General features: G+C 61.7%; 47 protein-coding genes, 1 tRNA gene, 1 pseudogene and 1 riboswitch. Of the genes and pseudogenes, 23 read left to right on the top strand and 26 right to left on the bottom strand.

Going from position 1 to position 46,992, the window contains the following annotated elements; genetic code table 11:
• The first annotated feature begins 149 nt into the window (after positions 1 to 149).
• Positions 150 to 431 carry a type II toxin-antitoxin system RelE/ParE family toxin gene (locus PDO_RS10685; RefSeq protein WP_007601644.1) on the top strand — a complete coding sequence of 94 codons (282 nt, stop codon included), beginning with the start codon at positions 150 to 152 and terminating at the stop codon, positions 429 to 431.
• A gap of 27 nt (positions 432 to 458) precedes the next feature.
• The gene (locus tag PDO_RS10680) at positions 459 to 758 is read left to right on the top strand and encodes a HigA family addiction module antitoxin (protein ID WP_007601643.1); all 300 of its coding nucleotides are present in this window, start codon (positions 459 to 461) and stop codon (positions 756 to 758) included.
• A gap of 6 nt (positions 759 to 764) precedes the next feature.
• Here the strand turns inward: PDO_RS10680 and PDO_RS10675 are convergent, their stop codons facing one another.
• The 7 genes from PDO_RS10675 to PDO_RS10645 form a co-directional block, all read right to left on the bottom strand.
• A complete protein-coding gene (locus PDO_RS10675; protein WP_007601642.1) occupies positions 765 to 1,358 on the bottom strand; it encodes a DUF2585 domain-containing protein in 594 nt (197 codons plus the stop codon).
• Positions 1,355 to 2,005, bottom strand: a complete 651-nt coding sequence (locus PDO_RS10670) for a septation protein A (protein ID WP_037073419.1) — start codon at positions 2,003 to 2,005, stop codon at positions 1,355 to 1,357. Before PDO_RS10670 ends, PDO_RS10675 begins: the two co-directional genes overlap by 4 nt.
• Positions 2,006 to 2,040: 35 nt before the next feature.
• Entirely contained in the window at positions 2,041 to 3,495 is a 1,455-nt protein-coding gene (gene ftsY / locus PDO_RS10665) for a signal recognition particle-docking protein FtsY (RefSeq protein ID WP_007601640.1), read from the bottom strand.
• A gap of 21 nt (positions 3,496 to 3,516) precedes the next feature.
• Positions 3,517 to 4,797 carry a tRNA (N(6)-L-threonylcarbamoyladenosine(37)-C(2))-methylthiotransferase MtaB gene (mtaB, locus tag PDO_RS10660; protein ID WP_007601639.1) on the bottom strand — a complete coding sequence of 427 codons (1,281 nt, stop codon included), beginning with the start codon at positions 4,795 to 4,797 and terminating at the stop codon, positions 3,517 to 3,519.
• A complete protein-coding gene (gene dapF / locus PDO_RS10655) occupies positions 4,794 to 5,714 on the bottom strand; it encodes a diaminopimelate epimerase (protein WP_007601633.1) in 921 nt (306 codons plus the stop codon). The genes mtaB and dapF overlap by 4 nt, the downstream gene beginning before the upstream one ends.
• A gap of 78 nt (positions 5,715 to 5,792) precedes the next feature.
• Positions 5,793 to 6,800, bottom strand: a complete 1,008-nt coding sequence (locus tag PDO_RS10650) for an MBL fold metallo-hydrolase (protein ID WP_007601630.1) — start codon at positions 6,798 to 6,800, stop codon at positions 5,793 to 5,795.
• Positions 6,801 to 6,949: 149 nt separating this feature from the next.
• Positions 6,950 to 9,193 (bottom strand): methyl-accepting chemotaxis protein, encoded by a 2,244-nt coding sequence (locus PDO_RS10645; protein WP_007601629.1) that lies wholly within the window; start codon positions 9,191 to 9,193, stop codon positions 6,950 to 6,952.
• Positions 9,194 to 9,557: 364 nt separating this feature from the next.
• On the opposite strand from PDO_RS10645, the gene ffh reads away from it, so the two are divergent.
• The 5 genes from ffh to trmD all read left to right on the top strand — a co-directional run bounded on the left by ffh (position 9,558) and on the right by trmD (position 13,355).
• On the top strand, positions 9,558 to 11,144 hold the full coding sequence (ffh, locus tag PDO_RS10640) for a signal recognition particle protein (protein ID WP_007601628.1): 1,587 nt from the start codon (positions 9,558 to 9,560) through the stop codon (positions 11,142 to 11,144).
• Between the two features lie 10 nt (positions 11,145 to 11,154).
• A complete protein-coding gene (locus PDO_RS10635; protein ID WP_007601627.1) occupies positions 11,155 to 11,475 on the top strand; it encodes a chorismate mutase in 321 nt (106 codons plus the stop codon).
• Between the two features lie 66 nt (positions 11,476 to 11,541).
• Entirely contained in the window at positions 11,542 to 11,916 is a 375-nt protein-coding gene (rpsP, locus tag PDO_RS10630; RefSeq protein WP_007601626.1) for a 30S ribosomal protein S16, read from the top strand.
• Between the two features lie 124 nt (positions 11,917 to 12,040).
• Entirely contained in the window at positions 12,041 to 12,616 is a 576-nt protein-coding gene (rimM, locus tag PDO_RS10625) for a ribosome maturation factor RimM (protein ID WP_007601603.1), read from the top strand.
• 7 nt (positions 12,617 to 12,623) lie between these two features.
• The gene (trmD, locus tag PDO_RS10620) at positions 12,624 to 13,355 is read left to right on the top strand and encodes a tRNA (guanosine(37)-N1)-methyltransferase TrmD (protein WP_007601599.1); all 732 of its coding nucleotides are present in this window, start codon (positions 12,624 to 12,626) and stop codon (positions 13,353 to 13,355) included.
• Here trmD and PDO_RS10615 read toward each other — a convergent pair.
• Positions 13,337 to 14,083, bottom strand: coding sequence for a sulfite exporter TauE/SafE family protein (locus tag PDO_RS10615; RefSeq protein ID WP_007601596.1), 747 nt, complete (start codon positions 14,081 to 14,083; stop codon positions 13,337 to 13,339). The genes trmD and PDO_RS10615 overlap by 19 nt on opposite strands.
• Positions 14,084 to 14,360: 277 nt before the next feature.
• On the opposite strand from PDO_RS10615, the gene rplS reads away from it, so the two are divergent.
• The 6 genes from rplS to PDO_RS10585 all read left to right on the top strand — a co-directional run bounded on the left by rplS (position 14,361) and on the right by PDO_RS10585 (position 19,263).
• On the top strand, positions 14,361 to 14,912 hold the full coding sequence (rplS, locus tag PDO_RS10610; RefSeq protein ID WP_007601594.1) for a 50S ribosomal protein L19: 552 nt from the start codon (positions 14,361 to 14,363) through the stop codon (positions 14,910 to 14,912).
• A 154-nt stretch (positions 14,913 to 15,066) separates the two neighbouring features.
• Positions 15,067 to 15,468 carry a DUF2946 family protein gene (locus PDO_RS10605; protein WP_007601592.1) on the top strand — a complete coding sequence of 134 codons (402 nt, stop codon included), beginning with the start codon at positions 15,067 to 15,069 and terminating at the stop codon, positions 15,466 to 15,468.
• A 106-nt stretch (positions 15,469 to 15,574) separates the two neighbouring features.
• Positions 15,575 to 16,039 carry a helix-turn-helix domain-containing protein gene (locus PDO_RS26685; RefSeq protein WP_007601590.1) on the top strand — a complete coding sequence of 155 codons (465 nt, stop codon included), beginning with the start codon at positions 15,575 to 15,577 and terminating at the stop codon, positions 16,037 to 16,039.
• A gap of 10 nt (positions 16,040 to 16,049) precedes the next feature.
• On the top strand, positions 16,050 to 17,465 hold the full coding sequence (locus PDO_RS10595) for a PepSY-associated TM helix domain-containing protein (RefSeq protein WP_007601588.1): 1,416 nt from the start codon (positions 16,050 to 16,052) through the stop codon (positions 17,463 to 17,465).
• Positions 17,466 to 17,606: 141 nt separating this feature from the next.
• Positions 17,607 to 18,404, top strand: coding sequence for a transporter substrate-binding domain-containing protein (locus PDO_RS10590; protein ID WP_007601581.1), 798 nt, complete (start codon positions 17,607 to 17,609; stop codon positions 18,402 to 18,404).
• Positions 18,405 to 18,441: 37 nt separating this feature from the next.
• Entirely contained in the window at positions 18,442 to 19,263 is an 822-nt protein-coding gene (locus PDO_RS10585) for an amino acid ABC transporter permease (RefSeq protein ID WP_007601567.1), read from the top strand.
• A gap of 55 nt (positions 19,264 to 19,318) precedes the next feature.
• On the opposite strand, the gene ppk2 is transcribed toward PDO_RS10585, so the two are convergent.
• Positions 19,319 to 20,224 (bottom strand): polyphosphate kinase 2, encoded by a 906-nt coding sequence (gene ppk2 / locus PDO_RS10580; protein WP_007601566.1) that lies wholly within the window; start codon positions 20,222 to 20,224, stop codon positions 19,319 to 19,321.
• A 389-nt stretch (positions 20,225 to 20,613) separates the two neighbouring features.
• Between ppk2 and leuC the strand changes: the two genes are divergently transcribed.
• Together leuC and PDO_RS10570 are read left to right on the top strand one after the other, a co-directional pair.
• The gene (gene leuC / locus PDO_RS10575; protein WP_007601565.1) at positions 20,614 to 22,023 is read left to right on the top strand and encodes a 3-isopropylmalate dehydratase large subunit; all 1,410 of its coding nucleotides are present in this window, start codon (positions 20,614 to 20,616) and stop codon (positions 22,021 to 22,023) included.
• A gap of 250 nt (positions 22,024 to 22,273) precedes the next feature.
• Positions 22,274 to 23,104, top strand: a complete 831-nt coding sequence (locus PDO_RS10570) for a DMT family transporter (RefSeq protein WP_007601564.1) — start codon at positions 22,274 to 22,276, stop codon at positions 23,102 to 23,104.
• A gap of 72 nt (positions 23,105 to 23,176) precedes the next feature.
• Here PDO_RS10570 and PDO_RS10565 read toward each other — a convergent pair whose 3' ends face one another.
• Both PDO_RS10565 and PDO_RS10560 read right to left on the bottom strand, forming a co-directional pair.
• Positions 23,177 to 24,007 (bottom strand): aldo/keto reductase, encoded by an 831-nt coding sequence (locus tag PDO_RS10565; protein ID WP_007601563.1) that lies wholly within the window; start codon positions 24,005 to 24,007, stop codon positions 23,177 to 23,179.
• A gap of 192 nt (positions 24,008 to 24,199) precedes the next feature.
• The gene (locus PDO_RS10560) at positions 24,200 to 24,757 is read right to left on the bottom strand and encodes a L,D-transpeptidase family protein (protein WP_007601545.1); all 558 of its coding nucleotides are present in this window, start codon (positions 24,755 to 24,757) and stop codon (positions 24,200 to 24,202) included.
• Between the two features lie 126 nt (positions 24,758 to 24,883).
• On the opposite strand from PDO_RS10560, the gene PDO_RS10555 reads away from it, so the two are divergent.
• Positions 24,884 to 25,567, top strand: coding sequence for a response regulator transcription factor (locus PDO_RS10555; protein ID WP_007601544.1), 684 nt, complete (start codon positions 24,884 to 24,886; stop codon positions 25,565 to 25,567).
• Between the two features lie 192 nt (positions 25,568 to 25,759).
• Positions 25,760 to 26,215 carry a cyclic nucleotide-binding domain-containing protein gene (locus PDO_RS10550; RefSeq protein ID WP_007601542.1) on the top strand — a complete coding sequence of 152 codons (456 nt, stop codon included), beginning with the start codon at positions 25,760 to 25,762 and terminating at the stop codon, positions 26,213 to 26,215.
• Between the two features lie 13 nt (positions 26,216 to 26,228).
• On the opposite strand, the pseudogene PDO_RS10545 reads toward PDO_RS10550, so the two are convergent.
• The 6 genes and pseudogenes from PDO_RS10545 to tesB all read right to left on the bottom strand — a co-directional run bounded on the left by PDO_RS10545 (position 26,229) and on the right by tesB (position 33,663).
• Positions 26,229 to 27,031, bottom strand: a pseudogene (locus tag PDO_RS10545) (exodeoxyribonuclease III).
• A gap of 114 nt (positions 27,032 to 27,145) precedes the next feature.
• On the bottom strand, positions 27,146 to 27,802 hold the full coding sequence (locus PDO_RS10540) for an outer membrane lipoprotein carrier protein LolA (protein ID WP_007601540.1): 657 nt from the start codon (positions 27,800 to 27,802) through the stop codon (positions 27,146 to 27,148).
• 106 nt (positions 27,803 to 27,908) lie between these two features.
• Complete coding sequence (locus PDO_RS10535) at positions 27,909 to 30,587, bottom strand: FtsK/SpoIIIE family DNA translocase (protein WP_007601538.1); 2,679 nt, start codon at positions 30,585 to 30,587, stop codon at positions 27,909 to 27,911.
• 234 nt (positions 30,588 to 30,821) lie between these two features.
• The gene (locus PDO_RS10530; protein WP_007601536.1) at positions 30,822 to 32,183 is read right to left on the bottom strand and encodes an ammonium transporter; all 1,362 of its coding nucleotides are present in this window, start codon (positions 32,181 to 32,183) and stop codon (positions 30,822 to 30,824) included.
• Between the two features lie 27 nt (positions 32,184 to 32,210).
• Positions 32,211 to 32,561 (bottom strand): P-II family nitrogen regulator, encoded by a 351-nt coding sequence (locus PDO_RS10525; protein WP_007601534.1) that lies wholly within the window; start codon positions 32,559 to 32,561, stop codon positions 32,211 to 32,213.
• Between the two features lie 217 nt (positions 32,562 to 32,778).
• Positions 32,779 to 33,663 (bottom strand): acyl-CoA thioesterase II, encoded by an 885-nt coding sequence (tesB, locus tag PDO_RS10520; protein WP_007601532.1) that lies wholly within the window; start codon positions 33,661 to 33,663, stop codon positions 32,779 to 32,781.
• A 56-nt stretch (positions 33,664 to 33,719) separates the two neighbouring features.
• Between tesB and PDO_RS10515 the strand changes: the two genes are divergently transcribed.
• Positions 33,720 to 34,961 carry a ubiquinone biosynthesis hydroxylase gene (locus PDO_RS10515; protein ID WP_280113367.1) on the top strand — a complete coding sequence of 414 codons (1,242 nt, stop codon included), beginning with the start codon at positions 33,720 to 33,722 and terminating at the stop codon, positions 34,959 to 34,961.
• A 65-nt stretch (positions 34,962 to 35,026) separates the two neighbouring features.
• Here the strand turns inward: PDO_RS10515 and PDO_RS10510 are convergent, their stop codons facing one another.
• From PDO_RS10510 to PDO_RS10495, 4 genes are all read right to left on the bottom strand, one after another.
• Positions 35,027 to 35,218 (bottom strand): Trm112 family protein, encoded by a 192-nt coding sequence (locus tag PDO_RS10510; RefSeq protein ID WP_007601528.1) that lies wholly within the window; start codon positions 35,216 to 35,218, stop codon positions 35,027 to 35,029.
• Positions 35,219 to 35,226: 8 nt separating this feature from the next.
• Complete coding sequence (locus tag PDO_RS10505) at positions 35,227 to 35,904, bottom strand: LON peptidase substrate-binding domain-containing protein (RefSeq protein ID WP_007601527.1); 678 nt, start codon at positions 35,902 to 35,904, stop codon at positions 35,227 to 35,229.
• Positions 35,905 to 36,015: 111 nt separating this feature from the next.
• Positions 36,016 to 37,005 (bottom strand): thioredoxin family protein, encoded by a 990-nt coding sequence (locus PDO_RS10500; protein ID WP_007601526.1) that lies wholly within the window; start codon positions 37,003 to 37,005, stop codon positions 36,016 to 36,018.
• A 66-nt stretch (positions 37,006 to 37,071) separates the two neighbouring features.
• Positions 37,072 to 37,608, bottom strand: a complete 537-nt coding sequence (locus PDO_RS10495; protein WP_007601525.1) for a prolyl-tRNA synthetase associated domain-containing protein — start codon at positions 37,606 to 37,608, stop codon at positions 37,072 to 37,074.
• Positions 37,609 to 37,876: 268 nt separating this feature from the next.
• Here PDO_RS10495 and PDO_RS10490 point away from each other — a divergent pair.
• Positions 37,877 to 37,951: transfer RNA gene (locus PDO_RS10490), tRNA-Gly, on the top strand.
• Positions 37,952 to 38,080: 129 nt separating this feature from the next.
• Here the strand turns inward: PDO_RS10490 and PDO_RS10485 are convergent.
• The 5 genes from PDO_RS10485 to PDO_RS10465 form a co-directional block, all read right to left on the bottom strand.
• Positions 38,081 to 39,091, bottom strand: coding sequence for an aldose epimerase family protein (locus PDO_RS10485; protein ID WP_007601524.1), 1,011 nt, complete (start codon positions 39,089 to 39,091; stop codon positions 38,081 to 38,083).
• A 29-nt stretch (positions 39,092 to 39,120) separates the two neighbouring features.
• The gene (locus tag PDO_RS10480) at positions 39,121 to 40,305 is read right to left on the bottom strand and encodes a vWA domain-containing protein (protein ID WP_007601523.1); all 1,185 of its coding nucleotides are present in this window, start codon (positions 40,303 to 40,305) and stop codon (positions 39,121 to 39,123) included.
• A gap of 6 nt (positions 40,306 to 40,311) precedes the next feature.
• On the bottom strand, positions 40,312 to 40,776 hold the full coding sequence (locus tag PDO_RS10475; protein ID WP_007601522.1) for a GNAT family N-acetyltransferase: 465 nt from the start codon (positions 40,774 to 40,776) through the stop codon (positions 40,312 to 40,314).
• A 2-nt stretch (positions 40,777 to 40,778) separates the two neighbouring features.
• A complete protein-coding gene (metA, locus tag PDO_RS10470) occupies positions 40,779 to 41,702 on the bottom strand; it encodes a homoserine O-acetyltransferase MetA (RefSeq protein ID WP_007601521.1) in 924 nt (307 codons plus the stop codon).
• 91 nt (positions 41,703 to 41,793) lie between these two features.
• Positions 41,794 to 41,871, bottom strand: a riboswitch (SAM riboswitch).
• A 73-nt stretch (positions 41,872 to 41,944) separates the two neighbouring features.
• Positions 41,945 to 42,787 carry an AAA family ATPase gene (locus tag PDO_RS10465; RefSeq protein WP_007601519.1) on the bottom strand — a complete coding sequence of 281 codons (843 nt, stop codon included), beginning with the start codon at positions 42,785 to 42,787 and terminating at the stop codon, positions 41,945 to 41,947.
• A gap of 408 nt (positions 42,788 to 43,195) precedes the next feature.
• On the opposite strand from PDO_RS10465, the gene PDO_RS10460 reads away from it, so the two are divergent.
• The 4 genes from PDO_RS10460 (at position 43,196) to PDO_RS10450 (ending at position 46,227) form a co-directional block, all read left to right on the top strand.
• Positions 43,196 to 43,477: a hypothetical protein gene (locus PDO_RS10460; RefSeq protein WP_007601518.1), complete on the top strand. Its 282-nt coding sequence runs from the start codon at positions 43,196 to 43,198 to the stop codon at positions 43,475 to 43,477.
• A complete protein-coding gene (locus PDO_RS28575) occupies positions 43,441 to 43,581 on the top strand; it encodes a hypothetical protein (protein WP_007601517.1) in 141 nt (46 codons plus the stop codon). Before PDO_RS10460 ends, PDO_RS28575 begins: the two co-directional genes overlap by 37 nt.
• Before the next feature lie 158 nt (positions 43,582 to 43,739).
• Positions 43,740 to 44,390 carry a thiamine diphosphokinase gene (locus tag PDO_RS10455; protein ID WP_007601516.1) on the top strand — a complete coding sequence of 217 codons (651 nt, stop codon included), beginning with the start codon at positions 43,740 to 43,742 and terminating at the stop codon, positions 44,388 to 44,390.
• A gap of 4 nt (positions 44,391 to 44,394) precedes the next feature.
• A complete protein-coding gene (locus PDO_RS10450) occupies positions 44,395 to 46,227 on the top strand; it encodes an ABC-F family ATP-binding cassette domain-containing protein (RefSeq protein WP_007601515.1) in 1,833 nt (610 codons plus the stop codon).
• Positions 46,228 to 46,992 lie beyond the last annotated feature (765 nt).

Genomic DNA, 46,992 nt, shown 5'->3' with positions numbered 1-46,992 from the left:
GACCGTTCGATCCGCAGTCGATCGAGACGCAGCTGATGCCGGCGATCGAAAAGGCACTGGCTGCCGGCAGCTAACCCGTATCACATATTGATACCACGTCTTGACATCGGGTTCGTATCTATTGATGATACGTTGTCGGAGGTCGAACGATGATCCGTTCATTCAAGGACAAGCGCACCCGTTCGATTGATGATGGATCCATCCGCAAGGGGTTTCCCGCCGATCTCGTTCGTCGGGCACAACAATTGCTGACTTTGCTTGATGCAGCCAAGGATCTGAGCGACTTGCGATCGCCGCCCGGCAATCGGCTGGAGAAACTCAGTGGCGATCGTGAAGACCAGTATTCAATCCGGATCAATATCCAATGGCGCATTTGTTTCGTGTGGACTGACGCCGGACCAGAAAACGTCGAGATCACCGATTACCATTGAGCCACAAGGCCGCAGGGAGACGACAAGATGAGTATCAGCAAAGCACCGCCGATCCATCCGGGAGAAATTCTGAGAGAGCTCTACCTCGCGCCGTTGAGCATGACGCCTTATTCCCTCGCCCGGCAATTACGCGTCCCGAGAACGCGCATCGAACGCATTGTCGGCGAAAAAGTCGGTATCAGCGCGGATACAGCCTTGCGATTGGCCAAGTTCTTTCAAACGACGCCGGAGTTCTGGCTGAACCTGCAGGCCGCCTATGATCTTAAGCGGGAAAGCTCGGCGCTGGAAGCGGAGTTGGCGCAAATTCCAGCGTTTGAAGCCGCCTGAATATCCTCAGAGAGCCGCCTGCCATTCCTTGATCGCATCGACCGGCCAGACTAGCATCAGCACATTGAGCGTCAGGTTGTCCCGGATGATGTAGCCCGTGGCGAGTTCGAAGCCGATGGCAATCACCACCGTCAGCCAGATCGGTGCGCGCGCGGCAAACCAGAAGCCGGCGATCATCGCGACCATGTCCATGGCCGAATTCAGGATGCTGTCGCCCTGGTAGCCGACCGCCATGGTCGCGGACCGATAGCGGTTGATGATGATCGGCGAATTTTCCAGGATCTCCCAGCCTGCCTCGATGACGGCGGCCAGCGTCAGGCGCGCGCCGATCGAGGCCTTGCGCAGGACGGTCCAGCCGAGCAGGTAGAACAGGAAGCCGTGAATGATGTGCGACGGCGTGTACCAGTCGAACAGGTGCTGGGAATTGCCCGGCGTGTTGACGCCCGGTTCGAACAGCTTGATGTAGCCACAGGAGCAGATCCACAGGCGGCCCATCAGGTATTGCGAGGCGATCTGGACGACCAGGACCAGCGCCGTGGCAATTAGCCAGAAGCTCAGGCTGGATCTGTTTTCGCTTTCGCTCAACGTCGGCGCGCTCATTGCTTGCTACCCGCAGTATCGTCTTCCAGCGAATGTTTCATGATCAGCGGCATCTGTGCCAGCGTGAACAGGATGGTGATCGGCATGGTGCCCCAGACCTTGAAGTTCACCCAGACGTCGTTGGAGAAATTGCGCCAGACCACTTCGTTGATCACGGCCAGGAAGAGGAAGAAGATCCCCCAGCGCAGTGTCAGCTTGCGCCAGCCCTCTGCGTCGAGCTGGAAGGCAGCGTTGAAGACATAGCCGAGCAGCGATTTGCCGAAGAGCAGGCCGCCGAGCAGGACCACGCCGAACAGCGAGTTGACGATGGTCGGCTTCATCTTGATGAAGGTCTCGTCCTGCAGCCAGATCGACAGCGTGCCGAACACCATGACCACGATGCCCGAGACGAAAGGCATGATCGGCAGATGCTTGAAGATCAGCTTGGAGGCGATCAGCGAGATGATCGTGGCCACCATGAACAGCGCGGTTGCGATGAACAGCGGGCCGCCGACGGCGGTCAGTGCCGGAAAGGTCTTGGCCAGCCATTCGCCGCGCAGGTTGCCGAAGAAGAAGACGAGCAGCGGCCCGAGTTCCAGCGCCATCTTCAGCATCGGGTGATGCTTCTCGGCCGGGGTGGATTCGACATCGCTGGAATGCACGGTCATTGCGTCGTCTTTCGTGGTTTTGTCCGGAAAATCGTTCATCGGGCGATACCTGCAATCGCGCTGGCGAAATCCTCGGCCTCGAAGGGCTCGAGGTCGTCGACGCCTTCTCCGACGCCGATGAAATAGACCGGCAGCTTGTGCTTGGCGGCAATCGCCACAAGAATGCCGCCGCGGGCGGTGCCGTCGAGCTTGGTCATGATCAAGCCGTTGACGCCGGCGACATTGCGGAAGATCTCGACCTGGTTCATGGCGTTCTGGCCGGTCGTCGCGTCCAGCGTCTGCAGCACCGTATGCGGCGCATCGGGATCGAGCTTGCCGAGCACGCGAACGATCTTTTCCAGCTCGGCCATCAGCTCCGTCTTGTTCTGCAGGCGCCCCGCAGTATCGATGATCAGCACATCGGCCTTTTCGGCTTTGGCGCGCTCGAAGGCATCATAGGCAAGGCCCGAGGCATCGGCGCCGAGCCTGGTGCCGACAAAGGTCGAGCCGGTGCGGTCCGCCCAGATCTTCAGCTGCTCGATGGCTGCCGCACGGAATGTGTCGCCGGCAGCCAGCATGACCTTCAGGCCGGAGCCCGAGAGTTTTGCCGCGAGCTTGCCGATCGTGGTGGTCTTGCCAGTGCCGTTGACGCCGACGACGAGAATGACATGCGGCTTGTGATTGAGGTCGAGCGCCAGCGGCTTGGCGACCGGCTTCAGCACCTTGACGATCTCGCCGGCCATGATCCGGGTCACGTCCTCGCCGGTCACGTCCTTGCCGTAGCGCTCGGACGACAGTGTGTCGGTAACACGCAGTGCCGTCTCGACACCGAGATCGGCCTGGATCAGCAAGTCTTCCAGCTCTTCAAGGGTCTCTTCGTCGAGCTTGCGCTTGGTAAACAGCGCGGTGATCTGGCTGGTCAGCTGCGAGGATGTGCGAAACAGGCCGGCCGTCAGGCGCTGGAACCAGGTGAGTTTTGCCGCCGGAGCCTCGGTCGCCGGTTCAACCGGCATTGTGTCCGCCGTGGCAAAGCCTTTCGGCAGTGCGACCGGCACCGCGACCGGCACCGCTGCTTCCGCCGGAGCGGGCGTCTCGACGATGTCACCATGCGAGATATCAGCCGGCTGAACCGGATTTTCGTGGAAGGTCAGGGCCTCGGCCTTAGCCGGCTCAAGGTCCGCGGAGGCATGTTGCTCGGCTGTTTCTTCGGCCTGCAAAAGCTCCAGCGGCACGATGGCCAGGTCGTCATCAACCGCCTTTGGCTCCGCTGCGTCCACGATCTGCGCTTTATCGAGGTCCGGTGCCGGGCCGCCTGCGGTGTCGATTTCCCTGGCCAAGACCGGATCTTCGGCCAGCGGCAGGTGCTCGATGTGGTCGTGCGGTTCGCTTTCGGCGATGATCGCGGCTTCAACCTCGGGAGGCAGCGCCTTGTCTTCAACGGTCTCCGTCACCGTTTCAGCCGGCTTTTCCTTGCCGAATGTGAAGACTTTCTTGATGAAACCGAGGGCCATGGGTCTTGTTATTCCGTCTTCTCAGGCTGCGGCGCTGGAGGCCGTTGCCGATGCAATCGTCAGATGGCGGCCATTGTGGCCACCGATCGAAACCTCGACCAGCGTGCCCGGCGTGAAGCCCGGCGCTGAAACGAAGGTGAAGTCTTCCGTATGGGCCATTTCGTTGCGTTCGACCAGCAGCATCTGTCGCGTGCCGATCAGGCGCTCGAGGTGGGCCACATGCAGGCGGTCCGCCACGGCGCGCAAGGCGGACGCGCGGGCCTTGACGACGGCGCGGTCATGCTGCGGCATGCGGGCCGCCGGCGTGCCCGGCCGCGGGCTGTAGGGGAAGACATGCAGATGGGCGATGCCGATTTCCTCTGCCATCCGTGCGGAATTGGCGGCCATCTCTTCCGTTTCCGTCGGAAATCCGGCGATCATGTCTGCGCCAAACGCGAAATCGGGGCGGAGGTCGCGGACCCTCCGGGCGAAATCGATCGCATCCGCGCTGGAATGCCGGCGCTTCATGCGCTTCAGGATCAGGTCGTCGCCATGCTGCAGCGACAGATGCAGATGCGGCATGAAACGCGGCTCGTCGGCGATCAGGTCGAAAAGATGCCGGTCGACCTCGATGCTGTCGATCGAAGACAGCCGCAGCCTGAGAATTTCCGGCACCTGCTTCAGCAGCGTCTTGGCCAGTTGTCCAAGCGTCGGCTGTCCGGGCAGGTCCGCACCGTAGCTGGTGGCATCGACGCCGGTCAGCACCACTTCGCGATAGCCGTTTTCCACCAGCTTGCGCGCCTGCTCGACCACGGCGCCCATCGGTACCGAGCGGGAATTGCCGCGGCCATAGGGGATGATGCAGAAGGTGCAGCGGTGGTCACAGCCATTCTGTACCTGCAGGAAGCCACGCACATGGCCATCGATATGGCCAACCATCTGCGGCGCCGTCTCGGTCACGCTCATGATATCGTTGACGCGCAGCTTTTCCTCGGCCGAAACGCCGAAATCGGGCAGGCGCAGATAGCTGTCGGCCTTCAGCTTTTCCTCGTTGCCGAGCACGGCATCGACCTCCGGCATGGCAGCAAAACCGGCCGCATCCGTCTGGGCGGCGCAGCCGGTGACGATGATGCGGGCTTGCGGGTTTTCGCGGCGCGCGCGGCGGATGGCCTGGCGGGCCTGCTTTACGGCCTCGCCGGTGACGGCGCAGGTATTGACCAGAACGGCGTTGTTCAGCCCGGCCCTGGCGGCTTCGGCCTTCATCACTTCGGATTCGTAGGTGTTGAGGCGACAGCCGAAGGTGATGACGTCGATGCCGCTCACGAGGCGGAGGCCCCGGCGATAGTGTCGGCATTGTCCGCGTCGCGTTGCCAATCGCCGCTGACAGGATCGACAGAACCCGACCATTCCCATTCGGCAGGACCGGTCATGATGACCTTGCTGTCGCTTTCGCGCCATTCGATCGTCAGCGATCCACGATTGGGGCTCGAGGCGACCGTGATCGTCACCTTGCGTTCGGTACGGCCGGTGCGCGCCGCCGAAACGGCGGTGGCGCAGGCAGCCGAACCGCAGGCGAGCGTCAGGCCGGCGCCGCGCTCCCAGGTGCGGGTGGTTATCGTGGTTTTCGACGTGACGTGGGCCAGGGTGATATTGGCCTTTTCCGGGAAAATCGGATGGTTTTCCAGCAGCGGGCCGAAGCGTTCCAGGTCGAAGTCCATCGGATCGCGATCGATCCAGAAGATCGCATGCGGATTGCCCATCGACATGACGGAGGGCGAATGCAGGATCGGCGCGTCGATCGGGCCGATCTGCAGCTCGATCTTGCTGGTGTCGTAGAATTCTTCCGACAGCGGAATGCGGTCCCATTCGAACACCGGCTTGCCCATGTCGACCGAAATGGTGCCGTCGGCATTTTCGGCGGCGTTCAAAATGCCGGCAACGGTCTGGAAGGTGAATGTCTTGCGGCCGGTTTCCGAGGCCAGCGCCTGCACGACGCAGCGCGTGCCATTGCCGCAAGCCTGGGCCTTGGTGCCATCACAGTTGAGAATGTCGATATAGGCGTCCGTGCCATCGATCTTCGGATCATGGACCGCCATGATCTGGTCGAAATGGGTCTCGGTGCCGCCAGCCAGGGCAATGGCCGCTGCTGCGGTGACGCGATCGGTGCGACCGCGCATGTCGACGACCAGGATTTTGTTGCCAAGCCCGTTCATCTTCGCGAAGTCGACCCGATTGTCCATTGCCATGCTTCCTTGCCCTGTTGAGGGTTTATATGGCGGAAAAGCGATGAAATTACCAGTGCTGCAGCGCGAAGCGTCTCACCCTGCCGGAACGTCGAATACTTCGCCGGGCAGCAGCGGGCGGAAACGCGCCTGATCGATGCCGTGCCGGTCGAGTGCCGTGCGCAGATGAGCCACCGGATGGTCGATCGGCTCGTCGGTCAGCTGGAAGGTGCCAAAATGGTGGCCGGCGACATGGGCTGCCTTGCATGTCAGCATGCCGCGGACAGCTTCTTCCGGATTTTGGTGCTGTCCCTTCATGAACCAGCGTGGCTCATAGGCGCCAAAGGGCAGGATGGCGAGCCGGAAGCTCTGGTATTTCTCGGCAGCGCTGGCGTAGTTGATGCCGTCGTGAAAGCCTGTGTCGCCGACATGATAGATCCTGCCTGCAGGTGTCTCGATGACGAAGGCGGCCCACAGCGCCATGCTCCGGTCGCCGGTTCCGCGGGCCGACCAATGATGGCTCGGCTCTGCCACGATGCGGACCCCGGGGGAAATGCTGGCTTCACCGCCCCAGTCGAGCGTCGCGATCTCGGCATCCGGTACGGCGCGGCGGATGATCGTATCATTGCCCAGCGGCGTGACGATCCGTGGCGCATGGCTCTTGTGTAGGCGCTTCAATGTCGCGACATCGAGATGGTCATAGTGATTGTGGGAGACGAGCACGAGGTCGATCGGCGGCAGATCGGCAAAGGCGATGCCGGGCGCGACGACACGTTTGGGTCCGGCGAAGGAGAGGGGGCTGGCGCGCCTGGACCACAGCGGATCGGTCAGGATATTGAGCCCGGCCACCTGGATCAGAAGGGTGGCGTGCCCGACCATAGTTACCCGCAAATCATCACCGGTAATACGTTCTGCCGGTTTTGCCCCTGCAAACGGGCTGGTGACCGCCTTCGGCCATCGGGCGCGCTTACCGTTGAACTGCCATTTCAGCACGTCGCGGAAACTGCCTGGTGGAACGCCGTTGGGATTGAAAAATCGTGTGCCGTCGAAATGATCGGAAACGGGACCGTTGTAGTAGGGATTCTTACTGCCTGACGCCGTCACTTCAACCGTCCCGCTGCCTTTGATGTGTGCAGCATATGGGGGAGGCCGTGGACGGTATCCAGCATCCGTCGTGAAAATCGTTCGGCCGGTATGACCGAAACAAGCAGAGAGACCGGCGCCACGCTGACGCGGCGCCGGTCTGGATCGGATCAGAACTCCTGCCAATCCTGGCTTTCAGCGCTGACGGCAACACCACCCGATGCCATCCGAACCGGCGCACGGCGCGGCGATACAGGTGCGGCCATGGATGCGGCGGGAGCAGCGGTGCGGCGCGGTGCGGCCATTTCGGCAGCAACCGAGCGCAGCGAGCCGGCATTGCCGCCGAGCTGGAACTGGCTGATCAGGTCACGCAGGCGATTGGCTTCGCCGGCAAGCGTCGCGCAGGCCGCATTGGCCTCTTCGACCATGGCGGCGTTCTGCTGGGTGACCTGGTCCATCTGGTTGACGGCCATATTGACTTCCGACAGGCCGACGGACTGTTCGCGCGCCGACGTGGCGATCGAATCCATGTGCTGGTTGATCGTGACAATATAGGTTTCGATGGTCTTCAGCACTTCGCCGGTCTCGCTGACCAGCTTGACGCCGCTGCTGACTTCATCGCTCGAATTGCGGATCAGCGTCTTGATTTCCTTGGCCGCATTGGCCGAGCGTTGGGCCAGTTCGCGGACTTCCTGTGCCACAACGGCAAAGCCCTTACCGGCCTCACCGGCACGGGCCGCCTCGACGCCGGCATTCAGTGCCAGCAGGTTCGTCTGGAAGGCGATGTCGTCGATCACGCCGATGATGTTGGAAATCTGGCCGGACGACTGCTCGATCTTGCCCATGGCAGCGACCGCGTTTGCGACGACGGCGCCGGACTGGCGGGCGCTGTCATTGGCCTGGATCGCCACGGAGCGTGCCTCTTCGGCCCGCTTGGAGGAGTTGCTGACATTGACCGTGATTTCGTCGAGCGCCGCTGCCGTTTCTTCGAGAGAAGCGGCCTGCTGTTCCGTGCGCTTCGACAGGTCGTCGGTGCTCTGGCTGATCTCGCGCGAACCGCTGTCGATCGCGCCGCCGGCCTGGGCGACTTCGGCAAGCGTCTGGCGCAACTGCGAAACGGCAAGGTTGAAGTCCGTCCGCAGGGTTTCGAAATCGGCGTCGAGCTGCTGGTTGATCTGGAAGGACAGGTCTCCTGCCGCCAGATGCTTCAGACCATCGGCCAGCGTTGCGGTGGCCTTGCTCATCGCCTCGGCACGCTGGTGCTCCAACTGGGCCGTGCGGCGACGTTCGTCTTCGCTCTGGCTGCGTTGGCTGTCGGCTTCGTTTTCGAGATTGACGGCCCTGATGGCATTGTCCTTCAACACCTGGACGGCGCGCGCCATCGCGCCGATTTCGTCGGGGCGGTTGCCATTGTCGACGGTTGCCGACAGGTCGTTGGCGGCAAGGCGGGAGATCGTGCCGGTGATGTTGGCGATGACAGATGCCAGCGAACGGGCAAAGAACAGGAAGCCGAGCGACGACAGCAGCGCGACGAGCACCGTGACGATCGCGGTCGTCCAGAGTGCTTCGCGGCTGCCTTCGACGATCGGCGTGACATCGGAGGCAATCGACATGACGCCGATCTTGTCGCCGGAGAAATTGTTGAACGGCACACCTTCGATGATGTAGCTGCGTCCGCCTTCCGTCATCTGCGCCTTTACAGGCTTCCCGTCAAAAACGGACTGCAACTGCGCGTCGGACAAAAGCGGCTTGTCGCCCATGGTCGAGGCCTGCTGAACCAGCTTTCCTTCGACGAGGACATGCACCGCGATCTCACCCTGGATACGTTCCGCCAGCGGCTTGAAATAGGCATTGGCAAGGCTCGTGCCGGTATCGACGACGCCGACCACCTTGCCGTCGCGCAGAACCGGGGCGGAGGCAAACATGCTGACAGCGGTTCGGCCGGGTTCCGTGCCGGCAACCAGCTTGCCGCTCGCCAGCGCACCCACGACGGTCTTGCGGCGACCCGTCATGTCATCGCCGAACTTGTCCGGCGTGTGAACGCGGGCAACGGCTTCGCCCTTGGAATTGATGAAGGTGATCAGCTGGACCCCGCCGGAGCTGACGATTTCGGGCAGGCTGCCGGCATAGCGCTTGATGATTTCATCGCGCGCATTGCTCTCGATCAGTCCCGCTGTTTCGGGCTCTCCGGCCAGCGCCAGCGCAACGGTCGATGCCGTCTTCTTCTGGGCGTTCATGTCGTTTTCGATCAGCGCCAGGTCGCTCTGCATCTCCTTGCGCAGCGCTTCCTCGTTCATGTTCGACTGGCGATACCAGGCCGTGCCGCCAATGGCCGCGCTGGTAAACAGAACTGCAGCAAAGCCATAGGCCGTGATTTTGACCCAAAGGGGTCGTTTGATTGTCGTCTCGGTCATGGTGCTCTCCTCGATCCCGTCCGTGCAGAGGAAAGTCACGGAAAACATTCAAATTTATGTAAATTCTGAATTAGCGAGTTATGAGGGGTGCATTCTTGTGGTGCAGGCCTCTTCCGCATTGCCGTCAGGTTGCGTCTGTTGGCGGCATTGTTGACTTTCCCGCCGTTTTGCTGTTTATCCCGCGCAATCTGCGACGAGACAAGCACTCCGAGCCGCCGACCGGGACCCGCAAGGTATAAACAGATCCCGGAGGTCAACACCCGACAGCGCGATGCGCCCTCGGGTGCTTTTTGGCTTTGCGTCTTGTTTTCGTCCAAGGAAATACCGAGGTTTCGGGTATCCGAAACCGAGTAAGGAAGAGCCGATGTTTGAAAACCTCCAGGACCGCCTTGGTTCCATTCTGAATGGACTGACCGGCCGTGGCGCATTGTCCGAGGCGGATGTCTCGGCAGCGTTACGCGAGGTTCGCCGTGCACTTCTGGAAGCCGACGTCGCACTGGAAGTCGTGCGCGGCTTCACGGAAAGAGTCCGCGAAAAGGCTGTCGGCGCCGCCGTCCTGAAGTCGATCAAGCCCGGCCAGATGGTCGTCAAGATCGTCCATGACGAATTGGTCGAGATGCTCGGCACCGAAGGTGTCGGCGTAGACCTGATGGCGGCCGCACCTGTCGTCATCATGATGGTCGGCCTGCAGGGCTCGGGCAAGACCACGACGTCAGGCAAGATCGCCAAGCGCCTGACCGACCGCGACAAGAAGAAGGTCCTGATGGCCTCGCTCGACACGCGTCGTCCGGCGGCCCAGGAACAGCTGCGCCAGCTCGGCGTGCAGACCGGCATCGACACGCTGCCGGTGATCGCCGGACAGTCGCCGACCGATATCGCCGCGCGCGCCGTCCAGGCTGCCAAGCTCGGCGGCCATGACGTGGTCATCCTCGACACCGCCGGCCGTACCCATATCGACGAGCCGCTGATGATCGAGATGGCCGAGATCAAGGCCCGCTCGAAGCCACATGAAATCCTGCTGGTCGCCGATGCGCTGACCGGTCAGGACGCCGTCAACCTGGCGCGCAATTTCGACGAACGCGTCGGCATCACCGGTCTCGTGCTGACCCGCATGGACGGCGATGGCCGCGGCGGTGCAGCCCTTTCGATGCGCGCCGTCACCGGCAAGCCGATCAAGCTGATCGGCGTCGGCGAAAAGATGTCGGAACTCGACGAGTTCCATCCGCGCCGCATCGCCGACCGTATCCTCGGCATGGGCGACATCGTCTCGCTGGTCGAGAAGGCTGCCGAGAACATCGATGCCGAAAAGGCGGCCGCCATGGCGGCCCGCATGGCCAAGGGCAAGTTCGACCTCAACGATCTTGCCGACCAGATCGGCCAGATGCAGAAGATGGGCGGCATGGGCGGCATCATGGGCATGATGCCCGGCATGGCCGGCATGAAGGACAAGATGGCGTCCGCCGGCCTCGACGACAAGCTGTTCAAGCGCCAGCTCGCGATCATCTCCTCGATGACCAAGGCAGAGCGCGCCAATCCGGACCTGCTCAAGCATTCCCGCAAGAAGCGCATCGCGGCCGGCTCCGGCACGGATGCGGCGCAGATCAACAAGCTTTTGAAAATGCACCGCCAGATGGCCGACATGATGAAAATGATGGGCGGCAAGAAGGGCGGCGGCATGATGAAGCAGATGATGGGCGGTCTGGCTTCGAAGATGGGCCTCGGTGGCCTTGGGGGCGGAATGGGCGGCGGAATGGGCGGCATGCCCGATCTCTCCAGTCTCGACCCGAAACAGCTCGAAGCCTTGGCCAAGCAGGCCGAAGCCGCCGGCATGAAGCCGGGCGCCGGTCTGCCGGGTCTGGGCAGTGGTGGCCTGCCGGGTCTCGGCGGTCCGAAGCTGCCGGGTCTCGGTGGTGGGTTCCCGGGCCTGCCCGGCCTGCCGAAGAAGAAGTGAAAGGACGCGCATGACTGATCAGACTGTCAAGCAGCAGCTTTCCGGCTATCGCCAGTCGATCGACAATATCGACGCGGCGCTGGTCCATATGCTGGCGGAACGTTTCCGCTGCACCAAGGCCGTGGGCGTGCTCAAGGCCCAATACGATTTGCCGCCGGCGGACCCGGCGCGCGAGGAATACCAGATCGCCCGCCTGCGCCACCTGGCCCAGGATGCCAATCTGGATCCGGATTTCGCCGAGAAGTTCCTGAACTTCATCATCACCGAAGTCATCCGGCATCATGAAGCCATTGCCGCCGAACACGGTGGCGTCACTGAAAAGACCGCCTGACGGCGGCCTCAACAAAAAACCGGATCTGCCGTGCGCAGTCCGGACTGAAAACCAAGGAGTAATGCAATGTCCCTGAAGATTCGTCTCGCCCGCGGTGGTTCCAAGAAGCGCCCTTACTACCAGATCGTTATTGCAGACGCCCGCAGCCCGCGTGACGGCCGCTTCCTCGAGAAGGTCGGTTCGTGGAACCCGATGCTCGCCAAGGACAACGACAAGCGCGTTGAACTGAACGCCGACCGCATCAAGGAATGGCTGGTCAAGGGCGCACAGCCGACCGACCGTGTTGCCAAGTTCCTGGCCGATGCCGGTCTCGTGACCCGCGACGCTCGCAGCAACCCGGAAAAGGCAAAGCCGGGCAAGAAGGCCTTGGAGCGCGTTGCCGAGCGCAAGCAGAAGGCTGAAGACGCCGCTGCTGCCGCTGCCGAAGCTGCTGCTGAATAATAGGGTCTGATCCCTGATCAAGCGGGCGGCGGGTTTCCCTCCGCCCGCTTTTGCGTTTTCTTTCTGTGCGCTTGCCCTTAAAAGGGGTGAGCGGACCAGTTTCTCTTCAGGATATCAAAGACCCATGACCGTGCTGCAGAACCCCGTCTTGATGGCCGTGATCGGCGCTGCCCAGGGCTTGCGCGGCGAGGTCCGGGTGAAAACCTACACCGCCGACCAGTTGTCGCTCGGCGAATACGGCGCGCTTTACAGTGCCGACGGGCGCAAGTTCGAGATCCTCGATATCCGCGAGGCAAAGACGGTCGCGATCGTGCGTTTCCGCGGCGTTAACGACCGCAATGCCGCCGAGGCGCTGAACGGGCTTGAGCTGTTCGTCGATCGCGACAGCCTGCCGAATGACAACCTGGACGATGACGAATTCTACTATGCCGATCTTGAAGGTCTCGAGGTCTATGACGCCGAGAACAATCACTATGGCGCGGTGTCCGGCGTTTATGATTTTGGCGCCGGCGATCTGCTGGAGCTGAAAGGCCCAGGCAAGCGGCCGGTGCTCATTCCGTTCTCGGAAGCTGCCGTGCTCGAGATTGATCTCGAGGGCAACCGTATCCTGGTCGATCCGATTGCTGCCGGCCTCAAGGACGACGGCGAGGAAAAACCCTACGGCCTCGGCAAGCCGCGTCCGCCCTATGGCAGCAAATGAACCTGCCATGAGCTTCAAGGCCTCCATTCTGACCCTCTATCCGGACATGTTCCCGGGCCATCTCGGCCAGGCGCTTGCCGGTCGGGCCCTGGAGCGTGGCGACTGGTCGCTGGACGCGGTGCAGATCCGCGATTTCGCCGAAGACAAACATCGCAGTGTCGATGACACGCCGTCTGGTGGCGGTGCCGGCATGGTGCTCAAGCCGGATGTACTGGCGCGGGCGATCGATTCCATAGCCAGCGATGCAAGGCCGCGGCTTTTGATGAGCCCCCGCGGTCGACCGCTGACCCAGCAGCGCGTGCGTGAGCTTGCGGACGGCGAGGGCGTGGTGATCGTCTGCGGCCGCTTCGAGGGTGTCGACCAGCGCGTCATCGATGCGCGGCAGCTCGAAGAAGTTTCCATCGGCGACTATATATTGTCCGGTGGCGAGCCGGCAGCGCTCACCCTGCTCGATGCCGTGGTCCGCATTCTGCCCGGCGTGATGGGCAACCAGCTGTCGGGCGTGCATGAGAGCTTCGAAGGCGGCCTGCTCGAACATCCGCACTATACCCGGCCGCAGGTTTTCGAGGGGCGCGATATTCCGGAGATCCTGACCTCCGGCAATCATGCGGCGATCGAGAAATGGCGTCAGGCGGAAGCGGTCAAGCTCACGAAGGAACGTCGGCCGGATCTGCTGGCCTCGGACCTTCTGGCCCCGGACCTTCTGGCCAAGACCAAGGCTCAGCCGGTCACGAAGTAATAGATCGCAAGGCCGACACCGGCCGCCACGACCAGCCAGCGCATCACCGGCTGCGGAACCTTCTTTGCCATGGCGACGCCGGCATAGCCGCCGAGTGCGACGGCCGGGATCATGATCGCGGCATGGGTCCAGGACAGCGCTCCCGCACCGACGAAAACGGCGATAGCCACGGCGGCAATGACGATCGACAGGAAGTTTTTCAGCGCGTTGAGGCGATGATAGTCGCCGCCGCTTGCCAGCCCGAGCGATGCCAGCATCATGATGCCCATGCCGGCGCCGAAGAAGCCGCCATAAAACGAGGTCGCGGCCTGAAGCACGAGGCCCAGCGGGCTCGCCGGGTGGCTTTCGCCCGCTGTCTTCGGCCTCAATTTCGGGCCAGCCGCAAAGACCGCGGTCGCGGCCAGCAGCAGCCACGGCACCATGGCGCGGAACGACGGGTTGGAGAGCGATATCAGGAAGAGCGCGCCGCCGAATGCTCCAATGGCGGACACGATGCCCAGCGCGAGCGCGCTTTTCCAAAGGCCGGCGAATTCGCGGCGATAGGCCAAGGTCGAGGTGATGTAACCGGGAAACTGAGTCACCGACGAGGTGGCATTGGCGCTGATCGGCGGCAGGCCAGCGAGCGTCAGTGCACCGAAGGTCAGAAAGGTGCCACCGCCGGCAATGGCATTGACCGCGCCGGACAGAAAGCCCGCGACGAACAACAGGCAGATCAAGGCTACGGACATTCGGCAACTCCCTTTCATGCGACTGGTCGCAGTCATAGCATCGTAAAATTGACCGACAAGCCGCATTTCAAGGGCTTGCGGCGGATAAAATTGGGGCTGAAGGGGTGACAAGCCGTGCCCCATGGTGTAATGGCCCGCTCGGATATGGGCAACAAGCCCGTCTGCCAAAACAAAGAACCGCGTATTCGCTCCCGCCTTTGCAGGCAAGATCCGGAGGCCATGGCCGAAGGATGAACGTTGAGCGCTCTGGCCGTTTCAGAAGAAATTGAGGTTAGACATGAACATCATTCAGCAGCTGGAAGCCGAACAGGCCGCCAAGATCGAAGCCAAGCGCAAGCTGCCGGAATTCTCGGCTGGCGATACGCTCCGCGTCAACGTCACCGTCAAGGAAGGCACGCGTACCCGCGTACAGGCCTATGAAGGCGTTTGCATCGCTCGTTCGGGCGGCGGCATCAACGAAAGCTTCACCGTTCGCAAGATCTCCTACGGCGAAGGCGTCGAGCGCGTATTCCCGGTCTACTCGCCGCTCGTTGAAAGCGTTGAAGTCGTCCGTCGCGGTAAGGTCCGTCGCGCCAAGCTCTACTACCTGCGCGATCGTCGCGGCAAGTCGGCTCGTATCGTTGAAGACACCGGCGTTCGCGCCCGCAAGCTGAACGACGCCGAGCGCGCCGCGATCGCTGAAGAAAAGGCACGTCTGGAAGCCGAAAAGGTCGCAGCAGCACAGGCTCTGGCCGCCGAAAAGGCAGCTGCAGAAGCCGCTGAAGCCAAGGCCGCTGCAGAAGCTGCTGCTGCTGCTGAAGCAACGGCTGCCGAAGGCGCCGCAGAATAAGACTTTCCCGTTTCGGGATTTGGGAAAAGGCGGGGCTTCGGCTCCGCCTTTTTCGTTTCGACCGATGCGACATCCGCCCGCAGCGGGTACCGGGTTTCCACACTTGTCGGTTTAGGATCTGCCTGATATCCCTTCTCGCCTGTCGGGGGATAGAATGACGAAGCGTGGACCGATTGCGACCTGGATGACGATGATGCGCATGGCGTGCATCATTGCCCTGTGCGCTGTCGGTTTTGCCCACCGTGCGCCTGTCGCTGCGGCCTCCGTGCTGAGTGCCGCAGAGATTGCAGCTCTGACGCTTCCTGACGGCTCTCTGCCTGACCTGTGCCTGCCTGGGCAGGGTGAAGACGGCAAATCCAAGATGCATACGGCTTCTACCGATTGCGAAGCCTGCCGGATCTCCGCGCAGATCCTGCCACTGATGCCGACCGACCTGGTCGGCACGCGCCTGCCGATCGCCACTCATATTGCCCTGCCGCTTCGGGTCGAGGCATTTTACCGGCAGCTTTTTCCCCCCAATGGTGGCCCCCGAGCCCCTCCCGTTTCGGTCGTTTGATCTGAGCCCGGTACGTCGGCGGCCCTGCCGCCTGCGTCCGGATATCGTCAAATCTGGCCGTTGAGCATGCCGTCACGCATGTCCGGCCGAAGTCCGGACCTGCCCCATGCTTGAACCCACCATGCCCCTGCGCCTGCAGGCGGCGATGCCGCCGCCGTCGGCCTCCCATCAGGACGCACATCGCATCGACCGTCAGGATGCTGCCCTGCTGCCGCCGCGCACCACGATTTTTCTCGAAGGCTTCGCGCGCTCGCAGGCGCTCACCATGCTGCTCGGCCGTAAGACGGCGCCGGAACGGGTTGCCTGTGCCATTCTCGATCTTGCCGGGCAATTCGGTCGTCCCGCCCGCCAGCGCAAGCGCGGCGCCGTCACCTTTCATTTGTATCCCACCCGGGGCGATCTGGCTGATTGGCTCGGTCTGACGATCGAGACGGTGAGCCGATGCTTTACCCGGTTGAAGCGTGCCGGCCTGATCGAATTCCAGACGTCCGACCTCGTCACCCTGCTTGAGCCCGCGCAATTGACGCAGGTGGCTTCCGGTAACGCCCCTATCCCGCTTTCATTGATCTAGAGAGGATCCGATGTCGACTGTTCAAGGTCTTGTCCCCGCCGCCGAGACGTCCCGAAACGCCTTGCGCCGCTTTTATTTTACCGCCTGGCGCTGGCATTTCTATGCCGGCCTCTATGTTGCTCCGTTCCTGTTGATGCTGGCGGTCACGGGCCTCGTGATGCTGTGGTCTGCCGTCTTCATCGGGCGCGACGGCGAAAAATACTACCGCGTCACGCCGCAGGCCGAAACCGTTTCGGTATCCCGGCAGGCCGAAGCGGCCTTCATGACCGCGCCGGACGGCCAGATCGTCCAGTATATCGCGCCGCGAACGGCCGATGGTTCTGCCGTCTTCCGCATCAATCAGGGCGATGCTTCCAGCATGGTTGCGGTCGATCCCTACACGGCCGAGGTGCTGGGCACCTGGGAGCGGCACAATGGCCTCTATGACCTGGCCAACACGATCCATGGCACCCTCATGATCGGCACCCTGGGCGATCGGCTGATCGAGATCGCCGCCGGCTTCGGCGTGGTGCTGATCGTCACCGGCCTTTATTTGTGGTGGCCGCGCGACGGCCAGGGTTTTGCCAGCGTCCTGGTGCCGAATCTTGCCGCCAAGGGCCGGGCGCTGTGGAAGTTGCTGCATCTGACGGTCGGCTTCTATGTCTCGGCGATCCTGCTCGTCTTCCTGCTGTCGGGCCTGACCTGGGCCGGTATCTGGGGCGAGAAAATGACCCAGGCCTGGAGCACGTTTCCGGCCGAGAAATGGGATAATGTGCCGCTGTCCGACGAAACGCATGCCAGCATGAACCATGGCGGCGTAAAGAACGTGCCGTGGACGCTGGAGCAGACGCCGATGCCGGTGTCCGGCTCGGCAGCGGGTGTCACGGGCACGCCGGAAGGCCAGCCGGTGGATATCGATGCTATCGTCACGCTTGCCCGCTCGCTGGGCTTCGACCAGCGATTCCAGCTCGCATTCCCAGGTGATACGGCCGGTGTCTGGACGATCTCGCGCGACACGATGAGCAATGACAGCGCCAATCCGCTGTCGGATCGTACCGTGCATATCGATCAGTATACCGGCAAGATCCTCGCGAATGTCGGCTTTGCCGACTATGGCGCGGCCGGCAAAGCGATGGCGGTCGGTATCGCCTTCCACGAGGGCGACATGGGTCTGTGGAACCTGGCACTGGTGACGGTCTTCTGTCTGTCGATCATCTTCCTGTCGGTCAGCGGTATCGTCATGTGGTGGAAGCGTCGCCCGAAGGGTGCCGCCCGTCTCGTTGCGCCGGTGGTCAGTGAACCTGGCCCGCTGTGGAAGACCGGGGCGGTCGTGATGCTCGCGGTCTCGCTGTTGTTTCCGCTGTCCGGCGCCGTGCTTGTCGGCGTGCTGCTGCTCGACCTGCTGGTGATCCGTCACGTGAAGCCTTTGAAGCGGGCCGTCAGCTAGGATTTAAACGCCGGCGGCTGATCAAATCGGCCGCTGGCAACCAATACGGGCCGTGAAACCATGCACTTGGAAAGGCAGGCGGCACTTGCCTTGGCCAAACAAACTGTGACACTCTGCCTTGCCACAATTCAGGAGAGTTCCATGCTGTTTCGCCGCGCTGTTGTTGCCGGTCTGTCCGCCCTCGTGCTCGCACCGCTCGCAGCTTCGGCTGCCGACCTGCCGGATCTCGGCGGCAAGACGGTCGTCGTCGTCACCGAAAACGCCTATCCGCCGCTGCAGTTTGTCGATCCGAAGTCCGGCCAGGCGATCGGCTGGGAATATGACGCGATGAACGAGATCGCCAAGCGGCTGAACTTCAAGGTCGAATACCAGAACACCTCCTGGGACGCGATGATCCAGGCAGTGTCCGACGATCAGTACAATCTCGGGATGACCGGCATCACCATCAAGGACGACCGCAAGGAGAAGGTCGACTTCTCCGATCCCTACATGCGATCCGAGCAGTTCATGCTGGTGCGCGGCGACGAGGCGCGCTTTACCGATGCCAAGAGCTTCGCGGCCCTGACCGACGGTCTGGTCGGCGCGCAGCCGGGCACCTCGCCATTCTACACCGCCGTCTACGAGATCCTCGACGGCAACGAACAGAACCCGCGCATCAAGCTGTTCGAAACCTTCGGCGCCACGGTGCAGGCGCTCAAGGCCGGCGACGTCGATCTGGTCCTGACCGATAGCGTCGCAGCCAAGGGTTATGTCGATGCGTCCCAGGGTGGCCTGAAGGTCGTCGGCGGCGCGCTCGGCGCCGAGGACTTCGGCTTCATCTACCCGAAGGGCTCCGATCTGGTTCAGCCGATCAACGCCGCGATTGCGGCGCTGAAGGCCGACGGCACGTTTGATGCGCTGAACAAGAAGTGGTTCCTCGACTACAAGATGGGCGAATGAGTCCACTTGCCAGAAACCGCGACAGGATCGCCGGCTGATGAGCTTTCAGACCCTGCCGCAAGGCAATCAGAAGGGCGACCGACCCTGGTGGTTGGTCGCCTTTATCGTGCTGGCCGTCGTGGTCGGCCTCGTCATCGTGTTCAGCGATCTGTACACGCAAGTGTTCAACACGATCGCCCAAGGCATCTGGGTCACGGTGTTCGTCACGCTGACCGGGTTTCTGCTGGCGACCACGCTCGGGTTGATGATCGCGCTGCTCGGCATGGCCGACAGCGTGGTGCTGCGCCAGATCGCCCGCTTCTATGTCGAGGTGGTGCGCGGCGTGCCGATCCTCGTCCTGCTGTTTTATGTCGCCTTTGTCGGCGCGCCGGGCTTTGTCGCGCTCTACAACCTCATCGTCTCGCCGCTGACGACCGCCGGCTATCTGGAGCCTATGGTGGTGCGCGATGTTTCACTGATGTGGCGGGCGATCATCGCGCTGATGATCGGTTACTCGGCCTTCATCGCCGAGATCTTCCGGGCCGGCATCCAGTCGATCGACAAGGGCCAGATCGAAGCGGCAAAGGCCCTCGGTCTCAGTCGTGGCCAGCGGTTCCGCCTCGTCGTCTTTCCGCAGGCGATCCGAGTGATCTTTCCGCCGCTGTCGAACGATTTTGTCGCCATGGTCAAGGATTCATCGCTGGTCTCGGTGCTTGGCGTCGCCGACATTACCCAGATGGGCAAGGTCTATGCGTCGGGCTCGTTCCGCTTTTTCGAAACCTATTCGATCGTCGCCTATGTCTATCTGGTGCTGACGATCGGCTTGTCACTGATGCTACGCGGCTTCGAAAAGCGCATGCGCTCGCGAGCGGAGCGCTAGCGTATTCCGGACGCCGAAGAATTCGCTTCAGCGTCCGGCGGGGTGCTCACCCCGGTCAGTAGATCTCCGGCACATACATCTCCTGCGGTACCGGATGACGCAGATAGTCGCTCTTGCGCACCCGATCCGGCAGCACGACCTCTTCCTTCGGCACGCTTTCGTAAGGGATCTGGCCGAGCAGATGGCTGATCATGTTCAGCCGCGCCTTCTTCTTGTCCACGGCCTGGACGACCCACCACGGCGCCTCGGGAATATGGGTGCGCTCGAGCATCTCTTCCTTGGCCTTGGTATATTCCTCCCAATGGATGCGGCTCTGCAGGTCCATCGGTGACAATTTCCACTGCTTCAACGGATCGTTGATGCGCATGCGGAAGCGGAATTCCTGCTCCTCGTCGGTAATCGAGAACCAGTATTTCAACAGGATGATGCCGGAGCGGGCCAGCATGCGCTCGAATTCCGGCACAGAGCGGAAAAACTCTTCCAGTTCGTCCTGGCTACAGAAACCCATGACCCGTTCGACACCGGCGCGGTTGTACCAGGAGCGGTCGAACATCACCATTTCGCCGGCCGTCGGCAGATGATTGACGTAGCGCTGGAAATACCACTGGCTGCGTTCGCGTTCGGTCGGGGCCGGCAGTGCCACGACGCGGCAGACGCGCGGATTGAGGCGCTGCGTCACCCGCTTGATCGCGCCGCCCTTGCCGGCGGAATCGCGGCCCTCGAACAGCAGCACGACCTTGAGCTTCTTGTAATGCACCCAATCCTGCAGCCGCACGAGTTCGTGCTGCAGCTTGAACAGTTCGCGGAAATAGACCTTGCGGTCGATGGTCGGCTCAGACAGGCCCTCGGCGACGAGTTCGTCCAGCCGTTCTTCTTCCATCTCAAGCTCAAGCTCTTCGTCGAAGCTGTCGATGATCTCGTTCTTAATGCGGTTGACATCGTCATGCGTGGGCGCGGACATAAATGCTCCTTCCGGTGTTCGAACGGCAGATCAACGCATGTTTGCGCGAATACTTTATGACAGTTGGGAAATAGGTCGGCCAGTTCAAGTCATCGTCCTGCGGCAATCTTCCGCGCCCCCCCAATACTGCGGGATGCATGTTGGCAGACACTGGCGCATTGCCGACGCCTCGAAAAACTGCTAAAGAAGCGCCCATGGGATCGAAATTCGGATGCCTCGCGCCAGACATTTTCGTGCTGCAAGACCATAAGCGTCTGCCGGCACGTTTCTTCGCGCGCGTCTCCGGGGCGCTCAACAGCCGTCTACTTTAAGACGCCGTAACGCCGGTTTGCCGTTTGGCGACCACACGCCCGATTGCCATCATTCATCTTCACACGGATATACCAGCCATGAGCGCACCGCGTACCCTTTACGACAAGATCTGGGACGACCACATGGTCGATCAGCAGGACGACGGAACCTGTCTTCTCTACATTGATCGTCACCTCGTTCACGAAGTGACGAGCCCGCAAGCCTTCGAAGGCCTGCGCATGGCCGGCCGCAAGGTCCGTGCACCGGAAAAGACGCTCGCTGTCGTTGACCACAACGTTCCGACCTCGCCGGATCGCCATCTCGGCATCAAGAACGAGGAAAGCCGCATCCAGGTCGAGGCGCTGGCCACCAATGCCGCAGAGTTCGGCGTCGAATATTATTCGGCCAGCGACAAGCGCCAGGGCATCGTGCACATCGTCGGCCCGGAACAGGGCTTCACCCTGCCGGGCATGACCATTGTCTGCGGCGACAGCCACACCTCGACACATGGTGCCTTTGGGGCATTGGCGCATGGTATCGGCACGTCCGAGGTCGAACATGTGCTCGCCACCCAGACGCTGATCCAGAAGAAGGCGAAGAACATGCTGGTGCGTGTCGATGGCGTTCTGCCGGAGCATGTCACCGCCAAGGACATCATCCTTGCGATCATCGGCGAAATCGGCACCGCCGGCGGTACCGGCCATGTCATCGAATTTGCCGGCGAAGCCATCCGCGCGCTGTCGATGGAAGGCCGCATGACCGTCTGCAACATGACGATCGAAGGCGGCGCCCGCGCCGGCCTGATCGCGCCGGACGAAAAGACCTTCGAATATATCAAGGGCAAGCCGCGCGCGCCGAAGGGTGAACAGCTGGAACAGGCGATCGCCTACTGGAAGACGCTGCAGAGCGACGAAGGCGCCCATTACGACCGCGTCGTCGTGCTCGATGCAGCAAGCCTGCCGCCGATCGTCTCCTGGGGTTCCTCGCCGGAAGACGTAATCTCGGTTCAGGGCGCCGTGCCGAACCCGGACGAAATCCAGGACGAGAACAAGCGCACCTCCAAGTGGCGCGCGCTTGACTATATGGGTCTGAAGCCGGGCACGAAGATCACCGATATCGCTGTCGACCGTGTGTTCATCGGCTCCTGCACCAATGGCCGCATCGAGGACCTGCGCGAAGTCGCCAAGGTTGTCGAAGGCAAGACGGTTGCCTCGACTGTATCGGCGATGATCGTTCCGGGTTCCGGCCTGGTCAAGGAACAGGCGGAAGCCGAAGGCCTCGACACGATCTTCAAGGCTGCCGGCTTTGACTGGCGCGAACCAGGCTGCTCGATGTGTCTGGCGATGAACGACGACCGGCTGAAGCCGGGCGAGCGTTGCGCCTCGACCTCGAACCGCAATTTTGAAGGCCGCCAGGGCTTCAAGGGCCGCACGCATCTGGTGTCGCCGGCCATGGCCGCTGCCGCCGCCGTTGCCGGACACTTCGTCGATATCCGCGACTGGAAGTAAGGCGGAGCCGAACTCGTGACTTCAAAAGCCGTCCGCAGCGATGCGGGCGGCTTCTTTTTTGCGGTTGTGTCGAGGTGCAATCGCAAAGACGGGTAATTGCCAAGGCTGACAATTGCAAAGACTGGCAATTGCAAAGACTGGCAAAGCCGCTATCGTCGCGCCGTCACAAAACTGTCATGCAACCCTCCTCGATGACCCATCCCATGCCCCAGCCGAATTTCAAGATCGCCAGCGCCGGCGCGGTGCGTGCATGAGCGCGATCGCCATTGGTCTTGCCCTGGTTGCTGCCATCCTGCATGCGAGCTGGAACGCCTTCCTGCGCACCGGAAACGATCGTCTGTGGTCGATTACCGTGATGAGCCTCGCCGGCAGCGTGATCGCGCTGCCGTTTCTGTTCTATTTTCCGCTGCCGGACATGGCTGCCTGGCCCTACATCCTGCTTTCTGCAGGCCTGCAGGTCGGCTACAGCCTGTTTCTCGTGGCAGCCTACCGTCATGGCGAATTGGGCCAGGTCTATCCGATCGTGCGCGGTTCCGTGCCGATGCTGGTGACGCTGGGCGGCTTCCTATTCTTCCATGAGGTGCTGGGGCCCTACCAGACGCTGGGCGTTGCCCTGGTCGCTGCCGGCATCATGAGCCTGTCGCTCGGCAAGACTCGGGCAGCCACATCGTCATTGCTGTTTGCGCTTGCCACCGGCTTTATCATCGCCTGCTATTCAACGGTGGATTCCAAGGGCGTGAAGCTGGTGGAGCAGCCGGTTGCCTATGCCATGTGGGTGCTGTTCCTGTTCGGCGTGATGATCTGCATTACCTATGGCGTGCTGCGTCGTGGTTTGCTGATCGATTTTCGCGCCAGCGTCACCTGGAAGGCGTTTGCCGGCGGCGTTGTCGCGATGATGGCCTATGGCCTCGTCGTCGTCGCCTATTCCTTTGCGCCGGCCGGTCTGGTGACGGCGGTGCGCGAAACCAGTGTCGTCTTCGCGGTCCTGATCGGGGCTGCGTTTCTCGGCGAACACTTGACGATCCGGCGGGTGGCCGCCTGCCTGATCGTGGCCGCCGGCGCGATCTGCGTCAGCCTCTAGAAACCGACGACACAAAAAAAGCGGCCACCGGGCCGCTTTCCTTGTCGTGGTTAATCAAATGTTACACGTGAATCAAAAGGTTGCGGTCTTCGGATCCGGGCCGATACGAGCACCTGCATCGTCCAGCGCGTTCAGTTCTGCCACGTCGTCACCCGACAGCTGGAAGTCGAAGACCTTGAAGTTTTCGACGATACGCGATGGCGTGACGGACTTCGGAATGACCACGAGGCCGTTGTCGATATGCCAGCGGATGATTACCTGTGCCGGCGTGCGGCCGAGACGCGCGGCAATCTTGCCGATGACCGGGTTGTTCAGCAGCTTGCCCTGACCAAGTGGGCTCCAGGACTGGGTCGCGATCTTGCGCTTGTCATGGAAGGCGCGCGTCGTTTTCTGCTGGAAGTCTGGATGCAGTTCGATCTGGTTGATGACAGGCACGACGCCCGTCTCGCCGATGATCTTTTCCAGGTGCTCGGGATAAAAATTCGAGACGCCGATCGATTTTGCCCGGCCTTCTTCCTTGAGTTTGATGAAAGCCTTCCAGGTATCGACGAACAAGCCGCGATGGGCCGACGGCCAGTGGATCAGGTAAAGGTCGACATAGTCGGTGCCGAGACGCTTCAGGCTGGCATCAAAGGCCTTGAGGGTCTGCTCGTAGCCCTGGTCGACGTTCCAGAGTTTGGTGGTGAGGAAGATCTCGCCGCGGGCGACGCCCGACTGCTTTATGCCGCTGCCAACACCTTCCTCGTTTTCATAGACCGCCGCCGTATCGACATGGCGATAGCCGGCCTCGAGTGCCGCCTTGACCGCGGGAGCGGCCTCGTCATTCGGGGTCTGCCAGACGCCAAGGCCAACCTGGGGAATGCTGTTGCCATCGTTCAGGGTAATATGGGTTTGTTCTGTCATCGGTGAAATCTCCATGAAGTATCGGGCGATTGAAGACGGCGGAGGTCTTCGGAAATGGTTCGTGCTGGCGCGGTTTATCCAGCAGTCGGAATCGGGCCGTGACAAGGGGCATGCCTCTGTTTCCAATTCCCTACTTAGGAAGGTTGCCGGCCAATGAAAGGGCAGTGCGATGCAATTTGGCTGATCGTGCTGTCAGAGAACCTGAAGGCTGGTTCTTGCCGTCAGATAAGGCAGAAGGCGGCGCATGTCGCGCGGATGGAGTGCGACGCAGCCTTCCGTCGGTTGATAGCCGGGACGGGCTATGTGGAAGAAGATGGCCGAGCCACAGCCGCGCTTGCGGGAAGACAGGTTCCAGTCGAGAACGATACAGAGGTCGTAGAGTTCGTCATCGCGCATCAGACGTTCGTGGCTCGGCCGGAACGGCGCCTTGACCGGGCGATTGTAGCTGGCATGGCCGGACGCGTCGCACCAGAGCATGTTGGCGCTGACGCGCTGCATCGGCAAGGCGGTCTTCGGCTCGCGCACCCGGTCGCCGCGCAGGTAGCCGGAGACGAGTTTCATCGTCGCAATCGGGGTTGCGCCGTCGCCTTCGCGCTTGCGGCTGGTGGTGGCCGAGCGGCCGATGGCGGCGCGCAGGCGCAAGGGGCCGGCCTGGAGGATCGCCTGGCTCTTGCCGGTCGGCGCCCGACGAACAAGCAGGCGGCGCAGCGTCTTTTCGGGAATTTTCGGCTTGTCGGCTCTCACATTCACGAGATTTTGCCTTGTTCGTGAAGAATGTTGTATTCATAGCACTTCATATGTTTCGGCAAAGCCATAATTGCCTGAAGATAAGAGCATAAGCCTTCGAAAATACGACCCAATCTGGAAGGATCAAGGATGACGGCGCGGACCATTCTGCTCGTGGATGACGACGAGGATCTAAGGCAGATCCTGGTCGAACAGCTCTCGCACTATGAAGAGTTCCAGCTTCTGCAGGAAAACAATGCCACGCGCGCCATGCAGACGGCAAAGACCAGCCAGGTCGACCTGCTGATCATGGATGTCGGCCTGCCGGACATGGACGGCCGCGAGGCGGTCAAGCTGTTGCGCAAGGGCGGCTTCAAGTCGCCGGTGATCATGCTGACCGGCCACGATACCGATTCCGACACGATCCTCGGCCTGGAAGCCGGCGCCAATGATTATGTCACCAAGCCGTTCCGCTTTGCCGTGCTGCTCGCCCGCATCCGCGCCCAGTTGCGCCAGTTCGAGCAGAGCGAAGACGCGACCTTCGGCGTCGGGCCCTATCTGTTCAAGCCGAGCCAGAAGCTGCTGACCACCGACGACGGCAAGAAGATCCGCCTGACCGAAAAGGAATCGGCGATCATCCGCTATCTCTATCGCGCCGGCCAGAAGGTGGTGACGCGTGACGTGCTGCTCGAAGAGGTCTGGGGCTATAATTCCGGCGTCACCACCCACACGCTGGAAACCCATGTCTACCGCCTGCGCCAGAAGATCGAGCGGGACCCGTCAAACGCCGAAATCCTGGTCACAGAGAATGGCGGCTACAAGATCATTCCCTGACTTGACCTGATCGGGGGCAATGATCCTGCCTTCGGTCAGCGATGGCGCTGGTCCCGCTCGGTGTCCGCAGACGACTGCGGACAGCCGGGGATGATGCGCTTGCATGGGTCGTCTCGTCCGCACTTTTGCGTTATGGCTTGAGGACTGCTGCCGGGATCGGCAGCAGCATGCGGCCTGCGACGGGAGAGATTGATGGCACTGAGCGACGATATCGATCTGCTTTCGGCAGTACCGCTGTTCTCCGGCCTGGATACGGACCAGTTGCGTCTGGTCGCCTTCGGCGCCGAACATCGGCAGATCGCGACGGGTCAGGTGCTGTTTCGCGAAAAGTCGCCGGCCGAATGCGCCTATGTGGTGGTCAGCGGCGCCCTTGACCTGCATGTCATCGGCCGCGGCGGCAAGTCTCGGCTCGAGACGACGGTCGGCAAGGGCGTCATGCTCTCCGAGCTTGCGCTGGTGACAATGGTCGAGCGGAAGTTCACTGCCGTCGCGGCGGAAGACGTCGATGTCATCCGCATCACCCGGGCGATGTTTCACAGGCTGCTGGAGGAGTATCCAGCCATGGCGCGGCATGTCGAGGCGCGCATCAAGCAGTCGATCAGCGCATTGGTCGACGGAACGGCCGCCATGGCAGGCCGTTTCGAATAAACATAGCCTGCTATCAGATATCGAACGTCGCTGTGACCGGGACATGGTCGGACGGTTGTTTCCAGCCGCGCGCTTCCTTCAGGATGTCGACACGCTTGAGCAGCGGCGCCAGATCGGCTGATGACCAGATATGGTCAAGGCGGCGGCCCTTGTTGGCGGCGGCCCAGTCTTTGGCACGGTAGCTCCACCAAGTATAGAGCTTTTCGCTGTCGGGCACATGCTGGCGCATCAGGTCGACCCAGTTGCCCTGGCGCATGATCTCCAGCAGGCCTTCGGTCTCGACCGGCGTGTGGCTGACGATCTTCAGCATCTGTTTGTGCGACCAGACGTCGTGCTCGAGCGGTGCGATGTTCAGGTCGCCGACCAAAACCGTGCCGTGCCCGGCTCGCCATCGGCCGACAGCGCCTTCATTTCGGCGATGAAGTCGAGCTTGTGGCCGAATTTCGGGTTGATCACGCGGTTGGGCTCGTCACCGCCGGCGGGGACGTAGAAATTGTGCAGGCGAATGCGGCGGCCGGCCCATTCGAAGACCGCCGAGATGTGGCGGCTGTCGCCGACGCCGCAATAGTCCTGGCGGTGATCCTCGGTCAGCGGCAGGCGCGAGCAGATGGCAACGCCGTGATAGCCCTTCTGGCCATGCAGGACGATGTTCGTGTAGCCGAGTGCTGCGATCTGCTCAGCGGGGAACTGGTCGTTCTGGCATTTGATCTCCTGCAGGCAGAGAATGTCCGGGCTTGTCTGCCTGAGGAAATCCTCGACGATCGGCAGGCGCAGCCGCACCGAATTGATGTTCCAGGTGGTGATCGAAAGCGTCATGGCGATTGTTCCCCAGATGTCTCCCGTTCTTAGAAAGTTTCATCCGCCATGAACAGGAAAAGGCGGCCGGACATCTCTGTCTGCCGCCTTTCTCCACAGGTGAGGTCCGGACAATCAGCGCTGCTGGTTGTGAACGTCCGCATAAGGAATTTCAAAGACGCTCTGATCGAAGTCGACGCCGGTCTGGACGTTGAAGATCATCACCGAGGTGTCCTTCTTCTGCAGGTCGGTGATGGTCCACTGGCGCAGTTCGAAGGTCTTCGGGTCGAACATCAGGGTGATTGTCGAATCGCCAAGCAGGGTCTTGTCGCCCAGCACGATCGTGGTGAGGTCAGCCTCTTCCTTGACGTCACGGACCATCTTGTTGCCAAGATCGATGCGCTCGGCCAGAAGCAGACTCAGTGGCGTCTTTGACAACGGATAGAGATCCCAGGTCTTCAGCTTGGTATTGCCGATCACGACATTCTTGCCGTCGGCGATCACGCGCATCGGCGAAGGCTTCTCATAGTTGAAGCGCAGCTTGCCCGGACGCTGGATGAAAAACTTCCCGCCGGTCTGCTCGCCACGCGGGCCGAACTGGACAAACTCGCCCATCATGTTCTTCACGCTGGAGAAATGGTCGGCGATCTTCTGGGCGGCATCGGTCGCGGCAAAAGCAGGCATGGGCGGCAGGGCGGCATAGGCCATGAAAGCGGCAGCGCCCAGGACGAATTGGCGACGGCTGGTCAACGCGGGCAAGAAGGCCTCGCGTTCTGCATTATCTTCACTCATCCGGTACTCCTTCATATGCTTGCATGTCTTGCCGAAAAAGGCGGCGGCTTCATGACGTAAGCCTGCGCGTCCTGTGCGGCAACTCGTCCCAGTCGCAGTTGTTCCATCACCTTTCGATGTCGGATTCGGTGGGCACGAGGATCTCGCGCTTGCCGGCGTGATTGGCCGGTCCGATGATGCCTTCCTTCTCCATGCGCTCGATCAGCGAGGCGGCGCGGTTGTAGCCAATGCCAAGGCGGCGCTGGACATAGGAGGTGGATGCCTTGCCGTCGCGCAGCACGATCGCAACCGCCTGGTCATAGGGATCGTCGGATTCCGACAGGTTGGAGGTGCCCGCCGGTCCGCCGCCCTCTTCGCCGTCGTCATCATCGACCGTGATGGCTTCGAGATATTGCGGCGAGCCCTGGGTCTTCAGGTAGGCGACGATTTCCTCGACCTCGTTGTCCGACACGAAAGGCCCGTGCACACGCTGGATTCTGCCGCCACCGGCCATGTAAAGCATGTCCCCCATGCCGAGCAGCTGTTCGGCGCCCTGTTCGCCGAGAATGGTGCGGCTGTCGATCTTCGACGTGACCTGGAAGGAAATGCGGGTCGGGAAGTTCGCCTTGATCGTGCCGGTGATGACATCGACCGATGGGCGCTGGGTGGCCATGATCACGTGGATGCCGGCTGCACGCGCCATCTGCGCCAGACGCTGCACGGCGCCTTCGATGTCCTTGCCGGCGACCATCATCAGGTCGGCCATTTCGTCGATGATCACGACGATGTAGGGGATCGGCTGCAGGTCGAATTCTTCGGTCTCGTAGATCGCCTCGCCGGTCTGGCGGTCGAAGCCGGTCTGCACGGTGCGGGTCAGGACCTCGCCCTTTTCCAGCGCCTGCTCGACGCGGCTGTTGAAGCCGTCGATATTGCGCACGCCGATCTTCGACATCTTCTTGTAGCGCTCTTCCATCTCGCGGACGGTCCATTTCAGCGCAACGACGGCCTTTTTGGGATCGGTCACGACTGGCGACAGCAGATGGGGAATGCCGTCATAGACCGAAAGTTCGAGCATTTTCGGATCGATCATGATCAGGCGGCACTTTTCCGGCGACAGCCGGTAAAGCAGCGACAGGATCATCGTGTTGATGGCGACAGACTTGCCCGAGCCGGTGGTACCGGCGACCAGCAGATGCGGCATCTTGGCAAGGTCGGCAATCACCGGTTCGCCGCCGATCGTCTTGCCGAGCGCCATGGCGAGCTTGGCCTTGTTGCCGTCGAAGTCCTTCGAGCCGATCAGTTCGCGCAGATAGACGGTCTCGCGCGTCTGGTTGGGCAATTCGATGCCGATGGCGTTGCGGCCGGGCACAACGGCGACACGGGCAGCGATCGCGCTCATCGAGCGGGCGATGTCGTCGGCAAGACCGATGACGCGGGACGACTTGATGCCCGGTGCTGGCTCCAGTTCGTAGAGCGTCACGACCGGGCCGGGACGGACATGGATGATCTCGCCCTTGACGCCGAAATCGTCGAGCACGCCTTCAAGCAGGCGGGCATTGTGTTCCAGGGCCTCGGTCGACAGGGTCGCGTCGCGGGCAACCGCGCGGGGTTCGGCCAGCAGATGCACGGAGGGAAGCTGGAAACCGTCGGGGCGCAGCAGCGAGCCCTGGGCATCACGCTCGACGCGGGCGCCGGGCTTGGGGCGGCTGGCGGGCGCGGAGACCTGCGGCGAACTGCGGCCGGCGCCGATATTGCGCGAGGGTGCTGCCGGCGCCGCATTCCAGTCGTCCTCGTCGTCGGGCAGGATGCCGGCCGGGCGCGGCATGTCGTCCATGTCGAATGCGCCGTCGTCATCGTCGAAATGGCCGCTGGCCATGGGCGGCGGCGAAACGATGGAGCGGGTGGTCGCTCGCGGAGCACCCTCGAGTACCGGCTCCTGACGGGCATGCAAGGCGGGTGCCTTCGGACGGCTCGGTTCGTTCAGCGTGCCGAACTCATCATCGTTGAAGTCGTAGGGCTGGTCGAAATCACGGCGGCTGCGTTCGGCCGGCTTCAGGCCGAACAGCCGGCGCATGCGCGCGCGCGTCGTGTACCAGTTGTGGGCAATGGCGCCGAGCGCCAGGGCAATCGGACCTTCCGGCTCGTCCTCGTCGTCGGCCTCGATGGCTTGTGCCAGGCTGCGGCTCTTGTCTGCCTGGGCCTTGATCTGGGGGGCCGGAATCTCCGGTTCGCTGCGCCCGACAATGCCGGCGGCAAACAGCAGAAGCCATGCGGTCGGCACGGCGAGGATGGAGCCCATCACCATGGCAAAGGTGCCGGTCGGATAGGCCCCGATGAACAGGGCCGGGAAGCGTAGGATCAGGTCGCCCAGAACGCCGCCGGTGCCGCTCGGCAGCGGCCATGTCAGCGGCGGCGGGAAACAGCCGACGGTGGCGGCGGCAACCAGCGCGCCAACCAGCCAGGCGGCGAGACGAGCCGGTACGCGGGTCAGCCTGCGTCCGCCGATCAGGGCGAATGACCAGGCAAGCACCGGCAACAGCGCCAGCAGGCTGGCCAGGCCGAAGAATTGCATCATTAGATCGGCAAACACCGCACCCCAGAGACCGAGGATGTTGGTCGGCTGATTGTCGGTGGCATAGGACAGGCTCGGATCGGCGACATTCCAGGTGGCCAGTGATGCAACCGCGAGAACCAGCAGCAGGAAGAGCCCAAAACCGGCCAGCGAGAAGATCTGGCGCAATACGAAAGCGGTCAGCACGAAGCGAGCCGAGTGTTCGGTAAGCGCTGCCGAATTTCCTCTGTCCATGTGATTGCCTGCCCGTCCGCGTGAGGTCACTGCTACGCCTTGCGCCGGCTGGGGAACCGGCATGGCTTTACGATACCCTACAGCGCCGAGGGTTAATGCGGCATTAACCATGGCGATGCGATTGGCCCCACAGGCAGTCCGAAAATATGATTTGCGCACAAAAAACGCCCGGGCCTTGCGGTCCGGGCGTTCGTGATGCTTGCGAGGTGGCCGCGCCGAAGCGCGAACCGTTTCTTAGTTGTGGTAGGCAGCTTCGCCGTGCGAGGCGAGGTCGAGACCTTCGCGCTCGGCTTCGACCGGTACGCGCAGGCCAACGATGACGTCGGTGATCTTGAACAGGATGACCGAACCGACACCGCACCATACGACGGTGACGAGGACTGCCTTCACCTGGGTGAAGAACTGCGCACCCATGGTCACGCCTTCTGCGTAGCCGATGCCGCCGAGCGAGGAAGAGGCGAAGATGCCGGTTGCCAGCGCGCCGAACAGGCCGCCGATGCCGTGGACGCCGAAGACGTCAGCGGTATCGTCGTAGCCGAACTTGTTCTTGATCACGGAGACGAAGAAGTAGCACAGCGGGGAAACGATCAGGCCCATGACGATCGCGCCCATCGGGCCGGCAATGCCGGCGGCCGGGGTGATGACGACGAGACCGGCGATCATGCCGGAAGCCGCGCCCAGCATGGATGCCTTGCCGCGGGTGAAGGTTTCGACGATCGACCAGGACACAACAGCAGCAGCCGTTGCAATGAAGGTGTTGATCGTGGCGAGCATGGCGCCGCCGGTGGCTTCAAGGTTCGAGCCGGCATTGAAGCCGAACCAGCCGAACCAGAGCATGGCCGCACCGACGAGGGTGAGGGTCATGGAATGCGGAGCCATCATGTCCTTGCCGTAGCCGGTACGCTTGCCGACCATGATCGCGCCAACCAGACCGGCAACACCGGCATTGATGTGCACGACGGTACCGCCGGCGAAGTCAAGCGCGCCCCAGCCGAAGATCAGGCCGTTTGCGTCCCAGACCATATGGGCGATCGGGAAGTAGACGAAGGTGACCCAGAGCAGGCAGAATAGAACCGATGCCGAGAACTTGATGCGTTCGGCAAAGGCGCCGACGATCAGGGCCGGGGTGATGGCGGCAAACGTCATCTGGAAGACGATGAAGATGTATTCCGGAATGACGGCGTCAGAGAAGGTTGCCGCCGTGCTGTCCGGCGTGACGCCGGCCAGGAAGAGCTTGGCGAAGCCGCCGAAATACGGGTTGGTCGATCCGCCGAAAGCGAAGGAGTAGCCGTAGAGAACCCATGCGATCATGATCGCGGAGCCGATAACGGTGCACTGCATGAGAACGGAGAGCATGTTCTTGGCGCGTACGAGGCCGCCGTAGAACAGGGCAAGGCCCGGGATCAGCATGAACAGGACGAGGATGGTGCAGACGAACATGAAGGCGGTGTCGCCCTTGTTCGGAACCGGTGCGGCAGCGGCCGCTTCGGCAACAGCAGGTGCTGCTTCCTGCGCGAAGGCGACAACCGGCGCCAGCACTGCTGCCGACGCGGCGCCAATGCGCAGCAATGTGGATTTCGACTTGGCAAATGACATCAGAAAAAACTCCCCTAGCGGCCGTTCTTACAGAGCTTCGGTATTGGTTTCGCCGGTGCGGATACGCACGGCCTGATCAATCGGATAGACAAAGATCTTGCCGTCGCCGATCTGACCGGTCTTGGCCGACGATGCGATGGCTTCAACAGCCTTGTCCGCAAGCTCGGAGGAAACTGCGATCTCGATCTTCAGTTTCGGCAGAAAGCTGACGGCATATTCCGTGCCGCGGTAGATTTCAGTATGTCCCTTTTGGCGTCCGTATCCCTTGACCTCGGTCACGGTCAGGCCCTGGATGCCCACAGCGGTGAGGGCTTCGCGCACCTCGTCCAGCTTGAACGGCTTTATGATAGCCATCACAATCTTCATCTGGTTTCCCATCCTTTGCTTGTCCTCGGCGCGGAGCCGACTCTCCTTGACGCAGGCTAGATCAATTTGCCTAGCGACCGGACATTGCCATTCAAACTATGTGCCAGTTTGGGAGAGGGAGAATAAGTTATTGAAATGTAAAGACTATAAAGAAATGATCTAATAAACAGGCAAATGAACGGGCGATGTGCGCACAAAAAATGTGCAAAAAAACAAAATCGCCAACGTTTTAGTCATTTGCCCTTTTGCGGATCAACCCTTCTTGGGCGACCGAGGCAATGAGGCGGCCATCACGGGTGAAAATGCTGCCGCGGGTCATGCCTCTGGCGCCGGCGGCACTCGGGCTGTCCTGGGTATAGAGCAGCCAGTCGTCGAGCGTGCAGGGTCGATGAAACCACATCGCATGATCTAGGCTTGCCACCTGAAGCTCGGGATCGAAGATCGACGTGCCATGGGCATAAAGCGAGGTGTCGAGCAGGGTCATGTCGGAGAGATAGGCAAGCATTGCTGCCCGGTAGTGGCCATCTTCGGGAACGATGCCGGCGGCGCGGACCCAGATATGCGCCTGCGGATCGAGCTTCTCCTTCGACAGATAGTGGACCAGCGACACGGGGCGGATCTCGATCGGCCGTTCACGGCCCCAGTATTTTTTCACCATGTCTGGTGCCTTGGCGAGGAAGGCCTCGCGGAATTCCATCTCCCCCATCAGCTGTTCGGGCTGCGGCACGTCGGGAATCGCGACCTGATGGTCGAAACCCGGCTCCGCGAGCTGGAAGGAGGCTGACATGGAGAAGATGGCCTTGCCATGCTGGATGGCGAGGACGCGGCGCGTGGTGAAGCTGGCACCGTCGCGAATGCGCTCGACCTGATAGACGATCGGCACCGAGGGATCGCCGGGCCGCATGAAATAGGCATGCAGCGAATGCACCAGGCGATCGGCGTCGACGCAGCGCTGTGCTGCCATCAGCGCCTGGGCAATCACCAGTCCGCCGAAAACGCGCTGCCAGCCATTCTGCGGGCTGTTGCCGCGAAACAGGTTTTCCTCCAGCTTTTCCAGGTCGAGACGCTCGATCAGGTCCTGCATCGGTTTCGTCTGTTCATGTGGCTGCGACATAATGCATGGCTCCGCTTATAGGCACCCGTTCAAGGCTGATCTATATAGGTGGCAGAATGTCTACAAGAGCAAAGGATTTCGCCATGCTGGATGTGCTGATTGTCGGCGGCGGCTATGTCGGTCTTTCGGTTGCGGTTGCGATCAAGCAGGCTGCGCCGCATCTGAATGTCGAGGTGATCGAAGCAGCCCCGGAGAACGCCTGGACGAAGGATCCGCGCGCCTCTGCCATCATCGCCGCGGCGACGAAGATGCTCGATGTCTTCGGTCTCTGGGACCGTATCGAGCCGGATGCCCAGCCGATCAACCGGATGATCGTCACCGATTCGAAGACATCCGATCCGGTAAGGCCGGTGTTTCTCACCTTTGACGGCGCGATCGAGGACGGTCGTCCCTTTGCCCATATGATCCCGAATGTCAGCATGGTGGCTGCCCTGCGCGATGCCTGCGCCGATGCCGGCATTGCGATCCGCCATGGACTGCGGGCCACCGGTTTTCGTGACGCGGGTCCGTCCGCCGAACTCACCCTCTCGGATGGCGCGACCGTTGCCGCCCGGCTCGTGGTCGCCTGCGACGGCGTGCGCTCTAAGCTGCGCGATCTCGCCGGGATCAAGACCGTTACCTGGAACTACAACCAGTCCGGTATCGTCACCACGGTCGAGCACGAGCGCCCGCACGAGGGCGTGGCGGAAGAGCATTTCCTGCCGGCCGGCCCGTTTGCCATCCTGCCGCTCAAGGGCAATCGTTCGTCGCTGGTCTGGACAGAGCGCACGGCCGATGCCGATCGCCTGGTCGCCTCGGACGAACTCGTCTTCGAGGCCGAACTGGAGAGGCGCTTCGGCCACAAGCTCGGCCAGATTCGCGCAACGGAAGATCGCCGTGCCTTTCCGCTCGGCCTGACGCTGGCGCGCGCCTTCGTCGCGCCGCGTTTGGCGCTGGCGGGTGATGCGGCGCATGGCATCCATCCGATCTCGGGCCAGGGTCTCAATCTCGGCTTCAAGGATGTCGCGGCATTGGCCGAAACTGTCGTCGAGGCCGACCGGCTCGGGCTCGACATCGGTTCGCTCAACGTGCTCGAGCGTTACCAGACCTGGCGGCGCTTCGACACGTTCCGCATGGGCGTCACCACGGACGTCCTCAATCGGCTGTTTTCCAACGATGTCACGCCGGTCAGGGTGCTGCGCGATTTCGGCCTGGGGATCGTCGATCGCCTGCCGAGCCTCAAGGGTTATTTCATCCGCGAGGCGGCCGGCACATCTGCCAGCGAGGGGCCAAGGCTGCTGTTCGGCCAGTCGATCTGAAAGAATTTTTTGCGCCCTGCACAACCCGTCAGATGCCCGCGCCCCATGGCAGCGCCAGCGGCTGCTCAGTCTTCGAGCTTGCGGGCTTCCGACACCAGCATGATCGGGATCCCGTCCCGGATCGGATAGGCAAGCCGTGCCTTTTCCGAGATCAGTTCATTGTGCTCGCGATCGAATTTCAGCGTGTTCTGCGTCAAGGGGCAGACCAGCAGTTCCAGCAGTTTCGGATCGACCAGGCTGGTGCGGTTCTCGACCATCGCGCTCTCTATTGCAGCATGCTGTCGGCATCGCCGAAGGTGCGGGCGAGCACGATCTCGGTAATGGCGATCAGCGTCTCGGCGCGCGTCTTGAGGTCGGGTGCTTCGAGAAGCGCCTGCTTTTCCGCCGGACCGAACGGCGACATCATCGACAGCGAATTGACCAGCGTCACATTGCTGGCGCGCTCGACACTTTCCCAGTCCGCTTCCAGCTTGTTGGCCTCGAGATAGGCACGAAAGGCGGCCAGAAGGCCGACGCGGTCGACCTGGCCCTCATCATCGCCGGTGGTGAGGTCGGTCATGAAAGGCGCGATGTGGAATGTCCGGTAGGGCTTTGAGCCAGCCACTTCGTTCAGCAGCCGGAACCGGCAGATCCCAGAGAGCGAGATGACGTAACGGCCGTCGCCGGTCTCGGTGAACGATGTGATGCGGCCGATGCAGCCCACCTGTGAGAGGGCTGGCCTTTCCGGCAGGATATTGGTCTGCGGCTCGCTCATCGCCGGCTGGATCATGCCGATCAGCCGATTGCCGGAAAGGGCCGCGTCGAACAGCGCCAGATAGCGCGGTTCAAAAACATTGAGCGGCAACTGCCCGCCGGGCAAAAGCAGCACGCCGGAGATCGGGAATACGGGGATAGTCTCCGGCAGGTCACCCGCGGTCAGATATCTGGCATTTCCCACTTGCATCGAAACACATCCTGCCCGGTCAGAACCGGCTTCTAGTCTCTTTCCTTATTTGGAACGCGCGCGGCAAAACTCAAGGCCGCGCGACGGAGTTCGGCAAAAGAGTGGCCGGCGTCACGAGAAGAGAATGGAGGACAGCTTCCGACGCGCCATGATGGTGGCCGGATCCTTCGGTCCCCAGACCTCGAAAAACTGCAGCAACTGGCGGCGTCCGCCGTCGTCATCATAGGCGCGATCGCGCCGCATGATCAGCAGCAGATGTTCGGCCGCTTCTTCACGCCTGCCTTCGACATTGCGGATCTTGGCAAGCTTCATGCGCGCGTCGTGATCGTCGGGATTGAGCGACAGCGTGTGTTCGAGCGCCACGGGGTCGCCGAGCTTGCGCGCTTCGTCGATCTGGTCGAGGCGCTTCAGCTGTGCCTGGACTTCCGGCGCCTTGGTCAGCTCTTCCGGCAATTGCGTCAGCAGTTCGCGGGCGCGGACATGCTGGTTGGCGACGATCATGCATTCCGCCATGCCGGCCAGCGCCTTGACATTGTCCGGATCGGCCTGGAGCACGGCGGCAAACAGCTGCGCCGCACCGTCGATGTCACCTGCGGTCACCAGACCTGCGGCTTCTTCCAGGACAGCGGCGATCTCGGCTGCCTGGTCGGCGCCGGCGGGGCCCGCGACCTTGTCGATGAACTGCTTCACCTGGCTTTCCGGCAGCGCCCCCATGAAGCCGTCGATCGGACGGCTGTCAACGAAGGCGACGACGGCGGGGATCGACTGGATGCCGAGCTGTCCCGGAATGGCCGGATGGTCGTCGATGTTCAGCTTGACCAGCTTTACGCGGCCGTCGGCCTCGTTGACGGCCTTTTCGATCACGGGGGTCAACTGCTTGCACGGGCCGCACCAGGGGGCCCAGAAATCGACCAGAACCGGCTGCTGGCGCGATTCTTCCAGCACGTCCCTGGTGAAGCCTGCCGTCGTCGTATCCTTGATCAGCGCCGCTGCAGGGGCGGAGGCAACCGCGGGGCTCGCTGCAGGGCTGTCGCCAAATTGCGCCTTGGCCGTCATCTGCTGGTTGCCGTAACCGCCAAAAGGATTGCCGTAGTCGCTCATATGCGTATCTCCCGCCTTTTTTCGCCCGCCTGATCAGGGCTGCTGAACTGCCTTAAAGATCGTATGTCAGGCTGTCACTTTCAAGACAAGCGGCTGATGTCCGGTTGCCTCGATGAAGCGCAGCAGATCCTGGCTGCCGATCGAGGTTGTCGCATCATTCGAGAGCGGATGGCCGTTGATGATGTCGTGTTTCATCAGATCGGCATCGAGCACGAACGTGACCTTGTTGCCGGTGTCATTGATCGCGCCGAACGCGGTCACCGAACCTGGCGCAACACCGAGATAGTCCATCAGCTTTTCCGGCTTGCCGAAAGACACCTTGCTGGCGGCGCCGATGATCGTGTGCACGGTCTTCAGGTCGACCACGGCGTTTTCCTCGACGGTGAGCAGGAAGAACTGATCCTTCTTGTCCTTGACGAAAAGGTTCTTCGTATGGCCGCCGGGAATCTCGTCGCGCAAAGACACCGATTCGGCGACGGTGAAGACCGGCGGATGGGTCTTGGTCTTGTGCTGGATGTTCAGTTCATCGAGAAAGCGGAACAGATCTTCCGCAGTCTTGGCATCGGCATTCTGCGGCGGGGCAATATCGGTTTCGGCGCTCATTTTTGCGTTCCTGTTGACGGCTGTTGCGGCAGGTCTAGCGGATTTTGCCGCCAGAGATAGGCCCGCCACCGACACCTGACAATCTAATGCGCGGCAAAAAAGCCCACATTTTCTGGGGTTTGCGAGATTTTTTCAACGGCGCTGCATTTTTTTCGCAGCAATCTTTCATTTCCCTGTTGCAATTGAAAATCGTTTGAGCGATATAGCGCCCGTCGCCGCAGAAACGGCGGCCCACGATCCACTGACTACCCCAGGATCGAGGTTATGAGCGGGTGTAGCTCAGGGGTAGAGCACAACCTTGCCAAGGTTGGGGTCGAGCGTTCGAATCGCTTCACCCGCTCCATTTTTCTTCCAATGACGACATTGACAGAAAATGGCACACCACGGCGTGTTGTGGTTTTAAGTGCATATTTCTCTTATCGTGGATGCCGGAACAGGCTCGCGCACGAACCTGCCCCTTCGAACCCATCACTCAGCTCTTCGAAAACACGTAGTCCGTTTCCTGGCGCAGCACTTCGCCCGGGCGCAGGACTGCATTGGGGAAGCCCTTGTGGTTGATGGCGTCCGGCCAGGTCTGGGTTTCCAGGCAGAAGCCGGCAAAGGCGCCGTAGCGGCGGCCGTCCAGTCCGGGAGCCTCCGGCGCTACCTTGCCGCCGGCATAGAACTGCACGCCCGGCTCGGTGGTGCGCACTTCCAGCGTGACGCCGGAATTGACGCTGCGGGCCAGTGCCACGCTGCGCTTGTCGGTCCTGGCCGACGAGAAGCAGAAATTGTGGTCATAGCCCAGCTGCGCGCCGTCTACCGTCTGCCGGATCGGACGCATCTCGCGGAAATCGAAGTCGCTGCCGGCGACCGGGCGGATCTCGCCGGTGGGGATCAGGCGGTCGTCGACCGGGGTATAGTGATCGGCGGCGATCATCAGGTCGTGGCCGAGAATGTCATCGCGGCCATCGAGATTGAAGTAGGAATGATGGCAGACATTGGCGATGGTCGGCTTGTCGGTCGTGGTCTCGAAGACGATCGATAACGTGCCCTCCGGCTTCAGCGTGTAGGTCGTCGTGGTCCGCGTGGTGCCGGGATAGCCGGCACGGCCCTCCGCATCGCTGATTTCCAGCGTCACGCTGTCGGGAGACAGGCCGATGATCTTCCAGTTGCGCTTGCCCATGCCGTCGGAGCCGCCATGCAGATGGCTGACGCCGCGCTCGTTCAATTCGAGCTGGTAGTCGGTGCCATCCAGCGTGAAGCGGCCATTGCCGATGCGGTTGGCACAGCGGCCCGGCGTGGCGCCGAAATAGGGCGAATGGTTGATGTAGCCGTCGAGATTGTCGAAGCCGAGCACCAGCGGTGCGGCATGGCCTTCCAGGCGCAGATCCTGCAGCGCGGCACCATAGGTGATGATCGAGGCCGTCAGTCCGCCGCCGGTCAGCGTCACCTTGTCCACGGTCTCACCCGTTGCCGTCTGTCCGAATGCCTGCCTTGCCATGCGTTTCTCCCGCTTTTCTGTTGTCTGTCTTACCGTGCCAGTTCGCGGGCTGCTGCCTCCAGGCCGCCCAGCGTCAGGGGAAACATCCTGTTCTCCATCAACCGGCGAATCAATCCGACCGACATCGTATAGTCCCATTGTGGCTCGGTCAGTGGATTGATCCACAGATGCCGGCGGAAATGACCGGTCAGCCTCTGCAGCCAGACCGCGCCACTTTCGGTGTTCCAGTGTTCGACGGAGCCGCCTGGCTGGGTGATCTCGTAGGGGCTCATCGCCGCATCGCCGACAAAGATCACCCGGTAGTCCGGCCCAAAGGTGCGGATGATGTCCTGTGTCGCGATCGTATCGCTATGGCGCCGGCGATTGTCTTTCCACACCCGCTCATAGGGGCAATTGTGGAAGTAGAAATAGTCCATGTGGCGAAACTCGGCGCGGGCGGCGGAAAACAACTCCTCAACGCTCCTGACGTGATCGTCCATCGAGCCGCCGATGTCGAAGAACATCAGCAGCTTGACCGCGTTCTTGCGCTCGGCCTGCGTCTTGACGTCGAGATAGCCGTGTTCAGCGGTGGCGCGGATCGTGCCGGCGAGGTCGAATTCCTCGGCCGCTCCCTGCCGGACGAACCGGCGCAGCCGGCGCAAGGCGACCTTGATGTTGCGGGTTCCGAGTTCGACAGTGTCGTCGAGATTGTGGAATTCGCGGCTGTCCCAGACCTTCACGGCGCGCCGGTGACGGCTTTCCTGCTGGCCGATACGCACGCCTTCCGGATTGTAGCCATAGGCGCCGAAGGGGGAGGTGCCGGCCGTGCCGATCCATTTCGAACCGCCCTGATGGCGTTCCTTCTGTTCGGCAAGGCGTTTTCTGAGCGTTTCCATCAGCGCATCTAAGCCACCCAGCGCTTCGATCAGCTTCTTGTCGTCTTCCGACAGGTGCTTTTCGGCAAGCCTGCGCAGCCATTCGTCGGGAATGGCAACGGTTTCCACGCCGTCGCCGGCCGCCTGCGATACAAGGCCGCCGAAGATTTCGCCGAACACCCGGTCGAAACGGTCGATGAAGCGCTCGTCCTTGACCAGCGTTGTGCGGGCGAGAAAATAGAACCCGTCGATGTCGAAATCGACCAGTCCTGCCTGCAGGCCCTCCAGCAGCGACAGATATTCCCGCAGCGTCACCGGGACCTTCTCTTGTCTCAGCCGCAGGAAGAAAGGCAGGAACATCGGCTTTCAGAGGTTTTTCTGGTAGATGATGAAGGGCGTCTTGTCGGCAATCCTGTCATAAAGCTTGCGGGCTGTCCCATTGAATTCCTGGGTCATCCAGTAGACTTCCCTGGCATTCTGCGCTTCGGCCACCCGATAGACCGCCTCGATCAATGCTCGGCCGATGCCTTTGCCGCGCACATCTGGGTCGGCATAGAGGTCCTGCAGGTAGCAGATATTGTCGATATGCCAGCAGGAGCGATGAAAGAGGATATGGGCAAGGCCGACGGGCCTGCCGCCGACCCATGCCAGCAGACCGCGATACTCGCCGGCACCGCCGGAGATCAGCCGGGCAAAGGTCGCCTGGTAGATCTCCTCCGGCAGTTCTGTCTCGTAGAAGGCCAGATAGGCCTTCCACAGACGCCGCCAGTCGGCTTCGTCGGCTGCCGTGAGCGGCCGGATTTCCACGAGTGCTGTGTCTGGATGGGCCATGGCTACAGATCCTTGCCGATCTCGTTCAGGTCATAGGGCGTCGTCTGGTAGATCTCGTTGATCCAGTTGCCGAACAACAGATGCGCATGGCCGCGCCAGCGATTGAGCGGCGCCAGCGTGTCGTCGTTATGCGGGAAGTAGTTGTGCGGCATCTTGATCGGGATGCCGGCATTGACGTCGCGGAAATATTCATCCGCCAGCGAGGTGGAATCATATTCGACGTGGTTGAACATGTAGAGACGCTTGGCGCGGTCCTCCTGTACCAGGCAGACGCCCATTTCGTCGGATTCGAGCAGGATGTTCAGGCTCTTTTCCGTCTCGATCTCGGCACGGCGGACCTCCGTCCAGCGTGACACAGGCACCTGGAAATCGTCGGAAAAGCCGTTGAGAAACACCGAGGACGGCGCCAGGTTGCGATGGCGATAGACGCCGAATGCCTTTTCCTTCAGCGGATGCTTGGGAACCTTGTGAAAATGGTAGATCGCCGCCATGGCGCCCCAGCAGACATTCATCGACGAATGCACATGGGTTTCGGTCCAGTCGAAGATCTGCGCCATCTCATTCCAGTAGGTGACATCCTCGTAGGGCATGGTCTCGACCGGCGCGCCGGTGACAATGAAGCCGTCGAACTTGCGGTGCTTCACCTCGTCCCAGGTCTGGTAGAAGGACAGGAGATGCTCTTCGGACGTGTTCTTCGCCTTGTGGCCGCCAACGCGCACCAGGGTCAGCTCGACCTGCAGCGGCGAGGCGCCGATCAGGCGGGCAAACTGCAGTTCCGTCTTGATCTTGTTCGGCATGAGGTTGAGCAGGCCGATCTGCAACGGGCGGATGTCCTGGCGGACAGCCACCGTTTCGGTCATCACCCGAACGCCCTCGTGCACGAGGGTTTCAAAGGCGGGCAGTGTGTCGGGAATCCTGATCGGCATCTTACTCTCAACTTTCCGTGTCGCGACGGTGCTGGACCGCCAAAACAAAAATACCGGCAGCTTTGCATATCGCTACCGGTCCTTGGAAAGTGTTGAACTTGCCTCGGCCCTTTAGCGACTTATTTTACGTGGCTGCAAGCCGGCCGGCCAAATCACCACGAAACACCCGCGCTGTTTACGCCTGTCGTGCCTGCAAATCAACGAAAAAACATGGCGCAATGCAGCGCTCGAATGGCATGCCGCTAGCGTCCCTCCCGTCTTGCCAGGAAAGCCAGCCGCTCGAAAAGATGCACGTCCTGCTCGTTCTTCAGCAGCGCGCCGTGCAGTTTCGGCAGCGCCTGTTTCGGATCGCCGCGCAGGTCGGCGGGATCGATATCGTCTGCGACCAGCAGGCGGATCCAGTCGAGCGCCTCCGATGTCGAGGGTTTCTTGCGCAGGCCCGGGGTCTCGCGGATCTCGTAGAACTGGGTCAACGCATTGCGTACCAGGGTCTGCTTGATGCCCGGATAATGCACCTCGACAATGCGAGCGAGCGTGTCGGCCTCGGGGAAGCGAATGTAGTGAAAGAAGCAGCGGCGGAGAAACGCGTCCGGCAATTCCTTCTCGTTGTTCGAGGTGATGATGACGATCGGCCGGACCCTGGCCTTCACCAGCTCTCCGGTCTCGTAGACATGGAATTCCATGCGATCGAGTTCCTGCAGCAGGTCGTTGGGAAATTCGATATCGGCCTTGTCGATCTCGTCGATCAGGAGCACGCATTTCCGCTCGGCCGCAAAGGCGTGCCAGAGCTTGCCGCGGCGGATGTAGTTGCCGACTTCGTTGACACGCGGGTCCCCGAGCTGGCTGTCGCGCAGCCGCGACACGGCATCGTATTCGTAGAGGCCCTGCTGCGCCTTGGTCGTCGACTTGACGTTCCATTCGATCATGTCGAGGCCAAGGGCTGCGGCGACCTGGCGCGCCAGCTCGGTCTTGCCTGTGCCGGGCTCGCCCTTGACCAGCAGCGGCCGCTCCAACGCAATCGCGGCATTGACCGCGATCATCAGATCCTTGTCGGCCACATAGTCGGCGGTTCCGGTGAACTGCATTGTCTGTCTGCCCCCATGCCATCCCATGTCCTGTCTGGTGCAAAACCTAGTGAGCCGCACCGGTTCATGCAAGCGCAAGTCGGCCGTCGACGCGGGTGATCTGTGCTGCTGTCATGCAAGATAAAGCTTGTATTTATGCAGAAATCTGACAGTCTGAAGGGACTTCAGTTTCACATGTCCAGTTGAGGCGCGTCTCCCCCCACAGGGACGGGATCACCGGCGCCGGATGTGTCAGCTTTTTCTTCCTTGATCAAAACAAAGCCGACCACCGTCTTGCGGTCGTCGCCACCAGCCGCCGCAAAGGCGGGTTTGTGTGCCTTCCGAAACAGAAACTGCCCCCGGTATGCGATCAGCGCGTCCGGGCGGCTTTGCTACACCCGCAGCACCCGGCGCGCGGAGGAGACCCTGATGAGTGGACATAAATTTGCAATCGGCGACATGATCTTCCTGAAGGATGGCCCTGTGCGCGTGGCGCGAACGCCGGGTGTCTGCAAGATCACCGCGACGCTGCCCGAAACCGGCGGCAAACGCCAATATCGCGTGCACTTCGAAGCCGAGAATTTCGACCGTTGCGTCGCCGAAGACGATATCGACCCCACCCGCAGCCGGATGCCGAAACAGGCGCCGGCTCAGATGCAGAAGGAACAAGGTCCATGGCTAAAGGTCAACAGCGTTCGAACCGCGAAGTAAGGAAGCCGAAGAAGGACAAGGATAAGCCGGTCTCCTCCGCGCCGACCTCGAGCTTCACCACGCAGATGAAGACTGCCGAAACCACCGGCACCAAGAAGCGCTGACGGGTCCGTGCATCCGACCGTCGCGATCGATCCGCGGCAACGGCTTGCGTTGCCGCGCTTTCATCGTGTTATCTCGCATCAACTGATCTGGTATCGCGTGATAGGCATGACGTGATCGGGCTTTTGCTTTTGGCCCAAGATGGGTTATGGGCAGAGCCATGACGCAGCGCAATTTCACCATCCTTCTCGGCGGGCTTGTCGAACCGACCGACCGGCTGAAGGCCGCGGTCGCTGAAAGCCGTGTGATTGCGGCCGATGGCGGCATGCGCCATGCGCTCGCGCTCGGCCTCAAGCCCGAGCTCTGGGTCGGCGATTTCGACAGTTCTGACGATCTGCCGGTCGAGGATTTTCCCGATGTGCCGCGCATGCCCTATCCGGCGCGCAAGGCTTCGACCGATGGCGAGATCGCCGTCGACGAGGCTTTGTCGCGCGGTGCGACGCGGTTGATCCTGGCCGGCGCGCTCGGCGGCGAACGCTCCGATCATGCGCTGATGCATCTTCTGTCGGCGGTGGCGCTGGCCAAGCGCGGGATCGACGTGGTGATGAGCTCGGGTCTCGAAGAGGCCTATCCGCTTTTGCGTGCGCCGCTGGTGATCGACCTGCCCAGGGGCTCGCTGTTTTCCGTTCTCGGTCTCACCGATCTTGCCGGTCTGACGATCGAGAATGCCCGTTATCCGCTTGCCGATTTCGATCTTGCCTTCGGATCGTCGCGCACCATTTCCAACGTCGCGGAAGGGCCTGTGCGCTTCTCGCTGACACGCGGTGACGCGGTGATCCTTGCCCGCCCTCATGACATGACCGGAGCCTGAAGCCTTGGCGCCTCCCATTCTGAAACTTGACGACATCTTCCTTTCCTTCGGCGGAGCCCCTTTGCTCAACGGCGCCAATCTGCAGATCGAACCGGGCGACCGGATCTGCCTGGTCGGCCGCAACGGTTCGGGCAAGTCGACGCTGATGAAGATCGCCGCTGGCATGGTCGAGGCACAGTCGGGCGAGGTTTTCCGTCATCCGTCCTCGACGGTCCGCTACCTGGAACAGGCGCCGGATTTCGGCGCCTACACCACGGTCCAGGCCTATGCCGAAGCCGGTCTTGGGCCGGGCGACGATCCGTATCGCGTGACCTATCTGCTGGAACATCTGGGCCTCACCGGCCAGGAAGAACCATCCAGCCTGTCGGGCGGCGAGGCGCGGCGTGCGGCGCTTGCCCGCGTGATGGCGCCGGAGCCCGACATCCTGATGCTCGACGAGCCGACCAACCATCTGGATCTGCCGACCATCGAATGGCTGGAAGGTGAACTTGCCAAGAGCCGCAGCGCCCTGGTGGTGATTTCGCATGACCGGCGTTTTCTCGAAAAGGTCTCGACCGCCACGGTCTGGCTCGATCGCGGCCTGTCGCGGCGGCTCAACCGGGGCTTTGGCCATTTCGAGGAATGGCGCGACAAGGTGCTGGAAGAGGAAGAGATCGAGCAACACAAACTCGGCAAGGAAATCCAGCGCGAGGAGCACTGGCTGCGCTATGGCGTGACCGCCAGGCGCAAGCGCAACATGCGCCGCCTCGGCAATCTGCAGAGCCTGCGCGCCGACTATCGCGGCCACAAGGGACCACAAGGCACGATCCAGGCCTCTGTCAGCGAAGGTCGCGAAAGCGGCAAGCTGGTGGTCGAGGCCGACAAGATCACCAAGGCTTACGGTGACCGAACCATCGTTGCGCCGTTTTCGATCCGCGTGCATCGCGGCGACTGCATCGGCCTGATCGGCCCGAACGGCGCCGGCAAGACGACTTTGCTGAAGATGCTGACCGGGCAGATGAAGCCGGATTCCGGCAAGATCAAGCTCGGCACCAATCTCGAGATCGCCGTGCTCGACCAGAAGCGCGAGGATCTCGATCCGGACGATACGCTGGCAAACTACCTGACCGACGGCCGCGGCGAGAACCTGCTGGTTAATGGCGAGCAGAAGCATGTCACCGGCTACATGAAGGAATTCCTGTTCCAGCCGGAGCAGGCGCGCACCCCGATCCGCAATCTGTCGGGCGGCGAGCGCGCCCGGCTGATGCTGGCGCGCATCATGGCCAAGCCGTCCAACCTCCTGATCCTCGACGAACCGACCAACGACCTCGACATCGAGACGCTCGATCTGTTGCAGGAGATCGTCGCCGGCTATTCGGGTACAGTCATCCTGGTCAGCCATGACCGCGACTTCCTCGACCGCACCGTGACCTCGACGATCGCGCCGGCCGATCCGGAAAACCCGGATGGTCGCTGGATCGAATATGCCGGCGGCTATTCCGACATGCTGGCGCAGCGCAAGGGTGTCGAGGACGAGCGCAAGAAGGCCGAAAAGGCCGAGAAGGCCAAGGCGCAGGAGGCTTCGGGCAAGCCGGTCGAGAGCGGTGGCGCGAAGGGCCGGGGCAAGCTGTCGTTCAAGCAGAAGTTCGCGCTGGAAAACCTGCCGAAGGAAATGGAAAAGGCGCAGAAGGAGATCGCTGCCCGCGAGGCGAAGATGGCCGACCCCACCCTGTTTACCAAGGATCCGGCGACCTTCAACAAGCTGGCGGCCGAGACGGAAAAGCTGCGCGACAGCGTGACCCGGATGGAAGAGGAATGGCTCGAGCTGGAAATGCTGCGCGAGGAACTGGAGGGGTAAGGGGGACCGGACGATTTGATGCCTGTGACGTCGTCTGCGAGGTCATGGGCATGATGATACCGAAGTGGTGATTGGCGTCTGCAGTGATGTTTGAGGGACTGCGGCCCGGGGTGCGGTGCTTCCAGTCTGGTGTGCCGGAGCGTTTGGCATTCGTGTGCCGGCGAAAACCCTCTCTGCTTCCGCGATACCCCCCTCCTGTCCTGCCGGCCGTTCGTCACGGCAAACGATTCACTGGATCGTTTGCTCTGCTGCGCAGACCGTTCCTCCCCCCCCCCCACAAGGAGGGAGATCGGCAGGTGGCTGGCCGCTCGGCCAATCGGATACCTTGGACAATTGAGGCCGGTGCAATGAGGCGATGTCTTGTCGTCTGCTGTTTTGGCCTTTGGACCGCGGTCACCATTTTTCTCCCTTGCACTGCGGTCTCGGCGATCTCCCCCCGTGTGGGGGAGATGTCGGCGGAGCCGACAGAGGGGGGCGAACTGGCGCTGAAAGCTCCCATTGAGGCTGTAGCTGCACCCACGCTTCGGACTTTCCACCCACCATCCTCCACCCGCCATCCTCCACTCACATCAATCAAACCTTCAAAAATCCCATGCCGATGCACCGGTCGGAATGTCCTCCTCCGGGGATAGCTTGTCAGTCTCGGACAGGGCGCCAGAAGCAACCTCTGTAAGTTTAGTATGTGGCTCCTTCCGGCGCCCCGTTCGGCGATTTTTGCCGGGCGCATGCGTCTCTCTGGCAAGGCGGCTCTGGCCGGCGTGACAT

Origin of the sequence: Rhizobium sp. PDO1-076 (assembly GCF_000247475.1) — a bacterium.
In the GTDB taxonomy this organism is placed as follows: Bacteria; Pseudomonadota; Alphaproteobacteria; order Rhizobiales; family Rhizobiaceae; genus Allorhizobium.
This window is presented reverse-complemented; position numbering and strand designations above follow the sequence as displayed.

Excerpts from the sequence above, each read along its gene's own strand:
- PDO_RS10685 (WP_007601644.1), top strand. The coding sequence starts at position 150 with ATGATCCGTTCATTCAAGGACAAGCGCACCCGTTCGATTGATGATGGA.
- PDO_RS10680 (WP_007601643.1), top strand. The coding sequence starts at position 459 with ATGAGTATCAGCAAAGCACCGCCGATCCATCCGGGAGAAATTCTGAGA.
- PDO_RS10675 (WP_007601642.1), bottom strand. The coding sequence starts at position 1,358 with ATGAGCGCGCCGACGTTGAGCGAAAGCGAAAACAGATCCAGCCTGAGC.
- PDO_RS10670 (WP_037073419.1), bottom strand. The coding sequence starts at position 2,005 with ATGACCGTGCATTCCAGCGATGTCGAATCCACCCCGGCCGAGAAGCAT.
- ftsY (WP_007601640.1), bottom strand. The coding sequence starts at position 3,495 with ATGGCCCTCGGTTTCATCAAGAAAGTCTTCACATTCGGCAAGGAAAAG.
- dapF (WP_007601633.1), bottom strand. The coding sequence starts at position 5,714 with ATGGACAATCGGGTCGACTTCGCGAAGATGAACGGGCTTGGCAACAAA.
- PDO_RS10645 (WP_007601629.1), bottom strand. The coding sequence starts at position 9,193 with ATGACCGAGACGACAATCAAACGACCCCTTTGGGTCAAAATCACGGCC.
- ffh (WP_007601628.1), top strand. The coding sequence starts at position 9,558 with ATGTTTGAAAACCTCCAGGACCGCCTTGGTTCCATTCTGAATGGACTG.
- PDO_RS10635 (WP_007601627.1), top strand. The coding sequence starts at position 11,155 with ATGACTGATCAGACTGTCAAGCAGCAGCTTTCCGGCTATCGCCAGTCG.
- rpsP (WP_007601626.1), top strand. The coding sequence starts at position 11,542 with ATGTCCCTGAAGATTCGTCTCGCCCGCGGTGGTTCCAAGAAGCGCCCT.
- rimM (WP_007601603.1), top strand. The coding sequence starts at position 12,041 with ATGACCGTGCTGCAGAACCCCGTCTTGATGGCCGTGATCGGCGCTGCC.
- trmD (WP_007601599.1), top strand. The coding sequence starts at position 12,624 with ATGAGCTTCAAGGCCTCCATTCTGACCCTCTATCCGGACATGTTCCCG.
- PDO_RS10615 (WP_007601596.1), bottom strand. The coding sequence starts at position 14,083 with ATGTCCGTAGCCTTGATCTGCCTGTTGTTCGTCGCGGGCTTTCTGTCC.
- rplS (WP_007601594.1), top strand. The coding sequence starts at position 14,361 with ATGAACATCATTCAGCAGCTGGAAGCCGAACAGGCCGCCAAGATCGAA.
- PDO_RS10605 (WP_007601592.1), top strand. The coding sequence starts at position 15,067 with ATGACGAAGCGTGGACCGATTGCGACCTGGATGACGATGATGCGCATG.
- PDO_RS26685 (WP_007601590.1), top strand. The coding sequence starts at position 15,575 with ATGCTTGAACCCACCATGCCCCTGCGCCTGCAGGCGGCGATGCCGCCG.
- PDO_RS10595 (WP_007601588.1), top strand. The coding sequence starts at position 16,050 with ATGTCGACTGTTCAAGGTCTTGTCCCCGCCGCCGAGACGTCCCGAAAC.
- PDO_RS10590 (WP_007601581.1), top strand. The coding sequence starts at position 17,607 with ATGCTGTTTCGCCGCGCTGTTGTTGCCGGTCTGTCCGCCCTCGTGCTC.
- PDO_RS10585 (WP_007601567.1), top strand. The coding sequence starts at position 18,442 with ATGAGCTTTCAGACCCTGCCGCAAGGCAATCAGAAGGGCGACCGACCC.
- ppk2 (WP_007601566.1), bottom strand. The coding sequence starts at position 20,224 with ATGTCCGCGCCCACGCATGACGATGTCAACCGCATTAAGAACGAGATC.
- leuC (WP_007601565.1), top strand. The coding sequence starts at position 20,614 with ATGAGCGCACCGCGTACCCTTTACGACAAGATCTGGGACGACCACATG.
- PDO_RS10570 (WP_007601564.1), top strand. The coding sequence starts at position 22,274 with ATGAGCGCGATCGCCATTGGTCTTGCCCTGGTTGCTGCCATCCTGCAT.
- PDO_RS10565 (WP_007601563.1), bottom strand. The coding sequence starts at position 24,007 with ATGACAGAACAAACCCATATTACCCTGAACGATGGCAACAGCATTCCC.
- PDO_RS10555 (WP_007601544.1), top strand. The coding sequence starts at position 24,884 with ATGACGGCGCGGACCATTCTGCTCGTGGATGACGACGAGGATCTAAGG.
- PDO_RS10550 (WP_007601542.1), top strand. The coding sequence starts at position 25,760 with ATGGCACTGAGCGACGATATCGATCTGCTTTCGGCAGTACCGCTGTTC.
- PDO_RS10540 (WP_007601540.1), bottom strand. The coding sequence starts at position 27,802 with ATGAGTGAAGATAATGCAGAACGCGAGGCCTTCTTGCCCGCGTTGACC.
- PDO_RS10535 (WP_007601538.1), bottom strand. The coding sequence starts at position 30,587 with ATGGACAGAGGAAATTCGGCAGCGCTTACCGAACACTCGGCTCGCTTC.
- PDO_RS10530 (WP_007601536.1), bottom strand. The coding sequence starts at position 32,183 with ATGTCATTTGCCAAGTCGAAATCCACATTGCTGCGCATTGGCGCCGCG.
- PDO_RS10525 (WP_007601534.1), bottom strand. The coding sequence starts at position 32,561 with ATGGGAAACCAGATGAAGATTGTGATGGCTATCATAAAGCCGTTCAAG.
- tesB (WP_007601532.1), bottom strand. The coding sequence starts at position 33,663 with ATGTCGCAGCCACATGAACAGACGAAACCGATGCAGGACCTGATCGAG.
- PDO_RS10515 (WP_280113367.1), top strand. The coding sequence starts at position 33,720 with ATGTCTACAAGAGCAAAGGATTTCGCCATGCTGGATGTGCTGATTGTC.
- PDO_RS10510 (WP_007601528.1), bottom strand. The coding sequence starts at position 35,218 with ATGGTCGAGAACCGCACCAGCCTGGTCGATCCGAAACTGCTGGAACTG.
- PDO_RS10505 (WP_007601527.1), bottom strand. The coding sequence starts at position 35,904 with ATGCAAGTGGGAAATGCCAGATATCTGACCGCGGGTGACCTGCCGGAG.
- PDO_RS10500 (WP_007601526.1), bottom strand. The coding sequence starts at position 37,005 with ATGAGCGACTACGGCAATCCTTTTGGCGGTTACGGCAACCAGCAGATG.
- PDO_RS10495 (WP_007601525.1), bottom strand. The coding sequence starts at position 37,608 with ATGAGCGCCGAAACCGATATTGCCCCGCCGCAGAATGCCGATGCCAAG.
- PDO_RS10485 (WP_007601524.1), bottom strand. The coding sequence starts at position 39,091 with ATGGCAAGGCAGGCATTCGGACAGACGGCAACGGGTGAGACCGTGGAC.
- PDO_RS10480 (WP_007601523.1), bottom strand. The coding sequence starts at position 40,305 with ATGTTCCTGCCTTTCTTCCTGCGGCTGAGACAAGAGAAGGTCCCGGTG.
- PDO_RS10475 (WP_007601522.1), bottom strand. The coding sequence starts at position 40,776 with ATGGCCCATCCAGACACAGCACTCGTGGAAATCCGGCCGCTCACGGCA.
- metA (WP_007601521.1), bottom strand. The coding sequence starts at position 41,702 with ATGCCGATCAGGATTCCCGACACACTGCCCGCCTTTGAAACCCTCGTG.
- PDO_RS10465 (WP_007601519.1), bottom strand. The coding sequence starts at position 42,787 with ATGCAGTTCACCGGAACCGCCGACTATGTGGCCGACAAGGATCTGATG.
- PDO_RS10460 (WP_007601518.1), top strand. The coding sequence starts at position 43,196 with ATGAGTGGACATAAATTTGCAATCGGCGACATGATCTTCCTGAAGGAT.
- PDO_RS28575 (WP_007601517.1), top strand. The coding sequence starts at position 43,441 with ATGGCTAAAGGTCAACAGCGTTCGAACCGCGAAGTAAGGAAGCCGAAG.
- PDO_RS10455 (WP_007601516.1), top strand. The coding sequence starts at position 43,740 with ATGACGCAGCGCAATTTCACCATCCTTCTCGGCGGGCTTGTCGAACCG.